This is a genomic window from Liquorilactobacillus sp., from assembly GCF_047719775.1.
Classification (GTDB): domain Bacteria; phylum Bacillota; class Bacilli; order Lactobacillales; family Lactobacillaceae; genus Liquorilactobacillus.
The window spans coordinates 52,466-110,136 of the sequence record NZ_JBDNTS010000005.1; the positions used below are offsets into that span (position 1 = coordinate 52,466).

The 57,671-nt window shown below is 35.5% G+C and carries 56 protein-coding genes (1 of these 56 cut by a window edge); 45 read left to right on the top strand and 11 right to left on the bottom strand.

Annotated elements, in window-relative coordinates:
* Nucleotides 1–198 precede the first annotated feature (198 nt).
* The 13 genes from ABF682_RS03880 (at nt 199) to ABF682_RS03940 (ending at nt 16,370) form a co-directional block, all read left to right on the top strand.
* Entirely contained in the window at nt 199–1,377 is a 1,179-nt protein-coding gene (locus ABF682_RS03880; protein ID WP_415619102.1) for an ATP-grasp domain-containing protein, read from the top strand.
* A gap of 220 nt (nt 1,378–1,597) precedes the next feature.
* Nucleotides 1,598–3,862 (top strand): DNA helicase PcrA, encoded by a 2,265-nt coding sequence (pcrA, locus tag ABF682_RS03885; protein ID WP_415619048.1) that lies wholly within the window; start codon nt 1,598–1,600, stop codon nt 3,860–3,862.
* 23 nt (nt 3,863–3,885) lie between these two features.
* Nucleotides 3,886–5,901 (top strand): NAD-dependent DNA ligase LigA, encoded by a 2,016-nt coding sequence (gene ligA, locus ABF682_RS03890; RefSeq protein ID WP_415619049.1) that lies wholly within the window; start codon nt 3,886–3,888, stop codon nt 5,899–5,901.
* A complete protein-coding gene (locus ABF682_RS03895) occupies nt 5,898–7,055 on the top strand; it encodes a CamS family sex pheromone protein (protein ID WP_289979532.1) in 1,158 nt (385 codons plus the stop codon). Before ligA ends, ABF682_RS03895 begins: the two co-directional genes overlap by 4 nt.
* Before the next feature lie 79 nt (nt 7,056–7,134).
* The gene (gatC, locus tag ABF682_RS03900; protein ID WP_415619050.1) at nt 7,135–7,437 is read left to right on the top strand and encodes an Asp-tRNA(Asn)/Glu-tRNA(Gln) amidotransferase subunit GatC; all 303 of its coding nucleotides are present in this window, start codon (nt 7,135–7,137) and stop codon (nt 7,435–7,437) included.
* A 3-nt stretch (nt 7,438–7,440) separates the two neighbouring features.
* Nucleotides 7,441–8,904: an Asp-tRNA(Asn)/Glu-tRNA(Gln) amidotransferase subunit GatA gene (gene gatA, locus ABF682_RS03905; protein ID WP_415619051.1), complete on the top strand. Its 1,464-nt coding sequence runs from the start codon at nt 7,441–7,443 to the stop codon at nt 8,902–8,904.
* A complete protein-coding gene (gene gatB / locus ABF682_RS03910) occupies nt 8,904–10,334 on the top strand; it encodes an Asp-tRNA(Asn)/Glu-tRNA(Gln) amidotransferase subunit GatB (protein ID WP_415619052.1) in 1,431 nt (476 codons plus the stop codon). Before gatA ends, gatB begins: the two co-directional genes overlap by 1 nt.
* Nucleotides 10,335–10,386: 52 nt before the next feature.
* Complete coding sequence (locus ABF682_RS03915) at nt 10,387–11,424, top strand: diacylglycerol kinase (protein WP_289979525.1); 1,038 nt, start codon at nt 10,387–10,389, stop codon at nt 11,422–11,424.
* A gap of 141 nt (nt 11,425–11,565) precedes the next feature.
* Nucleotides 11,566–12,942, top strand: coding sequence for a 23S rRNA (uracil(1939)-C(5))-methyltransferase RlmD (gene rlmD, locus ABF682_RS03920; RefSeq protein ID WP_415619053.1), 1,377 nt, complete (start codon nt 11,566–11,568; stop codon nt 12,940–12,942).
* Nucleotides 12,943–13,123: 181 nt separating this feature from the next.
* Nucleotides 13,124–13,582 carry an isochorismatase family protein gene (locus ABF682_RS03925; RefSeq protein WP_415619103.1) on the top strand — a complete coding sequence of 153 codons (459 nt, stop codon included), beginning with the start codon at nt 13,124–13,126 and terminating at the stop codon, nt 13,580–13,582.
* Nucleotides 13,583–14,082: 500 nt separating this feature from the next.
* A complete protein-coding gene (locus ABF682_RS03930; RefSeq protein WP_289979515.1) occupies nt 14,083–14,814 on the top strand; it encodes an amino acid ABC transporter permease in 732 nt (243 codons plus the stop codon).
* Nucleotides 14,795–15,532, top strand: a complete 738-nt coding sequence (locus ABF682_RS03935; RefSeq protein WP_289979514.1) for an amino acid ABC transporter ATP-binding protein — start codon at nt 14,795–14,797, stop codon at nt 15,530–15,532. The genes ABF682_RS03930 and ABF682_RS03935 overlap by 20 nt, the downstream gene beginning before the upstream one ends.
* Before the next feature lie 25 nt (nt 15,533–15,557).
* The gene (locus ABF682_RS03940; RefSeq protein WP_415619054.1) at nt 15,558–16,370 is read left to right on the top strand and encodes a transporter substrate-binding domain-containing protein; all 813 of its coding nucleotides are present in this window, start codon (nt 15,558–15,560) and stop codon (nt 16,368–16,370) included.
* Between the two features lie 60 nt (nt 16,371–16,430).
* Here ABF682_RS03940 and ABF682_RS03945 read toward each other — a convergent pair whose 3' ends face one another.
* Entirely contained in the window at nt 16,431–17,345 is a 915-nt protein-coding gene (locus ABF682_RS03945; protein ID WP_415619055.1) for a DMT family transporter, read from the bottom strand.
* A gap of 368 nt (nt 17,346–17,713) precedes the next feature.
* On the opposite strand from ABF682_RS03945, the gene ABF682_RS03950 reads away from it, so the two are divergent.
* Together ABF682_RS03950 and ABF682_RS03955 are read left to right on the top strand one after the other, a co-directional pair.
* Nucleotides 17,714–18,427 carry an AAA family ATPase gene (locus ABF682_RS03950; RefSeq protein WP_415619104.1) on the top strand — a complete coding sequence of 238 codons (714 nt, stop codon included), beginning with the start codon at nt 17,714–17,716 and terminating at the stop codon, nt 18,425–18,427.
* A 20-nt stretch (nt 18,428–18,447) separates the two neighbouring features.
* A complete protein-coding gene (locus tag ABF682_RS03955; RefSeq protein WP_415619056.1) occupies nt 18,448–18,750 on the top strand; it encodes a bacteriocin immunity protein in 303 nt (100 codons plus the stop codon).
* Between the two features lie 125 nt (nt 18,751–18,875).
* Here the strand turns inward: ABF682_RS03955 and ABF682_RS03960 are convergent, their stop codons facing one another.
* Nucleotides 18,876–19,883 (bottom strand): LacI family DNA-binding transcriptional regulator, encoded by a 1,008-nt coding sequence (locus ABF682_RS03960; protein WP_415619057.1) that lies wholly within the window; start codon nt 19,881–19,883, stop codon nt 18,876–18,878.
* A gap of 184 nt (nt 19,884–20,067) precedes the next feature.
* Here ABF682_RS03960 and ABF682_RS03965 point away from each other — a divergent pair, with 184 nt between their 5' ends.
* From ABF682_RS03965 to ABF682_RS04020, 12 genes are all read left to right on the top strand, one after another.
* The gene (locus ABF682_RS03965; RefSeq protein ID WP_289979504.1) at nt 20,068–21,483 is read left to right on the top strand and encodes an SLC45 family MFS transporter; all 1,416 of its coding nucleotides are present in this window, start codon (nt 20,068–20,070) and stop codon (nt 21,481–21,483) included.
* 28 nt (nt 21,484–21,511) lie between these two features.
* Complete coding sequence (locus ABF682_RS03970) at nt 21,512–23,185, top strand: glycoside hydrolase family 13 protein (protein ID WP_415619058.1); 1,674 nt, start codon at nt 21,512–21,514, stop codon at nt 23,183–23,185.
* Nucleotides 23,186–23,353: 168 nt separating this feature from the next.
* The gene (locus ABF682_RS03975; protein WP_415619059.1) at nt 23,354–24,103 is read left to right on the top strand and encodes a lysostaphin resistance A-like protein; all 750 of its coding nucleotides are present in this window, start codon (nt 23,354–23,356) and stop codon (nt 24,101–24,103) included.
* 262 nt (nt 24,104–24,365) lie between these two features.
* The gene (locus ABF682_RS03980) at nt 24,366–25,454 is read left to right on the top strand and encodes an ABC transporter substrate-binding protein (protein ID WP_415619060.1); all 1,089 of its coding nucleotides are present in this window, start codon (nt 24,366–24,368) and stop codon (nt 25,452–25,454) included.
* 3 nt (nt 25,455–25,457) lie between these two features.
* On the top strand, nt 25,458–26,282 hold the full coding sequence (locus ABF682_RS03985) for an ABC transporter permease (protein ID WP_289979495.1): 825 nt from the start codon (nt 25,458–25,460) through the stop codon (nt 26,280–26,282).
* Between the two features lie 2 nt (nt 26,283–26,284).
* Nucleotides 26,285–27,103: an ABC transporter permease gene (locus ABF682_RS03990; protein ID WP_415619061.1), complete on the top strand. Its 819-nt coding sequence runs from the start codon at nt 26,285–26,287 to the stop codon at nt 27,101–27,103.
* Nucleotides 27,100–28,122: an ABC transporter ATP-binding protein gene (locus tag ABF682_RS03995; protein ID WP_415619062.1), complete on the top strand. Its 1,023-nt coding sequence runs from the start codon at nt 27,100–27,102 to the stop codon at nt 28,120–28,122. Before ABF682_RS03990 ends, ABF682_RS03995 begins: the two co-directional genes overlap by 4 nt.
* Nucleotide 28,123: 1 nt before the next feature.
* Nucleotides 28,124–28,996, top strand: coding sequence for a histidinol-phosphatase HisJ (hisJ, locus tag ABF682_RS04000; protein ID WP_415619063.1), 873 nt, complete (start codon nt 28,124–28,126; stop codon nt 28,994–28,996).
* An 11-nt stretch (nt 28,997–29,007) separates the two neighbouring features.
* Nucleotides 29,008–29,862, top strand: coding sequence for a metallophosphoesterase family protein (locus tag ABF682_RS04005; RefSeq protein ID WP_415619064.1), 855 nt, complete (start codon nt 29,008–29,010; stop codon nt 29,860–29,862).
* Between the two features lie 293 nt (nt 29,863–30,155).
* Entirely contained in the window at nt 30,156–31,310 is a 1,155-nt protein-coding gene (locus tag ABF682_RS04010) for a hypothetical protein (RefSeq protein ID WP_415619065.1), read from the top strand.
* Between the two features lie 277 nt (nt 31,311–31,587).
* Nucleotides 31,588–32,085: an RNA polymerase sigma factor gene (locus tag ABF682_RS04015; RefSeq protein WP_415619066.1), complete on the top strand. Its 498-nt coding sequence runs from the start codon at nt 31,588–31,590 to the stop codon at nt 32,083–32,085.
* Nucleotides 32,069–32,968 (top strand): zf-HC2 domain-containing protein, encoded by a 900-nt coding sequence (locus tag ABF682_RS04020; RefSeq protein ID WP_415619067.1) that lies wholly within the window; start codon nt 32,069–32,071, stop codon nt 32,966–32,968. Before ABF682_RS04015 ends, ABF682_RS04020 begins: the two co-directional genes overlap by 17 nt.
* Before the next feature lie 161 nt (nt 32,969–33,129).
* Here ABF682_RS04020 and ABF682_RS04025 read toward each other — a convergent pair whose 3' ends face one another.
* The gene (locus ABF682_RS04025; RefSeq protein WP_415619068.1) at nt 33,130–34,056 is read right to left on the bottom strand and encodes a LysR family transcriptional regulator; all 927 of its coding nucleotides are present in this window, start codon (nt 34,054–34,056) and stop codon (nt 33,130–33,132) included.
* A gap of 118 nt (nt 34,057–34,174) precedes the next feature.
* Here ABF682_RS04025 and ABF682_RS04030 point away from each other — a divergent pair, with 118 nt between their 5' ends.
* The 4 genes from ABF682_RS04030 to ABF682_RS04045 all read left to right on the top strand — a co-directional run bounded on the left by ABF682_RS04030 (nt 34,175) and on the right by ABF682_RS04045 (nt 37,202).
* Complete coding sequence (locus ABF682_RS04030) at nt 34,175–35,338, top strand: cobalamin-independent methionine synthase II family protein (RefSeq protein WP_415619069.1); 1,164 nt, start codon at nt 34,175–34,177, stop codon at nt 35,336–35,338.
* Nucleotides 35,339–35,448: 110 nt separating this feature from the next.
* Complete coding sequence (locus ABF682_RS04035; RefSeq protein WP_415619070.1) at nt 35,449–35,979, top strand: topology modulation protein; 531 nt, start codon at nt 35,449–35,451, stop codon at nt 35,977–35,979.
* A gap of 25 nt (nt 35,980–36,004) precedes the next feature.
* On the top strand, nt 36,005–36,286 hold the full coding sequence (locus ABF682_RS04040) for an HIT family protein (protein ID WP_415619071.1): 282 nt from the start codon (nt 36,005–36,007) through the stop codon (nt 36,284–36,286).
* 262 nt (nt 36,287–36,548) lie between these two features.
* The gene (locus tag ABF682_RS04045) at nt 36,549–37,202 is read left to right on the top strand and encodes a type 1 glutamine amidotransferase (RefSeq protein WP_415619072.1); all 654 of its coding nucleotides are present in this window, start codon (nt 36,549–36,551) and stop codon (nt 37,200–37,202) included.
* A gap of 88 nt (nt 37,203–37,290) precedes the next feature.
* Here ABF682_RS04045 and ABF682_RS04050 read toward each other — a convergent pair whose 3' ends face one another.
* Nucleotides 37,291–38,064 (bottom strand): hypothetical protein, encoded by a 774-nt coding sequence (locus ABF682_RS04050; RefSeq protein WP_415619073.1) that lies wholly within the window; start codon nt 38,062–38,064, stop codon nt 37,291–37,293.
* A 262-nt stretch (nt 38,065–38,326) separates the two neighbouring features.
* Between ABF682_RS04050 and ABF682_RS04055 the strand changes: the two genes are divergently transcribed.
* The 3 genes from ABF682_RS04055 (at nt 38,327) to ABF682_RS04065 (ending at nt 39,219) form a co-directional block, all read left to right on the top strand.
* Nucleotides 38,327–38,632, top strand: coding sequence for a hypothetical protein (locus ABF682_RS04055; protein WP_415619074.1), 306 nt, complete (start codon nt 38,327–38,329; stop codon nt 38,630–38,632).
* 49 nt (nt 38,633–38,681) lie between these two features.
* The gene (locus ABF682_RS04060) at nt 38,682–38,930 is read left to right on the top strand and encodes an LD-carboxypeptidase (RefSeq protein WP_415619075.1); all 249 of its coding nucleotides are present in this window, start codon (nt 38,682–38,684) and stop codon (nt 38,928–38,930) included.
* 124 nt (nt 38,931–39,054) lie between these two features.
* Nucleotides 39,055–39,219, top strand: a complete 165-nt coding sequence (locus tag ABF682_RS04065) for a hypothetical protein (protein WP_415619076.1) — start codon at nt 39,055–39,057, stop codon at nt 39,217–39,219.
* Between the two features lie 211 nt (nt 39,220–39,430).
* Here ABF682_RS04065 and ABF682_RS04070 read toward each other — a convergent pair whose 3' ends face one another.
* From ABF682_RS04070 to rpmG, 3 genes are all read right to left on the bottom strand, one after another.
* Nucleotides 39,431–40,588 carry a DUF998 domain-containing protein gene (locus ABF682_RS04070; protein WP_415619077.1) on the bottom strand — a complete coding sequence of 386 codons (1,158 nt, stop codon included), beginning with the start codon at nt 40,586–40,588 and terminating at the stop codon, nt 39,431–39,433.
* A 181-nt stretch (nt 40,589–40,769) separates the two neighbouring features.
* Nucleotides 40,770–40,892, bottom strand: a complete 123-nt coding sequence (locus ABF682_RS04075; RefSeq protein WP_289979467.1) for a putative metal homeostasis protein — start codon at nt 40,890–40,892, stop codon at nt 40,770–40,772.
* Between the two features lie 11 nt (nt 40,893–40,903).
* Nucleotides 40,904–41,056 carry a 50S ribosomal protein L33 gene (gene rpmG / locus ABF682_RS04080; RefSeq protein WP_289979464.1) on the bottom strand — a complete coding sequence of 51 codons (153 nt, stop codon included), beginning with the start codon at nt 41,054–41,056 and terminating at the stop codon, nt 40,904–40,906.
* Between the two features lie 533 nt (nt 41,057–41,589).
* Between rpmG and rhuM the strand changes: the two genes are divergently transcribed.
* Both rhuM and ABF682_RS04090 read left to right on the top strand, forming a co-directional pair.
* The gene (gene rhuM / locus ABF682_RS04085; protein ID WP_415619078.1) at nt 41,590–42,576 is read left to right on the top strand and encodes a RhuM family protein; all 987 of its coding nucleotides are present in this window, start codon (nt 41,590–41,592) and stop codon (nt 42,574–42,576) included.
* Nucleotides 42,577–42,911: 335 nt separating this feature from the next.
* Entirely contained in the window at nt 42,912–43,577 is a 666-nt protein-coding gene (locus tag ABF682_RS04090; protein WP_415619105.1) for an EcsC family protein, read from the top strand.
* 146 nt (nt 43,578–43,723) lie between these two features.
* On the opposite strand, the gene ABF682_RS04095 is transcribed toward ABF682_RS04090, so the two are convergent.
* Both ABF682_RS04095 and ABF682_RS04100 read right to left on the bottom strand, forming a co-directional pair.
* The gene (locus ABF682_RS04095) at nt 43,724–45,355 is read right to left on the bottom strand and encodes a peptide ABC transporter substrate-binding protein (protein WP_415619079.1); all 1,632 of its coding nucleotides are present in this window, start codon (nt 45,353–45,355) and stop codon (nt 43,724–43,726) included.
* Nucleotides 45,356–45,653: 298 nt separating this feature from the next.
* Nucleotides 45,654–45,785 (bottom strand): hypothetical protein, encoded by a 132-nt coding sequence (locus tag ABF682_RS04100; RefSeq protein WP_289979438.1) that lies wholly within the window; start codon nt 45,783–45,785, stop codon nt 45,654–45,656.
* Between the two features lie 251 nt (nt 45,786–46,036).
* Between ABF682_RS04100 and ABF682_RS04105 the strand changes: the two genes are divergently transcribed.
* Nucleotides 46,037–46,855 carry a DUF2785 domain-containing protein gene (locus ABF682_RS04105; RefSeq protein ID WP_415619080.1) on the top strand — a complete coding sequence of 273 codons (819 nt, stop codon included), beginning with the start codon at nt 46,037–46,039 and terminating at the stop codon, nt 46,853–46,855.
* 34 nt (nt 46,856–46,889) lie between these two features.
* A complete protein-coding gene (locus ABF682_RS04110) occupies nt 46,890–47,438 on the top strand; it encodes a TetR/AcrR family transcriptional regulator (RefSeq protein ID WP_289979433.1) in 549 nt (182 codons plus the stop codon).
* Nucleotides 47,439–47,661: 223 nt separating this feature from the next.
* On the opposite strand, the gene ABF682_RS04115 is transcribed toward ABF682_RS04110, so the two are convergent.
* Together ABF682_RS04115 and ABF682_RS04120 are read right to left on the bottom strand one after the other, a co-directional pair.
* The gene (locus ABF682_RS04115) at nt 47,662–47,862 is read right to left on the bottom strand and encodes a hypothetical protein (RefSeq protein ID WP_289979431.1); all 201 of its coding nucleotides are present in this window, start codon (nt 47,860–47,862) and stop codon (nt 47,662–47,664) included.
* A 38-nt stretch (nt 47,863–47,900) separates the two neighbouring features.
* The gene (locus tag ABF682_RS04120) at nt 47,901–49,670 is read right to left on the bottom strand and encodes an oleate hydratase (RefSeq protein ID WP_415619081.1); all 1,770 of its coding nucleotides are present in this window, start codon (nt 49,668–49,670) and stop codon (nt 47,901–47,903) included.
* Between the two features lie 222 nt (nt 49,671–49,892).
* Between ABF682_RS04120 and ABF682_RS04125 the strand changes: the two genes are divergently transcribed.
* The 7 genes from ABF682_RS04125 to ABF682_RS04155 all read left to right on the top strand — a co-directional run.
* Nucleotides 49,893–51,782, top strand: a complete 1,890-nt coding sequence (locus tag ABF682_RS04125; protein ID WP_415619082.1) for a BglG family transcription antiterminator — start codon at nt 49,893–49,895, stop codon at nt 51,780–51,782.
* Entirely contained in the window at nt 51,775–52,245 is a 471-nt protein-coding gene (locus ABF682_RS04130; protein ID WP_415619083.1) for a PTS sugar transporter subunit IIA, read from the top strand. The genes ABF682_RS04125 and ABF682_RS04130 overlap by 8 nt, the downstream gene beginning before the upstream one ends.
* Nucleotides 52,242–52,556: a PTS fructose transporter subunit IIB gene (locus ABF682_RS04135; protein ID WP_289979425.1), complete on the top strand. Its 315-nt coding sequence runs from the start codon at nt 52,242–52,244 to the stop codon at nt 52,554–52,556. Before ABF682_RS04130 ends, ABF682_RS04135 begins: the two co-directional genes overlap by 4 nt.
* 2 nt (nt 52,557–52,558) lie before the next feature.
* Nucleotides 52,559–53,596, top strand: coding sequence for a PTS fructose transporter subunit IIC (locus ABF682_RS04140; RefSeq protein WP_415619084.1), 1,038 nt, complete (start codon nt 52,559–52,561; stop codon nt 53,594–53,596).
* 15 nt (nt 53,597–53,611) lie between these two features.
* Nucleotides 53,612–56,245 carry an alpha-mannosidase gene (locus ABF682_RS04145; protein ID WP_415619085.1) on the top strand — a complete coding sequence of 878 codons (2,634 nt, stop codon included), beginning with the start codon at nt 53,612–53,614 and terminating at the stop codon, nt 56,243–56,245.
* A 127-nt stretch (nt 56,246–56,372) separates the two neighbouring features.
* Entirely contained in the window at nt 56,373–56,783 is a 411-nt protein-coding gene (locus ABF682_RS04150; protein ID WP_415619086.1) for a VOC family protein, read from the top strand.
* Between the two features lie 312 nt (nt 56,784–57,095).
* A protein-coding gene (locus tag ABF682_RS04155) for a glutamine synthetase family protein (RefSeq protein ID WP_415619087.1) crosses the window boundary here: on the top strand, nt 57,096–57,671 show its beginning. It continues 795 nt past the right edge of the window; the window shows 576 of its 1,371 coding nt (coding positions 1–576); the start codon lies at nt 57,096–57,098; its stop codon lies beyond the right edge, outside the window.

Here is a 57,671-nt window from a genome sequence, read left to right on the forward strand (position 1 = left end):
AAATTACTTATAACCAATCCCAGGTTAATTACGTAATTTACATTAGTGCTCAAAGATTACCCAATTTTTGATGCATTCATATATTTATAAAACTATTAAAATTCAGGGCACTATAATTATGGTAAGATATCAATGAAAGAGTTATAGGGACGTTTAAAAACGTTTAGGGTGATTATCCATATGGAAAGTAGTGATAGAATGGAAGAGAAGACTTTGTTTCCGGGAAATACCATTGGAATCATAGGTGAAAGTCCCAATGGTATTATGCTTGCAGAAGCAGCTAAAAAGATGGGCTTTAAAGTTATTGCCTATAACAGCGATGAAGCTGCACCAACAATGCAGGAAGCTGATTTGGGAGTTGTCGGTTCATTACACAATAAGAGCAAGTTGCAAGATTTTGCTGAACGCTGCGATCTCGTAACTTATGAATCGGACAAGGTTCCTTCAGACACGGTTGAATTAATTGGACAGTATACCCAAGTTCCGCAAGGCAGTGAAGCACTGGAGATTACACAAGATCGTTTGTTAGAACGTGCATTTTTAGAACAAATGAATGTTAATATTGCGCCGTATGCAACCATCGTAAGTTTGGATGATATCTACCAAGCAATTGGTTCCATTGGATATCCATGTGTCTTAAAGCCAATTCAAAAGGGATTTGGCAGAAAGAGGCAGCAAATTATTAACAAACAGTCGGATATTGCAAAATGTGCTGATATTATTGATCTGGGAACTTATGTTCTTGAAGCATGGATTCCGTATGAGAAAGAACTTTCGGTAATAATTGGCAAGGAGTTTGATGGAAAACTCAATTTCTTCCCAATTGTTGAAAATTTATATCAGGATCACCATCTATTTCAGTCGATTACTAAAAGTCAGCTTGATGCAGATGTTCAGTCGGAAGTACACAGAATTGCAGCTGAGATAGCTACGCAGCTTGAGTATGTTGGAATACTAGAAATTGCATTTTTCCTGACCAAGAGTGGGTCGCTCTATGTAAAAAGGGTAGTCCCAGCACCGCATAAAGCGGGCTTTGTTTTTGAGAAGGCAACTAACATTTCAATGTTTGAGATACATTTGCGCACTCTCGTACGAATGCCAATTCCGCAAGTAAGATTTGTCCAGCCAACAGTGATGGTTGCAATAAAAAATGAAGATTTAGAACCATTGCGGATGCAGTGGATTTTAAAAGACAATTGGTTTTATCGATTTTATCGCTACCCACAGACTAAGCGGATGGTTAATCCAGGGTATTTGTTGGTTCTTGCGGAAACGACAACAATGGCAATTCATCAGATTGAAGCAACGAATATTTGGAACGATAAAAATACGGAGATTGATACCTCAAAGGGAATGACTGACGAAGAGATTCAGTAGAACTATGAGAATATAATATGTATTTTTTGATGTATTCTGCAAAGATTTCGTTTTTTTATTGTTCTTTTTTGATTTTTAGTCATGAATAAAAAAATACTGCAGTGGAAAATATCTTTTTATTTTCTTACTGTGGTATTTTCTGTTTAAGGAAGAGACGTCTTTGGGCAGAATATATTTGTCTTTTTTTAGAAGCGTAATGTTTTTTTTGGTATAATAAAATATGATTAGATTCAAGAGAGGATTGAAAGAATTGACAGTAGAAAGACTACTAAAAGGAATGAATGATAAGCAGCAAGAGGCGGTCTTATGTACTGAAGGCCCACTATTGATTATTGCCGGAGCTGGGAGTGGGAAGACACGTGTTTTGACGCATCGTGTAGCTTATCTGATTGAGGAAAAACAAGTCAATCCTTGGAATGTGCTGGCAATTACGTTTACAAATAAAGCAGCAGCAGAGATGCGTGAACGGATTGGAAATTTACTGGAAGAGGGCGCAAATGATGTGTGGGCTTCAACATTTCATGCACTCTGCGTAAGAATTCTACGGCGTGATATCGATAAGATTGGATACAATCGAGCCTTTACGATTACAGGAACTAGTGAACAACGGACGCTTGTTAAGCATATTTTAGCTGATTTGAATGTTGATATTAAGAAATTTGATCCGCGTGCAGTACTAAGCGAGATCTCAAATGCAAAAAATGATTTGAAGACACCAGCGGATTATCGAATGAATATTCAAGGACCATTCGAACAAGTTGTCGCAGACGTTTATCCAGAGTATCAAAAACAATTGGAGAATAATCAAGCGGTTGATTTTGATGATTTAATTATGCTGACACATCGTCTATTTAAGGAAGTACCAGATGTGCTCGAATTTTATCAACGTAAGTTTCAATATATCCATGTTGATGAATACCAGGATACTAATCAAGCACAATATGAACTTGTAAGCTTATTGGCGAAGAAAAATCATAATTTATGTGTTGTTGGTGATGCAGACCAAAGTATCTATGGTTGGCGGGGAGCTAACATGGAGAACATCATGAATTTTGAGCAGGACTATCCAAATACGAAACTGGTTAAGCTGGAACAAAATTATCGCTCAACTAAGACAATTCTGCAAGCTGCAAATTCAGTAATCAAGAATAATGCGAACCGTAAAGCAAAAGAATTGTGGACACAAAACAACGAAGGCACAAAGATTAAATATTATCGCGGGCAAAATGCAAATGATGAGGCCTTCTACGTTGTGCGCAATATCCAAAAGATGATGCGTGAGAATGGCTGTCATTTTAATGACTTTGCAATTTTATATCGAACGAATGCACAGTCGCGAATAATTGAAGAGACCTTTATAAAGGCCAATATTCCTTACAAGATTGTTGGAGCGCATAAATTCTATGATCGCAAGGAAATCCGTGATGTTTTAGCATATATGCAGCTTGTGACTAATCCACAAGATTCGTTGAGCTTTGAACGAATTGTTAACGAACCAAAACGCGGGATTGGCGGAACGAGTATTGAACGTTTAAATGACTTTGCACAAAGTATGGGAATGAGTCTTTTAGATGCTGCAAGCAATGCTGTTTTAGCGAACATCTCTGGTAAAGCAAGCAATGCGCTAACAGATTTTGCTAATTTGATTAAGACTCTGCATGAATTGCGTGATAAGTTGAGTGTTACCGAATTGACAGAACGGATTCTTGAGAAGAGTGGATATAAAAAGGTTCTGGAAGACTCTAAGACACTAGAAAATCAAAGCCGTTTAGAGAACTTGGAAGAATTTCTTTCGGTTACCAAGCAGTTCGATGATTCATGGGAGCCTGAAGATGAAAATAGCGACCCATTTGTTGACTTTTTAGCAGATTTAGCATTAGTCTCCGATCAAGATAGTCTAGTTGAAGAAGCAGATGAAGTCACCTTGATGACATTACATGCAGCCAAAGGATTGGAATTTCCAATTGTTTTCTTAATGGGGATGGAAGAGGGGATTTTCCCATTATCACGGGCGATGATGGATGAGAATGAACTTGAAGAAGAGCGGCGGCTGGCATATGTCGGAATTACGCGGGCGGAAAAGGAACTGTTCTTAACAAATGCATTTTCAAGAATGCTGTATGGGAGAAGACAGACTAATCCGGCTTCAAGATTTATTGAAGAAATTGATCCTGAATTATTACAAGCTGAGAATCAGCAAGCTGCTAATACAAGCATAAGACGCAATGATTCTAGAAAAGAATATCCTTTCGGACAAGCCAGGACACAATATAAGATGCCAGCTGGAACAGTTGAAGAAAATAAAGGAACAGGTGCTGAGAAGGTTGGCTGGAGTGTTGGCGATAAGGTTTTACACAAAGCCTGGGGTGAAGGAACGGTTGTTAAGCTCACGGGAAGCGGTGAAGACATGGAGTTAGACATTGCATTTGCGGGAATGGGTATCAAACGTTTGTTGGCATCCTTTGCACCAATTAAGAAGAAATAGTCTAATCATGAGGAGGTCAAAAGATGGTAGCTGATACAAGAGAACAGGCACAGGAGCAAATTAGTGAATTAGTTAAACAATTAAATGGCTGGGCACACCGCTATTATGTGGAAGACCGTCCAATAGTGGAAGATTATGTCTACGATAAAGCGTACCGAGAACTTATCGAATTGGAGCGGTTGTATCCAGACCTTATTCTAGAAGATTCTCCTACGCAGAGGGTTGGCGGGCAGATTCTTAGCGGGTTTGAGAAAAAAGAACATGAAATTCCTATGCTTTCTCTGGGAGATGTTTTCTCGAAAAATGAGTTGGAACAGTTTGATCAGCGTTTGAGTAAAATGCTTGTTGAAAAAGTTGATTATAGTTGTGAACTTAAAATTGATGGTTTAGCAATTTCTCTCATTTATAAAGATGGAGTTTTTGTACAAGGATCGACTCGTGGCAATGGAGTGATTGGTGAAGACATCACGGAGAACCTGAAGACAATCAAAGCAATTCCACTGAGATTGACTGAACCAGTTACTTTGGAAGTTCGTGGTGAATGCTATATGCCGAAGAAAGCTTTTGTAGGGCTCAATAAAAAAAGGGAAGAGCAAGGATTACCGGTTTTTGCAAACCCAAGAAATGCAGCAGCAGGAAGTCTACGTCAGCTAGATACAAGAGTTACGGCTTCAAGGCAGCTTAGTACCTTTATCTATTATTTAATGGAACCCGAGAAGCATGGCTTAAGAACTCAAACAGATGTGCTTAAACAGCTACATAACTGGGGATTTAAAGTCAACCTGGAATCACAACAATCAAAGAACATGGAAGAAGTTTTTAAGTATATTGATGAATATCAAACCAAAAGAGCAGATCTTCCGTATGAGATTGACGGAATTGTATTAAAAGCAGATGATTTAGCAACCCATGCGGTCATTGGGAATACCGTTAAGGTTCCTCGGTGGGCAATCGCGTATAAGTTTCCTCCCGATGAGCAAGAAACAGTTGTGCGACTAATCGAATGGACGGTTGGACGGACAGGAACCGTTACCCCAACTGCAGTGATGGATGCAGTGCAGCTTGCTGGGACAACAGTTGCAAGGGCTTCACTGCATAATCCAGACTATTTAAAAGAAAAAGATATCCGTCTATTAGACACAGTCAAGCTACACAAAGCTGGTGATATTATTCCTGAAGTTTCAGAAGTAGTATTGACAAAACGTCCAGCAAATTCAAAACCTATTGAGATTCCAGCAGAGTGTCCAGTATGTAATGCGAAGCTGGTTCATCTTGATGAGGAAGTAGCGCTGCGCTGTATCAATCCAAAGTGTCCAGCTTTAGTTAAAGAAAGTCTGGTGCATTTTGCATCACGGAATGCAATGGATATTATGGGTTTAGGTCCTAAAATTATTGAACAGCTGTTTGCAAAGCAATTAGTCAGCGATGTTGCAGATTTATATCACTTAACTTTTGAAGATTTACTTAAATTAGATAACTTTAAGGATAAGTCTGCTAACAACCTGTTGACAGCTATTGATAATAGTCGGCATAATTCTGGAGAGCGGCTTCTTTTTGGATTAGGTATTCGACATGTTGGTGCGAAAGTTGCGAAGCTTCTGATGGTGCATTTTAAGTCTTTGACAAAACTTGTTGCGGCAGAAGAGAAAGAAATTGCACAATTAGATTCATTGGGACAAGTAATTGCAATGAGCATCGTTACTTATTTTAATAATACTGAAGTTAAGAAGTTGATCGCAGAATTAGCAGATGTTGGTGTAAATTTGGAATATCAAGGACCTAATACAGGTGCTAGTGTCAATAATTATTTCAGTGGTAAGAAGGTTGTTTTGACAGGGACACTAGACCAGTTGAAGCGTGCTGCGGCAAAAGAATGGTTAGAAGCAAGTGGTGCTGATGTTGTGGGAAGTGTATCAAAAAAAACAAATATTGTAATTGCTGGTCATGACGCGGGCGGCAAATTGACAAAGGCAGAAAATCTTGGAATTGAAATAATGAGTGAGCAACAGTTTATTGAGCAAATGGAGGCTGTAAAGTGAAAAAAGTAGGAGTCATATTGGGTGCCGCATTAAGCCTTGTACTACTCGCAGGGTGTGCAAAGTTGAGTTCAGCAACGTCTACCGTAAAGAATGCCGCAAAGAGTTCATCATCTTCATCTGGTTACCAAGTGACTGGGAAATCTACAGATAGTGAATATCAAGGTGTTATTGAAAATGGTAATTATCTAACTAGCAAGGCACGTGGTGTAGGAATCTCACAAAATTCAGATAACTTACTAAATCTAAAGAGTTTTGAATCAGGACTGACACAATTGTCTAAGACAAAGTATTCAACAAGTAATTACATCTTTCGTGAGGGTCAATTGTTGTCTTCAACAACTGTTAATAACTGGCTTGGAAGAAAATCAAATAGTAACTCAACTGGTTTAAATCCGGTCGATAATGGGCAAACTGATGCTGATAAGCGTAATCCAATTTATATCCAACAGATTGAAGAGCAAGACTATATGAAAGAAGTTAACGGAAAGCTCAAACTTGCTGGAATCACCATTGGTATTGGAATGAACACAAAAGACTATTATGAAAAAGAGGAGTATGGGGCGACTTATACCACAACTATTTCGAAGGCAAAAATGATTGCTGAAGGACAACAGGCGGCCGCTAAGGTTTTGGAGCGATTACGTAAAACAAGTGGAGTGTCTGCAAATACCCCGATTGTTATTGCGATGTTCAAACAAGCAACAAATGATAGTCTTGTTGGTGGTTCGTTCTATCAGTATACTTATGTAACAAGCGGTTCAACAATTAATGATTGGACAAGCCTTAATTATAAGAGTTATGTCTTCCCCGAAACATCGGTGTCTTCAGTTCCTAATGATAATGATGAGACGTCTTTTGAGAGTTTTAAGAAACAAGTCCAGAATTTCTTCCCTAATCTTGCGGGGGTAACAGCACAGGCGGAGTATAAGAATAAAACGCTTCAAGGAATGAATGTTAACATTACGACGCAATTTTATAGTTTAACTGAAATCACAAGCTTCACACAGTATCTAGCACAAGCTGCAAAGACCTATTTGCCAAGTGGAATTCCAATTGATATCACAGTTAAGGGAACAGATGGGACAGTTCAAAGCTTCCTTGCGCGTAAATCAGATGAGAGTAGTTTCTATACACATGTTTTTGGAAGCTATTAAAAAAATGAATCTGTTGTGCATATAGTTGTTCAGTTATGCTAAAATAATTACTGATGAAATAGGGAAAGAGGGAGTTTGAATGGCAATTAGTGCAAGCGAAGTGAAGCATGTCGCAAGTCTAGCAAAGTTAGCTTTTACAGATGAGGAATTGCAAAAATTTACAGGACAGATGGATGAGATTATCGAAATGGTTCAGCAACTCAGTGAGGTAAATACTGATGGAATCCCTGTGACAACAAGTGTAACGGACGCAATAGGCGTAATGCGTGAAGATGTTGCGGTTAGCGGTACATCACGCGAAGAACTGATGAAGAATGTACCTCAACATCAGGATGGATACATCAAGGTACCAGCAATTATTGATGAAAGCGAGGAAGCATAGTCCATGAATTACTTTAAACATGATTTTGCGAGCTTGCATGAATTATTGGTCAATAAGGAATTAAGTGTGACTGATCTTACACAGCAGACTTTTGATAATATTGAAAAACGTGATCAAAAAATTGGAGCATTCTTGAGCTTGAATAAAGAGGCTGCATTAGAACAAGCTGCTCAGCTTGATCAAGTAGGAGTTGCTGCAGATAATATTTTGTCAGGGATTCCTTTAGGTATCAAGGATAATATTGTAACGAAAAATTTAAAAACAACCGCCGCTAGTAGAATTCTTGCGAATTTCAATCCGATTTATGATGCGACTGTAATGGAGAAGTTACATGCGCTGCAAACAATTACAGTTGGTAAAACCAATATGGATGAATTTGCAATGGGGGGTTCAACTGAAAATTCGGCGTTTCAATTGACGAAGAATGCATGGAATCAGGCTAAAGTTCCTGGTGGATCATCTGGTGGTTCGGCAGCTGCAGTTGCTTCTGGTGAAGTAATCGCTGCACTTGGCTCAGATACAGGGGGTTCGATTCGTCAGCCTGCATCTTATAACGGAATTGTAGGAGTGAAGCCGACATATGGACGTGTGTCAAGATATGGTTTGATTGCATTTGCATCAAGTCTTGATCAGATTGGTCCGTTTACGCGTACGGTCAAAGACAACGCAATTTTGTTAAATGCAATTAGTGGTTTGGATCCTCACGACTCAACTAGTTCGAACCATGCTATTCCAGATTTTACGGCTAAATTGAACGGTGATATTAAGGGAATGAAGATTGCAGTTCCTAAAGAATATATGGGTGAGGGTGTTGCCCCTGAAGTTCGCGAAGGAATTAAAAATGCAATTGCAGTCTTTGAGAAACTTGGTGCAACGGTTACTGAAGTTAGCCTTCCGCATAGTAAGTATGGTGTTCCTGTTTACTATATTATTGCTTCATCTGAAGCGAGTTCAAACTTGCAGCGTTTTGATGGGATTCGTTATGGACATCGTGCTGCGGATGTTAAAAACTTGGAAGATGTTTATGTCAAGTCTCGTTCAGAAGGTTTCGGTGATGAAGTTAAGCGCCGCATTATGTTGGGAACATTCTCCTTATCTGCTGGAACTTATGATGCATTCTTCAAGAAGGCAGCTCAGGTTCGAACATTAATTTGTCAAGATTTTGCTAATATATTTAGTGATTATGATCTTATTTTAGGACCAACTTCACCAACTACGGCATTTGGAATTGGTGAAGATATTAATGATCCAGTTACGATGTACATGAACGACATTTTAACAATTCCTGTGAACTTGGCAGGTCTTCCAGGCATGTCACTTCCTGCTGGCTTTACAAAAGGCCTCCCAATTGGAATGCAGCTGATTGCTAATCGTTTTGATGAAGAAACAATGTATCGTGCTGGTTATGCATTTGAACAGGCAACTGATTTTCATAAAGAAGTTCCAACGTTTGGGGGGCAAGATTAATGAATTTTGAAACAACGATAGGACTAGAAGTCCATATTGAGATGAAGACAAAATCAAAAGCTTTCTCATCGGCACCTGTTAAGTACGGTGTAGAACAAAATACCAATACTAACGTTGTTGACTGGGGATTTCCTGGGGTGTTGCCGACTATCAATAAAGGCTCCCTAGAGTATGGAATGCGTGCTGCTTTGGCTCTTAACTGTGAGATAACGAAAGATATTCATTTTGATCGTAAAAATTATTTCTATCCTGATAACCCCAAGGCTTACCAGATTACGCAAGCGCAGACACCAATTGGACGCAATGGGTGGCTTGAAATCGAAGTAAATGGCGAGAAGAAAAAAATTGGAATCGAAGAAATGCATGTTGAAGAGGATGCGGGTAAGAATACACATAGTCCAGATGGTTATTCGTATGTTGATTTGAACCGACAGGGAACTCCATTGATTGAGATTGTTTCTAAACCAGACATTACCTCTGCTGATGAGGCATATGCTTACTTAGTACGTTTGCGTCAAATAATTCAATTCACTGGAATCTCCGATGTTAAGATGGAGGAAGGATCTATGCGTGCTGATGTTAATGTATCGGTACGTCCAATTGGCTCTGACAAGTTTGGAACAAAGACTGAAATGAAGAACTTGAATTCATTTGAGCATGTAAAAAAGGGCGCTCACTATGAATCTAAGCGACAACAACGAGTTCTATTGTCAGGTGGCAAAATTCAACAAGAGACGCGGCGCTTTGATGAACCAACTGGTGAGACAATCTTGATGCGTGTCAAAGAAGGAGCAAGTGATTATCGCTATTTCCCAGAACCAGACATTCCACCAATTCATATTTCAGATGATTGGATTGAAGAAGTTCGTGCATCAATTCCAGAAATGCCTGATAAGCGTCGTGAAAAGTATGTTTCCTCATGGGGAATTCCAGAATATGATGCGGGTGTCCTTACACAAACCAAGGAAATGTCTGATTTCTTTGAAGCAACTGTTGCTGAGGGTGCTGCTGCAAAGCTTGCTGCTAACTGGCTCATGGGTGAAGTTAACGCGTATATGAATGCTAACAAGTTGGAGTTGCTTGAGACTAAGCTAACACCAGAGCATTTGGCAAGTATGATTAAATTGATTGAAGATGGCACAATTTCATCTAAGATTGCTAAGAAAGTTTTCCAAGAAATTATTGCAAATGGTAGTGAACCAAAAGCATGGGTTGAAGCTAAGGGCCTCGTTCAGCTATCAGATCCAGCTGTTTTGGAACCATTAATCAAAACGGTTTTGGATAATAATGAAAAATCAATTGAAGATTTTAAGAATGGTAAAGACCGTGCAATCGGCTTCTTGGTTGGTCAAATCATGAAGGGAACTCATGGTAAGGCAAACCCTAAGATTGTTAACAAGCTATTAATGGATAGCTTGAAGAAAAGATAAGAGAGCAGAGGGTTAAAAAGCTTTTTTGTGTAGGTTTAAAGGAGAGGTAGCGATGAAGAAGCGTTGTCGGATTATTTACAATCCAACATCTGGACGTGAGGCAATGCGCAATGATCTTGTTGAAATTCTTGATATTCTTGAGAATGCAGGATATGAAACAAGTGCGTATCGTACAACCGCTAAGCCAAATTCGGCACGTGATGAGGCAGAACGCGTAGCACGAGCTGGGTTCAACTTAATTGTTGCGGCTGGCGGAGATGGAACTATCAATGAAGTGGTTAATGGAATCGCTCCATTGAAACATCGTCCAATGATGGGAATTATTCCCGCGGGAACAACAAATGATTATGCAAGGGCGTTGAAGATTCCACGTGAAGATCCGATAGCTGCTGCAAAGGTGATTGCCAAGGGCAAAAATGTTAGCATGGATATCGGCCAAGCGGATAAGAAGTATTTTGTGAATATTGCGGGTGGTGGATTACTGACAGAACTGACATATGGAGTTCCATCACAATATAAGTCACTCTTTGGTTACCTCGCTTACCTTGTTAAGGGGGCAGAAATCTTACCGCGAGTTAAGCCAATTAATATGCATCTCGAATATGATGATGGTGTTTTTAATGGTAAGGCTTCAATGTTCTTCCTTGCATTGACTAATTCGATTGGGGGATTCGAACAGATTGTTCCTGATGCATCGCTTGATGATGGGAAATTCACGCTGATTGTGGTGAAAACAAGTAATCTTGTTGAAATCTTGCAGCTGATGACAATGGTGCTGAATGGTGGTCGTCATATCAAGGATCCGCGGATTTTGTATGTTAAAACTTCTAAAGTGATCGCGAAGCCAGTGGATGAGAAGATGATGATTAACATTGATGGTGAATATGGTGGGGATGCTCCAATGGTCTTTAAGGACTTGAAACAGCACATTCAAATATTTGCTAATACGGACAAGATTCCAGAAACTGCGATTACATCTTCCAAGACGACTGAAGAAATTATTGCAGAGCATTTTGTCGCAGAAGTTGAAGATCTCTCAGAAAAGGATCTTGATGGTGACGGTACAATTGGTGTCTCAAACAGAAAATAGTAAAAAGTTAGTAACATGTTGATAAGTCGGATAGCCGTTTGGTTTAAATAAAATCAAGCGGCTGTTTTGTGTGGATAAAGATTGCACTTACTAGCAATTCAGTATAAAGTAAAACTATGAGTCACAAAAAAGGAGAAATAAATGAGTAAACCACCAGTAACAAAAAATCAGAAACTAACATTGACAATTAGCGATTTGACATATCAAGGAATGGGTGTAGGAAAAGTCGAGCATTACCCGTTATTCATTGAAGACGCATTACCTGATGAAGTTGTGGATATCACTGTGATGAAGGCAAGTAAGAATTATGGTTTTGCAAAAGTTATCAACAGGCATAATGATAGTCCGCTCAGAACTTCAGGAATTAATAAGACTTATACACAGACTGGAATTGCACCACTGCAGCACCTTAAATATGACGCACAACTTGATTTTAAACGTAATCAGGTTGTGGAGTTGTTGAAAAAGTCACATTTAGAAGAAGTTGAAGTTGCACCAGTCTTGGGAATGGACGAACCTGTCCATTACCGTAACAAGGCTCAAGTCCCAGTACGTACAGTTAGAGGACAACTTGAAACTGGTTTTTTCAAGAAGAATAGTCATAACTTTGTTCCCATGGAAGACTATCTTATTCAAGATAAGCGAATTGATGAAGTAATCAAGGCTGTGCGCGATATTTTGCGCAAGTTCATGATCAGTGCATATGATGAGAAGACACACAAGGGAGTAGTTCGTCATGTTATTGTGCGTCGTGGGTATTATTCGCATGAAGTAATGGTTGTATTAGTGACTCGTGCCAAGAAGATTCCCGAATCAGATATGATTGTTGATGAAATCATGAAGACTTGTCCAGATGTGCGTACAGTTGTGCAAAACATCAACCAAGAAAAGACAAATGTGATTTTGGGTAAGACTGAAAAAATTCTTGCTGGAGATGGTCGAATTAATGATAGTCTTAATAGTATTAATTTTGAGATTTCAGCACATTCATTCTATCAAGTTAATGCTGTTCAGACAGAGAAAATCTACCAAAAAGTTGTTACAGATGCAGAATTAACCGGTAAGGAAACTGTGATTGATGCATATTGTGGGATAGGGACAATTTCTTTGAATCTCGCACAAAAAGCGGCAAAGGTTTATGGTGTTGAGATTATTCCAGAAGCAATCGAGGATGCCAAGAAGAATGCAACTGTGAATAACATTAATAATACAACTTTTGAAGTTGGTACGGCGAGTGATTGGATGGCTAAATGGTCTGAAGAGGGAATTAAACCTGATGTTGTAGTTTTTGATCCACCACGCAAGGGTTTGGAACCAGAAGTTATCACCAGTACAGTTAAGTTGTCCCCAGCAAAAATTGTTTATGTAAGTTGCAACCCCGCTACATTAGTACGGGATATCCAGTTATTCACGGAACAAGGTTATCAAGTTGCAAAACCAATTCAACCAGTTGATCAGTTTCCAATGACGACACACATTGAATCAGTGACCGTTTTAACACGGACAGAGAATAAATAAGAATCTTAGAAGTAATTTATGAAAAAGTGTAGTTTACGAAAATATGATCATTTTTGTAGGGATTTTCATTATATTCATCTGTGAATAATTAGTATTATTGTTATGGTAATATTGTATATATATATTCTACTTTATTTTGTGTATATTGGAAAAATATTGATATGGAGGTTAAGTGATGATATTGGCTGATTATTTAATTGTTATTGATGTACAAACAGATTATTTGAGTCAAGACAAGAACTATAATTCTTATGACTTGATTTCTGCAATTAATAATAAGATATCAATATATCCAACTGATAAAGTAATTTATGTAGTAAACCGATTTTTCTGGGAACTAGATCGAAAGAAGAAAAAGTTAGTTCCAGATCTCAAGAAAGTTTCAGCGTATGTCTATGAAAAAAGACATGCCTCTTGTTTGACAAATGATGATTTAAGAGAGTTTTTATGGAAGCATTCAACAAAAAGTATTGAATTTGTTGGATTAGATGGAAACTATTGTATTAGTGCTTCAATAAAAGCAGTATCAAATAGGGGCTATAATGCTATAGTTGATCTTAATTGTATAGGTGTAAAAAATCATAATAAATTTAAGAAGACACTAAAAAAATGGAGGAGTGCGAAGGTAGTAATAGAGTAGTCAATAAAAGAATGGATGAGAATATCTAATATATTCAAAGGATTAAAATTAATATGTTGAAAATAGTCAGGTTTATTTTTTGACTTTTTACCAAGTTCAGTTTAAAAAGGGATTAATCCATTTTCAAGTTTCTTTCTAAATTAAAAAATAGATAGTATCTGTATTTGTATATAAAAAATAAATTTTCAGTGATTAGTATAAGGATTGTGACATTTGACGGGTTATTTAATATCAGTTTTTAATTATTAAAGGTGTTGACTTTCTTTGTTAAATCAGTTAGCATAAAATAATAATACAATTAGTTTTTAGTGAGGAAAATAAAATGAACATATTGAAATCCAAAATTCAATATATGTGCCCTTGTGGATTAGGTCTTAGACGATCCACTATTTTGGCATGATATTTTTCCAGCTAAAAAATGGAACGGATGAGACGAAATCTTTTATTTTAAGATTTCGTTTTTTTATTTGTACTTTTACATACATTAGGAGGAAATTTAGATGTGGGAAATTATCAGCAAAGCTTTGCCTCAAATTTTAGAGGCTGGTTTTAAGTATACTGTTCCATTAACACTTATTTCTTTTTTTCTAGGAATAATATTGGCACTTTTTACAGCATTAATTAGATTATCTAGCAGAAAAGGATTCTTTTTGGTAGTAAAATTATTTTTTAGATTTTATGTTTGGTTGTTTCGTTCCACACCACTATTAGTACAACTGTTCATAGTTTATTTTGGATTACCATATTTAAAAATAAAAGGAATGGCTCCAGAAGGAATAAAGCTAGATGCCTTTATTGCAGGAATAATAACTTTCTCGCTTAATACGGGTGCTTATGCATCTGAAACAATTAGAGCGGCAATTAGTTCAGTGCCTAAAGGACAATGGGAAGCTGCATTTTCAATCGGAATGACGAGAAATCAGACTCTGAAAAGAATTATATTACCACAAGCACTGAGAGTATCTGTGCCACCGCTGGCAAATAGTTTCATTAGTTTGGTTAAGGACACATCTCTAGCGGCTTCAATTACTATTGTTGAAATGTTTGAAGTAAGTCAACAGATAGCCGCAGAAAATTACCAGCCATTATTAATGTATTCCTTGGTAGCCGCAGTTTATGCTGTCTTTTGTACGATTCTTTCTTGGGGGCAAGGTAAGCTAGAAGATAAGCTTGGTGTAAAGGCTAATAGGTCAAAAAAGGAGGTGGTAATTGATGGAGTTGAGAGAAATTAATAAATCATATGGTAATCACCTTGTTTTAAAGAATATTAATCTAGAGTTCCCAAAGAAAAAGGTTACTGTTTTAGTAGGACCATCCGGTTCCGGAAAATCAACAATTTTACGTTCGTTGAATTTATTAGAAACACCAGAGAGGGGGAAGTATTTGTTTGATGATTTGATAATTGACTTTACAAAGGGGATTGATAAAAAAGAATTATCTTACGTACGAAGGAAAACAGGGATGGTATTTCAAAGTTATAATCTATTTCCTCATTTTTCAGTTCTTGGCAATATAATTGAAGGACCTACTCAGGTGTTAAAGCTCGATAAAGAAACAGCGATTAAAAATGCAAAAAAAATATTAAAAAAAATTGGATTGGAATCTAAAATTGATAATTATCCAGAAGAACTTTCGGGTGGTCAGGCACAAAGAGTAGCAATTGCACGCTCTTTAGCTATGAATCCAGAGTATATTTTACTTGATGAACCTACTTCTGCATTAGATCCCGAATTAGAACTTGAGGTTTTACAGGTCCTTTTGCAACTTGCAAAAGATGGGCAATCAATGGTGATTGTTACACATAATATGTCGTTTGCACAACAAGTAGCCGACAAAATAGTATTTGTAGAAGATGGAAATATTATTTATGATGGGAAACCTGATCCTTTTTTCAAAAACAATAAAAATTTGAGAATTACGAAATTTCTGTCGTCTATGGTATTAAAATAAAAACTAATTTTGGGGGATTTTTGATATGAAAGAACAAAAAATTATTTTAAAAATAGAAGTATTAATAGCAGCAATCATAATTACTTTTGGAATTTTTATAGGACTAGCCACGAAGGCTAACGCATCTTCGTACAAAGATGACTTAATAAATAAAGGTCAATTAACAATAGGGTTAGAAGGAACATATAAGCCTTACTCATATCGCTCAGATGGAAAACTAACAGGGTTTGAAGTAGATTTAGGGAAAGCCCTTGCGAAAAAAATGGGAGTAAAAGCCAAGTTTGTACCAACAAAGTGGGATTCACTAATTGCAGGAGTAGGGGCTTCGAAGTATGATATAGTGCTAAATAATATAACACAGACTCCTGAAAGAAAAAAAGTATATATTTTTTCTAAACCTTATATCTATTCACGCTATGCTCTAATTTCTTCAAAGAAAAATAAGATTAATAACTTGAAAGAGGTTAAGAATAAAAAATTTGCAGAAGGAACAGGGACCAATAATGAAATCCTCGCAAAAAAATATAAAGCGACGATTGTTTCTTCGGGAGATTTTGCAACAAGTCTGTCATTAATTCGCCAAGGCAGAGTTAATGGAACAATAAATGCAGCGGAAGCGTATTATGCATATGCTAAGAGTAATAAGGTGAGTGACTTACACTTCAAGGACTTATCAAAGCAGGTTAAACCAGTTAAAATTTCAGCCCTCTTAAATAAGAAAAATAAAAAACTACAAGGACGAATTAACAAAGCATTGCAGACACTTAGAAATGATGGAACTTTGCAGAAACTTTCAAAGAAATATTTTGGTTCGGATATTACTAAAAATCCTAAGTAAAAATTGGTTACGATCTAAATAAATGGACTAAAAAAACAAGCGAATCCAGTACAATTCGGACTAGCTTGCTTTTTTATGTGCCTTAATGATTTTTTCAATGGGTAGCGATTGGATAATTGCTGCCACTATAATCAATGTACCGCCAATAAGTGCAAATATACCAAGATGAGTACCCAACAAAGCAACTGATAGAATTGTAGCAACTAGGGGTTCAAATGCACCTAGCATTCCAGTAGTACTTGCGGAAATATAGCGGATGCTTGCAAGGAAGAATAAATAGGCAAAGAGTGTCCCACCAATGATGATATACACAATCAATCCCCAATCAAACAGTGTAAGCGGGGGCCATGGTATAAATAGGAGGACAGGTGAAAGACAGGCTCCGCATAGTGACATTGAGACTCCTATTATTGGAATTGTTTGGTAGCGCTGCATTAATTGAGTGGGAATTACGACTTCCATCGCGGTACAAAAGGCTGCTAGTAATCCCCAGACAAGTGTTTGCATTGAGAGTGACAGATGATCTAAATGGCCATTAGTAACTAAAAAAATGGTTCCGATGATTGCTACAAAGACAGAAATTATTTCTATTCGCTTAGGCAAGATATGTTTGATCAGCAACATATACATAATTATAAACAGTGGTGAAAGAAACTGAATGACCGTTGCAGTGGAAGCATTACTATATTGGACAGCCATAAAATAAGTGAATTGTGAACCACCGACTCCAATAATTGAAAGTGGCAGTAAGCTTGGCCACGTATGTTTGTCAGATAACAGAGCTTTTATCTCTCCATAATACAGATAATGAGCCCAGATTGTAAGCAGTAATCCGGTCCCTATCAGGCGCAAGTCAACTAACCAAGCAGATGTGATTGTGGTGTGCAGATATAGATATTGAACTGCGACACCAGACGTTCCCCAAAATGATGCTCCAGAGATAGCTAGGACAAAACCACGATATCTAACGTTCATAGGAGAACACTAGCTTTTTCACAGATTTTATTGGAGATAACTTAATAAAAGAAAATAAGAGTTTGCACATTTTTCCCTCCGGGTGATTTATCGTTTAATATATTCTATAATAAAGTTAAACAAATTTGAATATGGTTTTGATTAATCTATGGCGTGAATCGATTATAATTTGATTAGTAAAATTAGTGAGACAGAAAAATGATATATCAAGTTTCTGGGGTAAGCAAGGTTGATAAATTATTTGATGGTTGAGGGGATGTGCACAATCTATGGTCGGTCGGACTAACTGAAGAAATAGGGGATTATTTTGATAAAGAATATCAAGTATATGAAATCAAAGGGTATTAGTATAAAAGAAGGTGATTATAATCAATGCTAACTTTATTCAGCGAATCACGATAGATTGGAACAAAATTGCCGAAGAGAGTTACACCCGAACGATAGCTTCACTAAGTGGACTAACACAACTTGATTTTAATCATCCAGTGACTTTTTTTGCAGGAGAAAATGGGAGTGGAAAGTCGACCTTGTTAGAAGCAATTGCAATCAAGTATGGTTTCAATCCTGAAGGTGGAAGTCGTAATTATCAGTTCTCAACATATGACACACATTCGGAATTGTTTAACGGAATGCGCGTATCGCGGGGAGCCATTCGCGCTGATTGGGGGTACTTCCTACGTGCAGAGAGTTTTTACAATGTTGCTACCAAAGAGCTAGAATATTCTGATAAAAAACATCCAGCAGAGAATTATCACGAGAAGTCCCACGGTGAAAGTTTCTTGGCACTTGCACAAAAGCAGTTCAAGCCAAACGGACTCTATATTTTAGACGAACCTGAAGCGGCACTATCACAACAGCGGCAATTGGCGCTGCTGTCAGAGATTAGGCAATGTGTCAACGCTGGCTCACAGTTCATCATTGTCTCTCATTCACCGATTCTTTTAGGATACCCTGGGGCGGAAATCTTGGTATTTGATGATGGAGAAGTGCATAATTGTGCATATGAGGAAACAGAGAGTTACCAAATAACAGAGATGTTTATCAACAATAAGGAGCAAGTTTTGAGAAATCTGTTTGATTAAATTATTGCAGGAGGGAACTTATGGCAAAAGAAAATGAGATAGAAAAAATGTTGGATCAATTGAGTGCTGCTTATGCTGATGAACAAGTTAAGCAGCAAGCAGGTGCCGGTGAAATTATTTTGGCTATGGCTAAGGAACTGGAAAAAACTGGAAACTGTGATTTAGTTGCCAGCAAGCTCTCTAAAGAAATTGTACTGTACTACTGGCAGCATCAAAAAGATTTTCCGGCTGCATTGATTACGCTGCATAACCAGATAAAAAAGCGTGCTGTCAAATATGATGCAATAGCAGTTACAGCAATGATGATGCCAGTTTGGTTTTAATTATTATTTGGAACACATTTACATGGAATTAATAATAAGGAGGTCGAGCCAAAGGTTAACTTTTGACTTGACCTCCTTTTCTATTGTTCTGGATAAGCACGTTCCATCTTATTGGAGTATGTTTTTTAGTAATCAGTACTACTAATTTTTTGCACACTTTGCCGCTGGTTAATTACGATACTTGTATAAGCATTGTTTTGAGCACTATTAATCAAATAAGTAGTTCCCAGGTATCCCATGCGATAAAAATCTTGAGTGACGCTTGATAATTGTGGGCGGACAAGTTTGCAAAGATTAGTTCCATCGATAGTGATAATCGATAGTTCAGCAGGAACATTAATTTTTAAGTGACTGCATTCGTTCAAAATACCGATTCCAACTAAATCACTAGCTGCAATCACAGCTGTAACGTCTTTGTTTAAGCAGTAGTTTCGCAAGGCAATAATTCCAGATTCGTAACTGTAGTCACCTGTTTGTAGCCAGTGTTGTTTGAAGGTTATTCCAGATTCATTTAGTGCTTGTTGATATCCTTTGAAACGCAATACGCCTGTATGAGCACTATTTGTAATATCTAATCCCGCTATGCCAATATTTTTATGTCCTTGCTCAAGCAGGTATCTGGTTGCTTGATAGCCAATTTCTTGATCATCTGAGGAAATATAATTTAACTCATTATTCTTAAATGAGATTGATAAAAAATAAAAAGGAATCTGAGAAGATGTCAAGATGTCAAGATTTGATGGAAAAAGGTCAACCGATAGGAGTAAGATTCCAAGAATAGGTCGTTCTAAAGCAGTTGATAATGCAATTTTTTGCGCATGTTCATTACGCTCACCAGCATATAGAATGATAACTCTTTTTTCAGCTTCGTCAGCCCTTTTTTGAATGCCATTAATTATCTGGTCTGAGAAGTTTGTTTTAGTAGAGTTAACAATCACGGCAATAACATTACTCTTTTGTGTAACTAATTCAGTTGCAGCCATATTTTTTTTGTATCCAAGATTTGCAGCAGCTTCGCGGACGATTATGGCAGTCTGTGGACTAAAGAATCCCGTCTTGTTAGATAAAACTCGCGAAACAGTTGCGACAGAAAAACCGGTTTCTCTAGCTATATCTTTAATAGTGATGCTCATGACAACGCTCCTTACAGTTTATATGTATTATTTTAACGCAAAATAGAAATAAAATAAATAAGTATAAACACTCTAAGGCAAACGTTTACTTTTTTATAAATATCTATTGTAAACGTTTGCTTTAGGCATTATAATACTTTGTGAAAGCAATTACACAATTTATATAATACGAGGAGTGATAGATATGGAAAGGAAAGTTTCTAGTTCGGTTAATAAAAATGTAACCGGTAACAAAAAAGGCACTTCAGTTATTACCAACTCTCTTCCCAAGTTGCCGCTTAGTACAATTTTTGCAATGACCTTTGGCTTCTTCGGTGTCAATATGGCTTTTTCTTTACAGTCATCGCAAATGGGGCGAATCTTCCAGACAATTGGTGCTAACCCGACTAAATTAGGATTCTTTTTTATACTACCTCCGTTGGCAGGAATGATAGTACAGCCCTTAGTTGGAAAGTATTCAGATTTAACGTGGTCAAACAAGTATGGTAGAAGAATGCCGTACTTGATGTTGGGAGCACCAATTGCCGCATTAGTAATGGTGTTATTGCCAAATGCGGGGTCATTTGGATTTGGATATGCATCTATCGCAGCACTAACTTTCGGAGCAATTGCAATTTTATTCATGGATTTATCAAGTAATGTTTGTATGCAGCCATTCAAGATGATTGTCGGGGATATGGTTAATGAAGACCAAAAAGATTTAGCATGGTCATGGCAGCAATCATTTAGTAATCTTGGTGGAGTTGTTGCAACGGTATTTCCATTTTTACTTACAATGTTTGGTGTTTCAAATATTGCAGACCAAGGAGTTGTTCCCTTATCTGTCAGACTTTCTTTTTATATCGGAGCCATAATCTTATTAGCAACTTCGGTATATACGGTTATGAAGGTTAGAGAATATGATCCTGTAGCATATGCTGAATATCATCATCTTGACCCTAATCATCATAAAGAAGTTCCTTCATTGTGGTCTTTGGTTAAGAGAGCGCCCCGTGCTTTTTGGGAAGTTTCATTTGTTCAATTATTTGACTGGTTTGCATTCCAATATCTCTGGACATATGCAACCGGAGCAATTGCTAAAAATGTTTGGAATACAGCAAATACGGCGTCAGCAGGTTATCAAGCTGCAGGAAATTGGTATGGAATTTTAACATGCATTCAATCTATCGCAGCTGTTATCTGGGGATTCTTAATCTTATCAAAGACGAATCCTTTAAAAAGAAAGTTTTGGTTTCGAGTTGGTCTTATAATGGGAGCAATTGGTTTTGTGGGTGTTTTCCTAACGCATAATCAATATCTGTTAATCTTACCATTTTGTTTAATTGGAATTTCGTATCTTACAATGCAGACAGAGGCATTTTCAATTTTTACTTCTGCTCTAAATGGTAAAAATGAGGGCGCTTATATGGGATTGTTTAATTGTGGTATCTGTTTACCGCAAATTATTGCATCAGTTGCGAGTTTTGCAATCTTCCCGTTGATCAACAATTCAATGCCAGGCATGATTCTGGTTGCTGGAATTGTAATGCTTTTGGGTGCTGTTGCAGTTGGTGTTATCAAGGAAGACAAGCCTCAAGAAGGTATAGCAAAAAGTAAATAATAATTGTTTGAAGGAGAGGGATAGTAAGATGAAAAAGAAATGGTGGCAAAAAGCGGTTGTGTATCAAGTATATCCAAGGAGTTTTCAAGATAGTAATGGTGATGGAATAGGTGACTTGGGAGGAGTTTTGAAGCGACTGCCATATATTAAGAAATTAGGTGTGGATGTGATTTGGCTCAATCCAGTATATAAATCACCTGATAAAGATAATGGATATGATATCAGTGACTATCGCTCAATTCAACCGAAGTTTGGAAATATGGAGATCTTCGACAAATTATTGACAGAAGCGCATCGACTAGGCTTAAAGATTGTAATGGATTTGGTTGTTAATCATACATCTGATCAACATGAATGGTTTAAAGAAAGCAAGAAGAGTAAGAACAATCCATATCGCGACTTTTATATTTGGCGTGATGGCAAAGACGGAAAAGTGCCAAATAATTGGGGTTCATTTTTTGGTGGTTCAACGTGGGACTACAATGAGTCTACCAAACAGTATTATCTGCATCTTTTTGCGAAAGGTCAACCAGACTTGAATTGGGAAAACTCAGAAGTGCGTGAACATGTCTGGGATCTAATGAGATTTTGGCTTGATAAGGGCATAGATGGCTTTAGAATGGATGTTATTAACTTTTTATCGAAACCAGCTGGATTTCCAGATGCGCCTAATCCTAAACAAGCTGAATTTGCAAATGTTGAACCAATGGTAGCAGATGGGCCAAAACTCAATGATTATTTGAGAGAAATGAATGATAAAGTTCTCTCACATTATGATGTAATGAGTGTTGGTGAAATGCCTAGTTCAACTCCAGATGATGCTATTAAGTACACAGGTTTAGAAGCAAAAGAATTGAACATGGTATTTCAATTCGATCATGTTACCCTAACAATGAATGATGATCCAAGACTAGGCAAGTGGAATGATCAGCCTGTTAAATTAGTGGATTTGAAGAGGTCACTTTCTAAATGGCAAGAAGCATTAGATGGTAAGGGCTGGAATAGCTTGTATTGGAATAACCATGATCGTGCACGAGTTGTTTCACGCTTTGGCAATGATTCACCGAAATACCGAATTAAATCAGCAGAAATGTTAGCAACAATCCTGCACATGCTACAAGGGACACCTTATGTATATCAGGGTGAAGAGTTGGGAATGACTAATGCACATTTCAAGGATTTGAAAGATTATCAGGATATTGAATCGCTTGAGGCCTATCATCAGCTTGTGGATCGTGAAAAATTAGTTGATCATGATACGATGATGCGATATTTAGCTACAGAGTCGCGTGATAATGCAAGAACACCAATGCAATGGGATGATTCTAAGAATTCAGGTTTTACGGAGGGCACACCTTGGATGAAGTTAAATGAAAATTATTCCGAAATTAATGCAAAGAATGAACTAAATAATCAGGATTCGATATTCTATTATTATCAGAGATTGATTGATTTGCGGCATAATAGTGATTTGATTGTCTATGGTAATTATGTTGAACTTGATCCGGATGATGAGGAAGTCTTTGCGTATAAACGTAACTATGAGGGAAAGACACTGTTAGTCATGGGCAATTTCACTGATAAGAATGTTGTGCGTAACTATGATGTTCCAGAAAATAAGCAGTTACTAATTAGTAATTATGATAAAGATAAAAACCTTAAAAAATTACGACCATACGAAACAAGAGTGTATGAGTATTAAACGTGAATGGTAGTGAATACGTAGAAACTGGGGTTAGGCCAAGAGTTAAAGCTTGACCTAACCTCTCTCTTTGCGTTTGTTTTGGTATGGAAGAAGCTCTCTAGAGAATTTTAATGTATAATAAGATGATTAGTTTTACATATAATTTCCTCAAAGGAGAGAAGAAGAATGAATTTAAGAGCTATGAAGACGACCGTTGGTATCTGGCTATGCTTGATAGGTATATTTGCAATAATTCATTTTGCATATTTGTTTGCAGGAATTGAATCAGACAATCGGGTTATTGTAGATGATGCACTACTAACCTTATTGGTCTTACTTCTAAATAAGAAGTACCTTCAGCTCAAGTTACACCACCAAATAGATCTCTCACTTAATGAATTATTGCGAATCAATAGTTTACCAATATTCTTTTATTGTGTCTATATTGCATCTTGGTTTGTGAATTTGCAAAATCTCAGTTTGATGCGAATTGCGGATACAATATTATTGGCGCTAGCAGCAGCTGTATTTGAAGAAACCTTTTTTCGTGGCATATTGATGAATAACATACTACAGCACAGCCCGCGTAATCCTAACAGTTATTTGAGTGCAATCTTGGTCAGCAGTGTCTTATTTGGATTGACACACATGATTAATCTTTTTGGTCAGTCCTTTTCGGCAACGCTATTACAAGTGATTAATGCGTTTGCGATTGGCGTAATGCTTGCTGCAATCTATCTAAGAACAGGAAGCTTGAAGTGGACTATTTTATATCATTTTATGCTGGATTTTACAGGCATACTCGCCAGTGGAACTGTGATAATAGCAACGCCAACATTACAAAAATGGGTTGCAGTTTTAGTCGTAGATCTATTGTACATATCCGCAGGGATGATTTTAATCAGAAAATCACAGGAAAAAAAGCTGGAATTTTGAACTAAATAAGTGAAGCGATAAAGTAGGCATCGTATTCGATTAAGGTAGAAAAACACTTAATTGAATGCGATGTTTTTTATTGACTGTCAGCAACTTAACAACTATAAATTATAAAAATAAATTGTTTTAATATAATACAAAAAGGTTACGAAACAAATGCAGAACTATTACACATTAAATACTTATTCATAACATTAATTATGTATACTTCTTGGAGTGCTTAGGGTAAGAGAGCATAAAAAAGTTTTGGAGGCTATTTTTGATGAAAAAGCGAAATAAATACTTGGTAACTTTAGCAGCACTTTTTGTAATGGGAACATTAGGTGCCTGCTCAAATAGCAATGGTGCAAGTGCTACTTCAGACAGTTGGAATACAATTGTCAAGCAAGCAAAAAAAGAAGGCAAGGTCGTTTCTGTAGGTATGCCAGACACTTGGGCAAATTGGATAGGAACTTGGAATGATATTAAGTCAAAATTTGGGATCTCACACACAGATACAGATATGTCTAGTGCACAGGAATTGCAAAAATTTAAATCAGCAGGAAAGTCTTCTAGTGCACCTGATATAGGCGATATTGGTCTGAATGTTGCACCCACTGCAAAAAAGGAGAATCTTTTAGCTGCATACAAGACGAAGTACTGGAAGGAAATTCCATCATGGGCAAAGGATAAAGATGGCTACTATTCAGCTGGATACACTGGGTCAATCGTCTTCATTACAGATACAAAAAATGTTAATTCTTCAGAAGCACCAACTTCTTGGAAACAACTAGCTTCAGGAAAGTACAAGGTTGCAATTGGTGATGTTTCCACTGCAGCACAAGCCCAATATTCTGTTTTAGCTGCTGCATTTGCAAATGGTGGTAGTGAAAAGAATATTAATCCAGGACTTAATTATTTTGCAAAACTTCAAAAAGAAAATCGCTTATCAACAGTGGATACAACAATTGAAAACTTGCAAAAAGGTGAGATTCAAGTTGCTGTAATGTGGGACTTTAATGCATTAAATTACGCACATCAGATTAATTCTAAACGCTATAAAATTACTGTTCCTACGGATGGAACAGTCGAAAGTGGATATGCTGAAGTTATTAATAAAAATGCAGCTCATCCTTATGCAGCAAAACTTGCTAGATCTTATATTTTATCAGATGCAGGTCAGATTAATTTAGCTAAGGGATATGCACGACCAATTCGTAAGAATGTAAAATTACCAGCAGCTGTAAAAGCAAAATTGATTCCTGAGAGTGAACACAAAAAGGAATATCACGTAAAGAATAACAATATTTGGAACAAGGAAACATTGAAGTTAGGCCAGGAATGGAAGAATAAAGTAACAGGAGCAAACTAAAATATGTCAACACGATTAAAAATATTTTTACCATTTGGATTACTGATATTATCAGTCTTAGTAATACCTGTATGCGTAATGCTGATCTCAAGCTTACAGAATATGGATGGAGGGCTTAGCTTTTCTAACTATCATCAGATTTTTTTCTCCCGTTATTATCGGGGAGCAATTTATAACAGTATCAGTATTTCGTTGATAACATCAGTAGTGTCATTAGTGGTATCTATGGTAGGAGCTTGGGGATTAACTAAATTGTCTCTAAGCACAAAAAATATTTTGATTACAGTCTTCAATATGTCATCAAGCTTTGCAGGTGTTCCATTAGCATTTTCTTTAATAATTTTATTTGGCAATGCAGGCGTTTTTAAGGCAATTACCAGCACCTTGCATATACATGATGCTTTGAATATCTATTCTGTTACGGGAATGACATTTGCTTATACTTTTTTTGAAATCCCCTTGGGAATTATGTTTTTCTTTCCAGTGCTGGATAGTTTGAGTAAGGAATGGTTTGAAGTATCTGATGTTTTAGGAGCTTCTAAAACGTTTCTTATTGGTAAAGTAATTTTTCCAATTATACTTCCGAATATCGTGGAAGTCTTTGTTTTACTTTTTGCTAATGCGATGGGAACGTATGAAACAGCCTATGCTTTGATGGGGAACAACTTGGTTTCAATTCCGACAGTCATTGGCTCATTGATTAATGGCGAATTGATAGCCAATGTACCATTAGCTTGCGCCTTTGCGACACTCTTTACTGTTATTATGACGATAATAGTATGGTTGGGCAATAGAGTTACAAATATCAAAGGGAGGAGAATCAGCTGAAAATGGAAAAGCATATCGATAGAATAATTGCAAAGACAGTAATCACACTGATTTCAATCTATCTAGCTGCACCAATTGTAGCGACAATTATGTATTCCTTTGCTAAATCATGGGTAAATACGATTCTTCCAGACGGATGGACTTTCGAATGGTACCTGCAGCTCATCACTAATTCAGATTTCTTATCTGCTTTAGCAAGATCAATAATTCTTGGGTTTGTAACAACTATCATTGCAATGTGTTGCTTTTTGCCTGTTGTATTCTATGCCAATGTGTATGATGAGAGTATCAAGGCAAAATTGAGGTTTATTACTGTTCTTCCGTTTACAATTCCAGGGATTGTTCTAGTCACTGGGTTAGTGAGAGTCTACGCTAATCTGCCAGTTCCGCAGATGTTAGTACTTTTACTAGCAATTTCACTGCTGAGTCTGCCTGTGACCTACCAGGCACTTGATAATGCATTTATTGCCCATGACTTTCGAGCAATGTTCGAACAGGCATTAATTCTGGGTGATTTACCAATAAAAGCATTTGTGAAGGTTGTGATACCTAATATTCGTGTTGGAATGTTTATTGCAATGTTATTAACATTTACAAATGCTTTTGGTGAATATGTGCTAACCAATATAATTTTAGGTGGAAATTATGAAACGCTTAAGATTTATATGTATCGTTTAATGCAGAGTAATGGTCAGGCAAGTAGCGTTTTGACAACAGTTTACTTCTTCTTTCTAGCAATAATTTCAATAATCATGATTGCTATCATGAAGCGGCAAGGCAGTAAAAAAGCAGAAGAAGTGGAGGATACAAAAAAATTATGAGTTCTATTTCATTAGAGGTGAAGGACCTAGCCATTAATTTATCTGGTAATCAGGTAATTAAAGATATGAATTTTAAAATTAAAAAAAATACATTGACAACATTTCTCGGCCCGAGCGGTAGTGGAAAGACAACGGTACTCAGAGCAATTGCTGGGTTAAATCAAAAGATAACAGGAAAGATTCTGCTGGATGACACTGAAATTCAGAATTTAGCTGCTAATCAAAGAAATATTGGAATGATTTTTCAATCATATGCATTATTTCCTAATCTATCAGTCTTTGAAAATGTTGCCTATGGTCTAAGAGTCAGGAAGGAACCAAAGGCAACAATCAAGGAAAAAGTTGATGCAATACTTAAAACAGTTAATCTGCAAGATAAGGAACAAAGTTATCCTGAGAATCTTTCTGGGGGGCAAAAACAACGTGTTGCAATTGCAAGAGCGATGGTTTTAGAGCCAAAAATTTTATTATTAGATGAGCCTCTGAGTGCTTTAGATGCGAAAATTCGGATAGAACTTCGTAATCAAATTAGGGAGTATCAACAAAGACTTGGAATTACTATGTTGTTTGTTACACATGATCAAGCTGAGGCAATGGCAATTTCTGATGAAATCATTGTGATGGATAATGGAAAGGTGCAGCAACAAGGTTCGCCACTAGAAATCTATACGCATCCGCAGAATATTTTTATTGCTAAGTTTATTGGTAATCATAATATCCTTGATGCAGCTCAACTGCGCAGCCTTGGGGTAGAACTTGCTGAAAATGACAAGAGCAATTTCATTATTAGACCAGAACTTTTCCAAATCAGTATAACTGGTGACAGCAGCGATTACATGGCGGTTTCTGGAAAGGTTAAGAATATATCCATACTAGGCGATCGTTTTGAATATAGATTTATTACAGAAAATGGTCTAGAGCTAAAGGTGGAATTTCTAAATCAGCAGCAAGCTTTTATGATGGAGACGGCAATAACTTTTTACGTCAAAAAAGACAACATCGAAAGGGTAGGAATTTAGGATGTTGACCTTGGAACAACTAAGAGAAATTCCGCGAAATAGTTGGAGTGGGCATAATCATACGGAATTTTGTTCACATGGAAGCGGCGAAGATGTTGAATTATATATTCAAAAGGCAATCACTGAAGGCTTTAAAACTTATTCAATTACTGAACATTTCCCATTACCACAAGAATTTTATGAAAAAGCAAATGGATCTGCACATGCAATATATACAGCTGCCATGCGAATTAATGAATTGCCAAAATATTTTACCAAAATGCAGGATATTAAGCTGAAATATCAAGACAAAATCAGGATATTAATTGGATTTGAAATAGATTATATTGCTGAATTTCAGAAGTGGACGCAACAGCAGCTGTTAAAGTATGCTGATCAAATTGATGATGCAATCTTGTCTGTTCATTTTCTGCCAACAAAAGGTGGCTTGAGCGCAGTTGATGACAGTTTGATTGACTTCAAAAATGGAGTATTAGCTGAGTATAAGACGCCAGTGAACGTTGCTAAAGTATATTTAGCTACGATGATGGAAGCTGTATTATGGAACACACAATACAAGCCTAAAAGATATGGTCATATTATGTTGTACCGTAAATGGAGAAATGAGTTTCCTAACAGTGCAATTTGGGAAGATGAAGAAGTACAGGATAAATTAGCTGGGATTTTAGACATGATTGCTAGTAGAAAAGAATTTCTTGATTGTAATTTTTCTGGCCTTTTTAGGAGTACACAGACAGAACCTAGTCCAAATTATAGTTGGATACGAGAGGCGCAAGAAAAGCAAATACCTTTAGTTTATGGTGCAGATGCGCACAAGGTAGTAAGTGTTTCTGCCGGATTCAACACATATTTGGAAAATAAATATTATTTGTAGGAGATGTAGCCATGAGCTTGGAAATTACAGGTAATCGAAATTTTCGAATTTGTCAATTGACAGATATTCATTTGGGTGAGTATCCCTTCAATAGTGCAAGCAGTGATACTATTCAACAAATTGAACAATTGCTAAAAGAATACAATTTTGATTTAGTTATGATTACTGGTGACCTTATTTGGGGTAAATCGGTTGATGAGCCTGACAAGGTGCTAGGTGAACTGTATCGGATGTTGAATAAGTACGATGTTCCTGTTGCGGTAACCTATGGGAATCATGATAGTGAGGGGCAACATTCGAGAGCAGAGTTACGCGAATATGAACAACTTCTTACACATAGAGCACCAAAGAAAAATAGTATGATTGTTAATGATCGTGAAAGCTATACTTTAGAAGTTTATCGAAACAATAACTTGAGTAATGTGCTATATGTGTGGGATAGTGGTGATTATTTGGGAGAGGAACCAGATGGTTATGCTGCAATCGAACCCGAGCAAATTGAATGGTTTTGGCATTTACCTTATGAGAAAGGTAAAAATAAGCAAGATATCGTATTTATGCATATCCCTCTTCCCGAATATAATTTGGTAGAATCATTTATAGAGGGACAAAAAAACGAAAAGATTTGCGCATCCCCTTATAATTCAGGTCTCTTCTATAGTTTAAAAAAAGCCCAAAATATTAAAGCACTTTTTGTAGGTCATGATCATGACAATAATTTTATTGCTAATTATAAGGGAATCAAACTTGGTTATGGCAATGTAACTGGATACAATACTTATGGTTCACTGAGACGAGGAGCTAGGGTGATTGAATTAACACCCACAGATATAAAAACGCAAATTATTAATTTTACAGAGAAATAATGGATAAGATATGCAGTATTAAGAGACAGCTAAGGGTGGAAAGAGTGTGACATAGGCAGAAAATTTTGGTTTTGGAACACGTTTATCCGGAATAAATAAAGAGGCAAGATCAAAATTTAACTTTTGATTGTGTCTCTTTTTACTTTGCTTATTTGTATGAAATTTATTTTTGTACAAAAAATTTTTGAAGGAATCTGACAGATAGTTGTATAATAGTACGCAAGGAAACTAGTGTTGATAATAGTTAATTTTTAGGAACTATGTGAACTGATTAAGGTCGGAGGGATCAGCTGTTGTTTAAAAAAATTGGAATAGGAATCCTTATAATTACTAGTGTAATTTTTATATACTTGAATCTAAGCAAGAAGACAACGATAACTGTTAACTTTGTAGATGAGAACGGAACAAAATTGTTAGTAAATGCAAGAAAGTATTATGGTGTTCCGTATACATTATTGAGCAGTAAACAACTTGAAGAAAAGGTTCCAGGTTATAAATCAACTAGGTCTTTTATATTTTTCAATAATAAAAATCGAAAAATGACGTTGAAATTCAAATCAAAAAATTATAAGCAGGAGATCAACAATTTTAATAAAGCAAAATATGTTGCAGCAGCCTTTCAACCAATGACAGTTACAGCCAAGAATGGATTTCAAGGTGATCCCTATAATACTGCCCGAACCTACGATGGAAAGGCAACAGGAAAGGACAGCCTGAGGCTAATTTATTCGAAGGATGGAATTAAGTGGAAGAAATTACATGTTAGCTATCCGCGATTAAATGTCCGTGATCCAAGTATTGTTAAGATAGATAGCTATTGGTATATTGTCTATACTAAAGGAATAGTGCGGACTAAAAATTTTAAGCATTGGGAAAAAATAAAATGGCCGCATTCAAAAATTTTTGTTAATCACTTTGAGTGGGCTCCCGAATTTTTTAAAGATGCTAAAGGAAGATATCATATAATTATGGCCGGCAGGTCCACAGCCACCGGCAATTTTCAGCTTTATGTATCTGATTTTAATAAAAAAACAGGTCATATTCTAAATAATTGGCAAAGTATAACTGGGAATAATCTGCCTAATAACATGATTGATGGAAATCTGACATATCATGATGGAAAATATATTCTCTTTTATAAGAATGAAGATGTTACGACAAATAAATTAACAAGGGCCACTTCTAATAATTATTTGGGACCATATAAATCAGAGACACTAAATGTGAATTTAACAGGGTATGATGGCTCTGAAGGACTAGAAGCAATTTTTAGTGGCAATACTACAAGGCTTTATGTGGATACCTATAAATTTACTAAAAATGGACAGACTATCTATAACGGCATTCACTATACGAAGGAAATAGGACAAGACAATACATGGACCAAATTAAAGCCAATAAAGGCACCGTTTATTGTGCGCCATTTTGGAATCTTAAGAATTAAGTAGGAATGAGAGTGTACTATAAGTCGGGAAAATTCGAGGTTAGACAGAGAGATTTGACTTATGAAACATGTTTATCCTGGATAAATGGAGAGAGTGGATCAAAATTTAACTTTTGACTCAGCCCCTAGGAATAATAAACTTGGTGATTTAGAGGCAACAATAGAATTACACAAGATAGCGCACTGACTTGTTATTTGTAAACAGGTCGATGTACTATTTTTTTAACAATACTTGTAAGACTTTGTACACAAAAGCGTCTTATTAGATAGGAGGTGAAAAGGTGGCACAACTGGAAGAGTTATATAATATGTATTTTAAAGATGTCTATCATTTTATTTATAGTATTGCGAATGACAAAAATATTGCAGAAGATATCACCGCGGAGACATTTTTAAAGGCGTTGAAGTCCATTCAAAGTTTCAAGGGAAAGAGTGATATTAAAACTTGGCTATTTCAAATTGCTAAAAATTCATATTACTCTTATTTAAGAAAAAATAAGACTGCAGTCAGTTACGATTCCATGCCTGAAGAAAAAAGTGGGATTGATATAGGGGAAAAACTAATCTCAGATGAAGAAGCAATGGAGGTACAAGAAATTATTCATAATTTACCAGAACCATATAAAGAAGTGGTTTCTTTGCGAATTTTTGGAGAATTGACTTTTAAACAAATCGGAAGTTTGTTTGGAAAAAATGATAACTGGGCATGTGTCACTTTTTATAGAGCGAAAGAAAAAATAAAGAAAATAATGGAGGCAAAGGATGAAAGTAACATGTGATGTCATAAGAGATTTGATTCCACTATATGTTGAAAATATGTTGAGTGATGATTCGAGGAAACTAGTAGAAGAACACCTTGCGAATTGTCCGGATTGTAAGCAACTTTTAAAGAGTGAAGAATACCATGTGTTTGTTGCCGATACAGATGAGGAGAAACGACCACTAGTAAAAATAAGGAAAATGCTTCAAAAAAAGAGATTACTTGCAATTATAATTTCATTTTTAGTGGCTACAGTATTTATGACCTTAATATTTGCTTATCTAATGGCTCCTGAATATTTAAAGAATGGTCAGGAAAATGTAACTGTTGAGAAAATTAACGATGGTAAATTACTTTTGAATTTTGGCAAGAAAGTCAATGGTTACGAAATTATTAAGACTGGAGGGAATCAAAAATCTGGTTATATCTATAGCCTTACTACATGGAGAACTATTTGGGATAGTAAAATAAGAAAACAAAAAGCAGGTAATGTAATTTTGAATGCAAAAGGAGAAAATGTTAAGTCGATTTATTATTACCACGAAGATGGATCTGAGGATAAGTTAATTTATGGTAAAGAACTATATAAAAATGGCGGGAGTGTCACATTACCAAGGCTCTTTTTAATGTATTACCTGTTGGTTGCAATAGGGTTAACAATTATTGGAAGTATTTTATTATTCGTTTTTCGTAAAAGGGATAATCTATTTAAGAAAGTATTATATATCTGGTTCATACCACTTTGCTATATTGCAGCAGATCTTATGATAAATGGATTAACACAAGCGTCTTATTCAGCAGAAAAAAACTTCTTAGCGATTTTATTAGTGATGATGATACTGTATCTTATCATCTTAGCTAGTATCAAGCTTTTTCAAGAACACAAAATAAATCATCACTAATGTTCTTGAATAGGTTAATGGAATTTGCTTTGGACCTTTCTAGCTATTTCAGATAAATATGTTTCATGAGTCAAATTACTTCGTTTAACTTCAAATTAAAACACATACAATGTTCGTAATTTTGAGTTAATACTCAAATTTTTCCAACTTATGGCTATTCTCTATTCTCCAATAATTTCAAAACCATATCCGCGAATATGCTGTTTTAATAAATCTAAATAATCTTTAGCTGTATCACTGAGTTCAATTTTTTTGTTTTTAAGATATCCAAGAGTCATTCTGTCGGGTACATCTAGCGGAATTGCGACAATCTTTTCATCATTGAGCTCACTACTGATGATTCCGGAACTGATTGTATATCCGTTGAGTCCAACCATCAGATTAAAAATCGTTGCACGATCACTGATTTGAATCCATTTTCTATGCTGCAATGTGCTAAGAATTTCTTCGGAGAAATAAAATGAGTTGGTATCACCTTGCTCATAGGAAAGATACGTGTAGTCTTCAAGATCAGTAAGTGTGATTCTTTTTTTATTAGTTAACGGATTGTCGCGTCCAACGAATACATGGGGATGAGCAATGAATAATGGAATAAATTCAAGACTTTTTTCAGAAATTAGTCGCATTAGAACTGTCTTGTTGAAATTATTCAGATAGATTACACCAAGCTCGCTTCTGAAAGTTTGAATATCATTTAAAACATTCTCTGTTTGTGTTTCGCGAAGTGTAAAGTTATACTCATCTTCTCCAAGCTTTTTAACTAGTTCAACAAATGCATGCACAACAAATGCATAGTGCTGACCAGAAACACTGAAGACTTGTTTACGAACGGCTTCCTTACCAAAACGTTCATTTAGTAAGTTGACCTGATCTAAGACACTGCGTGAATAGTTGATGAATTCGCGCCCTTCAGCAGTCAATGTGATGCCCAGCTTACTACGATAAAAAAGTTGAATTTTATATTCTTTTTCGAGTTCCTTCATTGCTTGTGAGAGTGAAGGCTGGCTGATGAAGAGCAGTTTAGCTGCCTCATTCATTGATCCTGTCTCAGCAATTTTCTCAAGATAATGTAGTTGTTGGATTCTCATGGAGTTCCTCCTCTATTATAGGTAATACCTATTATATCATTAAATAAACAAGTATTATCTAACACTGAATATCTTTGTTACACTGTACTCAACAGAAAGAAAGCAGGAGGAATAAAAAATGACAGTTGATAAGTTTCAATTAGTTGGTTCATTACTACGAACACCAGAGTTGCTTGAATATAAGAATAAAATTGAACATCGGGATGATATAAAGTATCCATTTTATAATGATTTCCCAGGTTATAAGGAAACAGAGTCTAAGGCAATCAGCAAAATTATCCAGTCTCAAATTGAACATAATTTGAGTGTGATCACCGATGGAGAATATTCAAAATCAATGTGGCATCTTGACTTTCTGTGGGGATTCAAGGGGATTGAACGATATATTGCTGACCATGGTTACACGTTTAAGGATCATGATGACAGTATTTTTGAGACCCGTAAAGACATTGGCATCAAGATTACTGGACCTTTATCTGGTAAAAATCATCATTTTATTGATATTTTCAAAGAAATCAAGGGACAAGCACAGGGAAGAACAGTTAAGACTACTGTCTGGGGAGCAGCACATGCAGTTACTGAATTAACAGTCTTTGATGGGCTCTTTGGGGAGAACCAAGTTTATAAAACAAAAGATGAGTTAAAAGATGGGGTAATTAAGGCCTACAAGGAATTTCTAGCTGATTATAAAGAGGCTGGAGGAGAGATTGTCCAATTTGATGATTGCTTGTGGGAACTTTTTGCTGATGATAATGAAAGTAGTTTTTTCACTGATGGGACACAAGGATTAGAGGACTTAGCAGACGAATTTGTTGCAATCAATAATGCGGTTGTTGATTACGGTCACAAGTTAGGCTTGAAAATCTGGACACATAATTGTCGTGGTAACTATGAGAGTCGCCATGCTGCGGGTGGTTCCTATAAGGCGATTGCTGAGAAGTTCTTACGTGATCAACATTATGACCGTTTCTTCTTAGAATGGGATGATGATCGTGCAGGGGATATTTCAGCACTTGAAGTCTTGCGTAACAAACCGAATGTTGAGGTCGTTTTAGGATTACTTTCAAGTAAAACTAATACGTTGGATGACGAGAAGCGTGTCTACCGTTTATTGGATAAAGCTAGTCAAATTATCCCTAAGGAGCGTCTATTTATTTCACATCAATGTGGTTTTGCATCATGCGACTCAGGTAATGAGCTGACGATTTCACAACAATGGGCCAAGATTACACAAGGTCAAGAAATTGCTAAGAATTTTTGGAGTACAGTAGCGGTCGATTAAACGTAATAAAAAGGGCAGGAACTCAACCAATTTTTGGAGGGTTCTTGTTTTTTGTTGTAGATAAAGAAATAGATTATAATATAAAAATATACATGCGAAAGGAGGAACTGATGAAAATAATAATTATTGGAAATTGCGGCAGTGGTAAGTCCACCTTGGCTAAGCAGATTGCGACACAGCTGGATTATCCATTATTGCAGCTTGATAGTTTATGGCATCAAACAAATTACTCAGCTGATGCGAAAAAATGGTTTATCCAAAAACAAATTAATTTTATGCAACAAAATAATTGGATTATAGAGGGAAATTATCAATCAACAATGAATTTGCGCCTTCGACAAGCAGACACCATTGTATGGTTGAAGATAAATAAGTTTAGAGCTATCTGGCGAATTATCAAACGTTCAATATTATTTAGGATAAATAATAAAACGCGGCCAGAAATGCCAAACCAATTCAGTGAACATTTTGATTACGAATATTGGAAGTTCTTGAAGTTTGTCCTCTCCTATGATGAGAAAAAGATTTTTGAATTAATTAAAGCTAATAGAACCAATCAAAGCGACCTAGTGATCGTTAAAAAGCAAGCAGATAAGGAAAAAATTGTGAATTTAATAAAAATTGAGGATGAAGTCGTCTGAATATCATAGGGAGATGAAGAAAAAAATGAGAAGTTTATCTTGTGTTTTTTGCCAGTGGGAACAGCTAGCAATTATTTTAGAAAATGATTTGGCGGTTGGATTCAAGGATACCCACCCCGTAAGTAAGGGACACCTTTTAATTATTCCTAAGCAACATCGGACAAACTATTTTGATTTAAGTGAAGCAGAATTATTGGCAATAAATAAGTTAATACATAGCGGGAAAGAATTATTGGATCATCAATTTGCGCCTGATGGTTACAACATCGGTGTTAATGTTGGTAAGTATGGAGGTCAGGGAGTGTGATATAAGTTGGGAAAATTTGAGTACTAACTCGAAATTACGAACATAGCGAGTACTTTGCTATGAGTAATTCGAAGTTAGACGGAGGATTTTGACTTATGGAACACGTTTATATGGAATAAATAGAGGTTACATCAAACTTTAACTTTTGGCTTAGCCCCGGTATATTGGAGATGATCTTCATCCTGCTGGGGGGATTAGAAAGCTATTGCCAAAAGGGCAAGAAAAATAATGTGGTTAGTAAGACCAGAAAGGAGAATTAACTGTGGGAAAATATATTTTACAGCATGTTCCATTTGAAAAGCCGGGTATTTTAGAGCAACTAAATGCAAAAATAATTAAGATGTACGAGGGAGACTATTCGCTTCCGAAGGCGGCAGATGTTGAACTATTGATTATTTTAGGTGGACCGATGGGAGTCCATGATAACTATGACTGGCTTATTGCCGAGAAAAAGTTAATTGCGGAAGTTATTGTTTTGCAAAAGCCAATCTTAGGGATTTGTTTAGGTGCACAACTAATTGCACAGGTCCTAAGAGCGAATGTGTACCCAAATAAAAATGGAAAAGAAGTTGGGTTTAAAGAAGTTAAGAAACAAGTGAATGATTATTCTTTTTTACCAACGGAACTGGAAGTGCTTCATTGGCATGGTGATACTTTTGATTTACCAGATAAGGCGATCAGATTATACAGTTCGGATGCTTGTCCAAATCAAGCATTCGTTTATCAGGAAAAAGTAATCGGATTACAATTTCATATGGAGACCACAGCAGCCACATTAAATGGTCTAGTTGAGTCAGATAGTCGATATATCAAAGGTAATATATTTGGCTATTCCAAGGAGGAAATCTTAAAGACTAAGATTGCAGCCCAAAATGAGTCAGTTCTGCTGAAAATGATTGAGTACATTATGAAATAAAGTGGAGGTTTTGCTGTATTTCATGTAGTTACATAGATCAAAATGATACTGTTGAGCTAAATTTTAATAAATGAATTGAAATAATTGGTTAATTTGTAGTTGCGAAAATTGTTGAGTAACTAGAAGAACTGCTTGAACCGGAAGTACTATTCTCAGAAAATGCATTATAAGCAGGACTCATATTGTAGGTTTTACCATCATTATCAGAGGTTGCCAAACTTAGGCGATTTGTCGAGTCGTCAGTAGTATCCTCAAGGCTGGAACCTGTTTGCCAGTTTTTTGTAATCCTTTTATTTGCAGGTACTAAAAGAATACTCAAATAACTGGGAATACTTTGTAAAGCTGTGCTGTGAACGTTAATTACTAGGCTATCGTCGGGATGCAGGATAACTTGTTTGAAGTAATAAACTTGTGTTTGATTCGTGTCATCTGTAGTTAGTGTTCCTTTTTTAAAATCTAAAGTATATGAATTAGCATAACCTATGTATTTTCCAGAATATTTATTATAGTGTGAATAATTAGTAATGGTTGTTGATTGTGTGACTGAGTTGACCGAACTAGCCTCGCTTTTTGAGGCTTTGGACATGCTGCTTGAACTGCTATCTTGAGTGGTTGTCTGCGATGAATTTGCAGCATAATTATTTGAGTTACGTGTAATTTGTTTTTGCGACTCGTTAAAAATTAAGATTCCTGCAAAAATAAAAATAATTCCAAGTGCAATTTCGATAATAAACGTGCGTTGTCGGATAGACCTAACTCTGAGGTAATCTTCACGCCACGCAGGATCAGTTCGGCGTTCTTTGTAAAATGTATATGTATGCTGTGAACGTGTACGTTTACTAGGATAAGTTTTAGGTTTCATAATGTTTAATATTGTCTCCTTATAGGGCGAAGAGATACTTGTTAGTTGCACAAGTTAAAATATTTGTCAGTATTTTTAAACCAACTTGGTCATTACTTAAAGAATTTCGCCATGTATAATATTATTCTAATATATAATAGTAGTTATGAATAGAGATATGCAAGAATTTGGAAACTAATGAATTCAGAGTCAGTATTTTCTGTAGTAAATATTCAACAAATTGAGAAAAAATGTCAGATATAAATACAGGAGGGTCTAGTAAATGACTGATATTATATACATAGTTAAAGATTCAGATCATGGCAAAGAAGTGGAAATGTTTAATTATTTAAATGAACACAAGAAAAGTTTGGGAAAGCGAAATAGCAATCGAAATCTTTTCTTATATAAAGTTTCAAAAAAAGGAGTAATTGAGCCCACAAATCCAAAGATTCAAAAAATAGTTGATTTATTAGGCACTAAAATACTACCGCTTGCATTAACTATAAAACAAGGCAGTTTGTTCAATAATGACGAACTGGCAGCAATGTTTGATGGTGTCTCTCTTCAGCAGTCTGAAGAAAATTAGTTTAGTTGTCGGATTGATTTAGCCAATCTAATTTTAAGGAGGTAATGGGATGAATATCGGTTTTTATACAAGTTCCACACCAATAACTGTTTTGTCACCTAAAAGATTTGAACGTGCTCAAAAATTTTTGAAAGAAAATGGCGTTAAATTGATACCAGGTAGTCTCACAGGAAAGATAGATGGATATCGTTCTGGCAGTATTATTGAGCGTGCACAAGAAATTAATGAACTGATTCATAATCCTGAAGTTGAGATTATCATGGCAACAATTGGGGGAACAAACACCAATTATTTATGATTACGATAGTTCACATACTGTTCCAATGATGACCACGCCACTGGGGACACATGTGAGAATTGATGCAGAAACAATGAGTGTGGAATTTATAAACTATTAAAATTAGCAATAAAGGAGAGTTTTGATGACTGAAAAGATTTTTAAAACAGCAACCTACGGAACTAATCAACTAAAATTAATAACTGGGAAAGGCCCGCTTATGTCAAAGACAGTAGATGTAATGGCAAAAGTTGATGTTGATACCGGTGAAGTTAAATTTTTTATTGACCCTAAGGATTTGCAAAGATAGAGGAATAAGTAAATTATAAAATAGGACGGATATAATCAGTCAAGTTCAGATATAAAAGTGGGATTACGAAGATAGCAGTTTACTTTGTTATGAATAACACAAAATTAGACGGGAAGTTTTGATGTAAAAGGTACATTCATATGTAATAAAGGGGTTATGCCATATAGATATTTTGGCACAACCCCATTTTTGACTATTAAGTTAAAAGTATTTATTCAAGACGAATATAACTCTGAGTGTCATCATCTATCAGACCTTCAATATAGTTGAATACCAATAATAGCCAGCCAAACGCAAGCATGAAAGAAATAATTTCAAATGCAGTTAGAGAAAAATATCCGACAATCCGAAATAGAAATTCCGAGATTACTAAGGATACACCAACGGCATATGAGAGGAGCATAAACTCTCTCGTTATTTCAGGTAATAGCCAGCGTATGCCAATGATTAAGGCTAGTACGAAGTAAATTAAGAAAAGTGCTACATGATCGTGCAGTATATGGAAAGAGGCATCATTAGGAAAGACTCCAACTAGCCCGAGATTAATGGCAACCATTGTCAATAAGATACGTAAGAGCCAGAGCTTCCAAGTGTGAGCATAGGTATTATGTAAGCTTACAAATAAATAATCAATCAGTGCCAGCATCAAGAGTGCAGAAAGGATAAGAGTTGCATTAAATTGCCATCCACTTGAAGCTTTGTTAGTCCCCAAAAAGCTGAGATTATGCTGCCACCAGTAACGGCTATTATTGACGGCCATTGAGGTTACGACCCCAATTATGATTACAAGTGTTAAGACCGTCGAGAGTAAATTGCCATTAATGATCAATGCAAAGTGAATCATGCCAAGATTGATGAGGGTGCAGAATACAAAAAGGATAATACTGGCAGTAAAGTTGTCAAACAGCACACCTTTGAATAAAACACCCAGCAACCACATCGCACTAACGAGACTGAGTGCAAGAATTAAGGCAAAGGAGATTACAATCACTGGAAAATTACGCCAGTAGACATTTTTTGCAAACTCGTTATGTGGATTCTTACGATCAATGATGAAGAAGAAGGTAAAGAGAATTGTGCCAATAATTGCACCTAGTATGATGATAACAGTGGCTAATGAGGAGTTGCCAACCAACTTAATAGACTGGATATTTTGGCCAATACAATAAATATAGAAGCTAAGACTTGTAAACAACGCAATAATAATTGGCCAGATAAAAGAATTCTTAGCAGTAGGCAATTGATTCTCTTGGAATTGAACAATTAACTTGTTGTTGCGAATACTGAGGATGGCTTTGTCATCAGCTTTAAGATCTAGTTTTTCGCTAATATCAGCGGGAATTAATAATTGCAGATTCTTGTTTTTCATAGTGTCCTCCAATACATAAAGTACTGGAATACATTATACCAAATTTTTAAAGAGAGTATTTAATGTATAGATAGCATGATAAACATAAGAAAAGGACTGGATCAAAGGTTAAATTCTGAACCAGTCCTTCTATGAATAAAGAATAAACGCGTTTTATAAGTTAAAACTCTCTTGACTTATGTCATACTCTCTTTATTTTATTCTTGCGAAAATCATGCAGAATCTTCAACGCTCGCTTTCTTGTCTTGATATTAGGACTTTTGAGCATCCGGTAAGCTGTGGATAAATCAGTTTTAGTTGACATAACTATCTCCTTTATTTTCTAACTTCAATAAAAAGTGCACGCTGCTTAAGGCGAGGCGAGTACTTCATGAGTTTGAGAGTTTCAGGTGTATTACGCTTATTCTTACTTGTTAGATAGAGCCGCTCTCGAGTTTCTTTACATTCTAAAATAATATTTGTACGCATTATGATCACTCCTGTTATTTTTAAATAGTAATTATTACTATTTAAAAATAACATATCATCCCATGTAAGTCAATCAAGTATAAATGATTTAGTTAGAAGAGCTAGAAGAAATTTTAAAGCTGGATTACCACAGTAAATATATTGTAGTAAAAATTCTCTATTATTTTTAAATGTAGTTTTTAAAAATCATATTTTATAATGTTGGCATTCGGGATTAGTGGCAATATAATTGTTTTATATGATAATTAGTAATTATGGAAAGAAAAAAGTGATATGAGCAAACTCATTAGTGGTTCTCCGTAGTTTAGAATAAATGGAGTACTGGATAATTCCTTGATTTTATTGCAAAAGCAAGTATTGAATATAAAATGTTGGCACACGATGAGAGTATCCAAGAATTTTCGAAGATTAGATATCGTAACGGATTACGCAAAGTAATCTATGAGTTAGCTGATGAATTGACCGAAAGTTAAGCAAAGGTAATAAGTAGTCAATGTCAATCTTGTGTAACAACTATGGTAAGGAGGGAAAATATGGCGAGTAATATAATTTTTTATAATACGGAAGATGGGAACGCTAAAATTGAACTGCATCTGCAAGATGGAACAGTGTGGCAGTCACAGTTGGAAATTGCCGAGTTGTTCCAAACAACAAAACAAAATGTGAGTAAGCATATCAAGGCGATTTTTGAGGATGGTGAACTTGATGAGAAAGCAACTGTCAACTATAAGTTGACAGTTCAAAAAGAGGGAGATAGAGAAGTTTCAAGAGAAGTCTCTTTCTATAATCTTGATATGATCCTAGCAATGGGTTATCGAGTTCGTTCAGCTCGTGGTGCTCAATTCAGAAGATACGCGTCGACTGTTTTGAAAGAGTATTTAATCACGGGGACAGCATTAGATACAGAAAAGTTAGCTAGTGATTTGACCTACTTTAAGAATTTACAAAAGCGGATTCGTGATATTCGCTCTAGTGAACGACTATTTTATCAGCAAGTCTTGGATATTTTTGCTACAAGTATCGATTATGATGGTTCAAGTAATCTTGCAAGTGAATTCTTTCAGACTGTTCAAAATAAAATGCTGTATGCAGTAACAGGACAAACAGCACCAGAGCTTATTTTTACAAGATTAGATGTAAAGAGGGATGATTTGGGACTAACTAGTTATAAAGCAAATTACCCAAGAAAGGCTGATTTGAAAATGCCGAAAAATTATTTAGATGAAAAAGAACTAAACCGACTAAATCTAATAGTTTCAGGATATCTAGATACGGCGGAATATCAAGCAGAAACGCAAACAACTATGACAATGGCTGATTGGAAGGCTGAGCTCGATCGGCATCTGAATTATCAACGTGCTGATATTTTAGAAAGCAAAGGAACAATTAGTCGAAAGAATGCGAATATCAAAGTTGATAAGGAATATGAAAAACATCATGAAAGCACAAGCGTGGATGAAGATTATTTCAAAGCCTTGTCAAGTAATATGAAGCGCTTGAAAGGAGACGAAAATGAGTGAGAAAAAACAAAAGGTTTCTAAGTTGATTTAGGCTGAAGTCTTTTTTTTCTTATCTCCTCATTATTTATTGAATGTTTGCGAATGTCCCACGCTGATAATATTATCAAATTGTTTTGAAACGTATTTTACTTTTTTTATAGAAACTCATAAAAATGATTCAAATATATTTTATTACAGTTTATAATTAACACAATAGTCAGTAACTTAATAATTTAATCTGGGGGAAAATTTTGGATAATAAAAAGGGTGGGTTTTTAAATCAAGATATACTGAGTAACGCAAAAAGTAAGTTTGCTAATAATAAATCTCAAGTTTCTGAAGTAGCACAAGCAAAAATGATGGAAACGCTTGGCTGGGCTTATGATAAAACAATTAATGGTTTGCCTGGACAAGAAAGCATTGATGATCTGGTAAATGATTATTTATCAAAATATGATAAAGAAACTGCGATTGATAAATTAATCCAGTTTCAAGTTGCTAAAGCTGCTACGTCTGGATTTGTAACAGGCTTTGGTGGAGTCATTACTTTTCCTGTGACAATTCCAGCTAATATTGCCTCGGTTATTTTATTTCAAATGCGAATGATTGCGGCAATTGCACAAATTAGAGGATATAATTTGAAGAGTGACCAAGTGCAAACCTTTGTTTACGCTACATTAGCAGGGACTTCAGTTTCTGATATAGTTAAGAAGACAGGAATTTTATTTACCAACAAATTAGCTACGGGAATGATTAAGAGAATACCAGGTACCGTATTAATAAGTATTAATCAAAAAGTTGGTTTTCGTTTGGCAACCAAATTTGGTTCAAAAGGTCTTATTAATTTAGGCAAGATGGTCCCAGTTTTGGGTGCTGTTGTTGGGGGAGCCTTTGATACAACTTCTACCTTGGCAATTGCTTCATTAGCCAAGAAGACCTTTTTAGAGGACGGCGTAGCAATTGGGGATGGAACGGTAATTGATAAGAAGACATTGGAAGTTGTTCCTGAAGAAAATAGCTAAGAATAAGTCCGAAAAGATTGTTTATTTTTGAATCAAAGAAGAATATTAAAATGATAGTTAGTTAAAAAAATACCAATCTCAAAAATTAGATTTTGTAGTCTAACTTTTAGAGTTGGTATTTTTTGCTGTAATTATTAGAGCGCTAGTTATTTAATATACGTATACTTATAATTCCACTGTGTTCCAGCAGTATTATGAATGATACCTTTAACATCAGATTTCTGCAAGTAAGATGTAACTTGTTGATAGATAGGTGTTACTCCTTGGTCCGCATTGAATATTTTAGCTGCAGCAACCAAATCGTTCCAGCGTTTATTGGTATTATTTGCATCTTCATTTTGGGCTTTCTCTATAAGTGCATCATATTGAGAGTTCGAATATCCGCCATAGTTATAAGAAGTTCCTGTTAATGGAATTTGGAGGAATGTGATAGGATCATTGAAATCACCGCCCCAGCCAGATAAGTATAGGTCAAAGTCGCCATCCTTTGCACTCTGTGAAGCATTATTGCTCGGAATACTGCGAATGGTTATTGATAAACCAGGTAAGACTTTAGCATACTGTGACTGTAAGTATTGTGAAACCACACTGCTACTGCTGTCATCGTTTGAAGATAATAAGGTTAGCTTCAGACCCTTTAGACCAGTTTCTTGCAGGCCTTTTTTCCAGTATTCTTTTGCTAATTTTTCATTGTAAGTGACAGTGTTTTTAACTGTCTGTTGTTTCGAAAAGTCTTCGTCAGTTTTTGGATCTTTCGCTAATCCAGAAGCCACAAAGCCAGTTGGAATGTAAGAACCATCACCCAATACTTTTTTGGTAAGAACTTGCCGATTGATTGCCAATGACATTGCCAAGCGGATATAACGATTGTTTAAGGCCTTACGCTTATCAGTATCTTTATCATTGAAATTGTACGCAAGATATGAGATGAAAGAGTACGGATAAGACTTAAATTGTGAAGAACTTCGGTAATTCTTAACTTGTTGGTTAGACAGAGGTGTCAGATCTAGCTTGTTTTGTTGATATAGTTCATGACCAGTTGTCGGATTTTCTACGACTGTATAATTGATTTGATGTAGCTTGACTACACTTTTATCCCAATAATGGGTGTTTTTTACGAATTTCCATTTGTTACCTGTTCCATTCCATGACTTGATAGTGAATGGACCGGAGTAGACCATGTATTGTGAACGAGTCCCATACTTGCTGCCATATTTTTCTACAACTTTTTGATTTTGTGGTCCAAATAATGGATAAGCCATTAGGACTTTGAAATAAGAAATTGCTTTGTCGAGTTTGATAACAACAGTCTGCTTGTCAGTAGCACTGATCCCAATTTGATTAGCCGATTTCTTACCCGCAATAATTGCATTGGCGTTTTTGATACCATTGAATAAATAAGAGTATGTCGATTTTGTCTTAGGATTTATCGTTCTGCGCCACGAATAAACAAAGTCTTGTGCGGTTATGCGGTCACCATTGCTCCAATATGCTTTTCTAATCTTGAATGTCCAAGTTTTACCATCTTTAGAAACACTGCTGGATTTGGCTAAACCAGCTGTTGTAGAACCATTTTTCCCCAAGCGGTAAAAGCTTTCAAAGACATTACCAGTTTGACCATAACCAGTTGATTTTGAAATATCAATCGTACTTAATGGTGCAGTAGTGCTAAGGTTTAAAACTTGTTTTTGTGTACTGCTAGTCTGTTTCCCACATGCCGTAAGTAATAAAAATAAACTAGCAAAGATTGTTGTGATAGCAATTTTTTTAGAATTCATCGATTGTTCATCCCCCATTTTTTTAATTAAATACTCCTCTTTATTGGGATCTATTTTGCCACATAGCTGTACTTCCCCTAGAACTACCACGCCAGAAAACTAACCACGCGATAATCTTATGCTGCCTAATTCTAGTCATAAAATCTCTCCTTTTTATTAATCCGTAAATTGCAAATAAAAAAGCCCCAGCAACCTAATGCAGGGACGTTCAAACGTGGTACCACCCAAAATTTACTGCGAAAGCAATAGCTTCGTAGCCTCATAAACATAATCATATTATGTTAGGGACGATATCGAGTCAAAACGTGCTGACAGCTTGCACTTCCAGCAAAACTCCAGATTCATCTTCATCAAGTTTTTGATGCTGCCCTTTCACTATTGGCAGTCGCTTTACATCTTTGGCTTGATTACTCTTTCCTTCAACGTTCATTTATTATACTTCCATTTTGATAGTATAGATGTTACTGAATTTTAAGTCAACTAGGAGATGTAAAAAGCAGAAAATTGAAATAATTTTTGTAAGCATATGCAACAGGTAAAAAATTTATGATTTCATATTAATTCAATAATATCTTTGGAATAGGCTATAATTAATACAAATACTGATTCAGATGAGATTAAGTAGTGAGATCTTTTATTGAAAAACAACAAAAATAGGACTTTAAATTGTGAGGGAATTTTTTGAAGAAAGAATTGAGAAGGCTGCTAGAATTAACGGAAGGTAACTTAAGCTTTAAGGATAAAACAGTTGTGTACATGATGAACAACCTCGGTAATGTGGATCCAGAGTTAAGGGATAATTTAATCTATAGCTTATTTGCTAGAGGCTTTGAAGAAAAAGCATTCACAGTGAGACAGCAACAAATAATTATCACTGATTTTATAAATAATTTGGAAATATTTACTGAAATTGACGGGAAGAAGGATCAGATTTTTTTACGCTCATTTAGTGCATTATTGGGCAGTATTTTACTGGATGTTGATGGAGAAACGCCTCTTTTTACCGATAAACAGCGAGAGCTTATTTTCAAAAGTGCAATTGATTACTTGAAAAAGGAAAATGATTTTCGCGGATATGTTCCTGAAAAAGGATGGGCACATGCGATTGCCCATGGGAGTGATTTTCTAGGTGCAGCAATTTCACACAAATGCTTTCATACAGAAGATATTAATTCTATTTTTGATGTAATTCGATGTATCATGAATAAGCTTACTGTACCTTTTATTGATGAAGAAGAACAGCGGGTTGCGTATGCATTTTTTCAGGGTGTTGAAGCAAAAAATATTAGTGAGCATGATTTGATAGGTTTTATTAAGAAGTATGACGATGAAATATGGCAGAGGTACATTGAAAGCAAAGGTGATTTATCTGCATTCTATTGTCTGTCGACCTGGTTTCATCTCATGCAAAATTGGTATTTTATTTTTTGGGGATATCCAAGTATTAAAGAAAGTTTAGATTTGAGAATTAGAGGGTATTTAAAGGAGATGTTTAATTAAGGATAATTCTTTATTAGTTTAAAGGGGGTTAGTGATGATGGATAAGAGAAGTGCTAAAACACAGACAAAGACTGAAAAAGCGTTGTTTGAACTGATGCAAAAAAATAATTTTTCAGATATTTCGATTACTGATATTGCATATCAAGCAGAAATATCTAGGATGGCATTTTATAGAAATTATGATAGCAAGGAAGATATTCTAAATAAATTTATTCAAAAGGAATATGATCAATTTGTTGCTGATATTTCACAGCGTAACTTGGATAGGTTGGATCAGTTGTTAGAGGTTTATTTTGGCTATTTTAGTAATAATCCGCAGGTTTTGTCAGCAATTGTGAATGCCGCAATAGAAGGATTAGCGCTGGAAAAACAAAATAAGTATTTGAATGATTTCTTTAAGCTTAAAATAAAGGATGAGCAGCCTTCACAATATGAGATTGCCTATTATTCTGGAGCTATTTTCTCAAGTTTATTGTATTGGCGGAAAACAGATTATAAACGATCTGTTAAAAAAATTGCAGCACAATTAGCAAAAAAAATTAAAAATGATCTACAGGGAAGAAACGATGAGACTGTTGTTTGAAATGGATTATGCAAATATTTATTCCGTATAAACGTGTTTCATAAGTCAAAACTTTCCGTCTAACTTCGAATTACTCATAGCAAAGTGCCTGCTATGTTCGTAATTTCGAGTTAGTACTCAAATTTTCCCGACTTATAGCACACTCTCTAGGCAGTAAAAAGAAGGCATGGGTCAAAAGTTATGATCCATGTCTCCCTTTTATTACGCTTAGTTAAGTTTTTGCTTAGAGCCCATGACCGTTTGTTTCTGTTTCACGAATATAAACAGGGTCTGCAGCGGTTATTTTTGAAGAATTGACAGTACAACAATTATTAGACTTCTTACAGCAATGCCTATTTCTTAGAATCTTATTGCCATATAGATGGCCGACCGCAGCTCCGGCAACAAAAATAAGAGAAGCGGCAAATAAGGTATGTTTTTTCATTATTATTCCTCCTTGCAATATATGTTATAAACCGTTGGTTAAATTAAATTTGCGGCTTTAAAAATTTCTTCTAAATATGTTCCTTGAATTTTTTTCAAAAAAGCATCGAGTCCGACTTTTTCAAGCTTATTCAACGGGAGTTCTGGAAGGTTTTTTTGATCATTCAGATAGTAAATTGAATTTAAAATTGTCCTGAGATCGAATGAAGAAGCAAAGACTTCAGGGACTCCGCGGTCTACATCTAGTAATTGGTAGACTGCTTCCATTGCTGTTCTTACAGAATACTCAGTTGTAAAGACAGTGTCTCTTGGAGTTTCAGCAAAGTTACCAATAAAGGCAAGGTTTTGCGAACCAGCAGGAACAACAAGTGGACGGTCACCGGTAGTTCTTGGCATGAAGTATGAAGTGATGTAAGGCATGTTCACAGGAATAGAGTTAGCAGCTTGTGCTATATTGGCAATTTGATTTTCTGGAACGCCAATATGATATAAGAATTCCTCACAAATTTCTTTACCACTACATTCAGTAATCTTTTTTTGAATATAGTTACCGGGTTGATCAGAAAACAGACCATACAGCCATACAATTAATTCATTTGACCTTTGCTGTTGAAAATGAGGTTGTCGACTGATTGAGATTCCTAAAAGCCAATTTGAGTCTTTGATTGAGACGGGTCCACTAGTCACGATTGAACCGCTGCGAGGATCCTTACCAGTAATTTTTTTAATATAAGGAATGACGCGCTCATCCGTGAAAGTACACGTAGTTGAAATTACCCAGCTTGCTGTGGGAATATTTTTATAGAATTTGGCTGGATGCCCAAAATCTGAGTCTTGGCTTGCTAATTTTTCCCAGAGATTCCAACTTGGTCCAATTTCATGTTCTTTTGGTGCTGGGTGAGTATTATCGCCATAAGTGGTACTTTCTGTAATTGAACCGTTGGTAACAAATATTAAGTCATCTGCAGTAAGTGAAATCTTTTTCTTTTCTTCACTGCTGGTCAAGTCAAGTTCAGTGGCAATCTTTTTTTCAGTTGAGTGCTCAACGGTGATATTATCAACAGTTGTATTATATTGAAAATCAACATTTTTATTTTCAAGAAACTTGATAAGGGGTTTGACTAAGGATTCATACTGATTAAATTTTGTGAATTTTAAAGCTGACATGTTTTGGAGAGTCCCTACATGATGGACAAAGCGTAATAAATAGCGACGCATCTCAACGGCGCTAGCCCAAGGTTCAAAGGCAAACATCGTTGACCAATATAGCCAAAAATTGGACTTGAAAAATTCGGTCCCAAAAACCTCGTTAATCTTAACATCACCGAGTTGTTCCTCAGACGCTAAGACTAACTTTGCGATTTCTTCAATTGCTTTACGTGAGAGTGTCAATTGCCCATCAGTTGTAATCTGCTTACCACGATTTTCAATAGCTCGAGTTGTCGAATAACTTGGATCACTTTTGTTCAGCCAGTAGAATTCATCAAGTACCGAAACTTCTGGATCGTCTAAAGTTGGAATAGAACGAAATAAATCCCAAAGTGTTTCGAAATGAGGCTCCATCTCTCGTCCGCCACGAATAATATAGCTTCTTTGTTCGTTCAAAATACCATCCATGCTTCCACCCGGTAAAGCTAATTCTTCAAAGATATGAATTTGATTTCCAGGAACCTGCCCATCGCGAATCAAGAAGACAGCGGCGGCCAATCCAGCCAATCCAGAGCCAACAATATAAGCCGATTTATTCTCAGCATTTGCCGGTTTTTGAGGACGGGCGAATGCCTCATAGTTACCATTACTGTAATACATGGGAATCCCTCCTTAAGTAAAAGTTCAGCATAATTTTAGTTACACTTGTAACTAAGTTGAGTATAGAACACGGATTATAAATTTTCAATTAAAAGACGGAAAGGAAAGATCGTGGACAAGACAAGTTAATTCAGGTGTACTAGCATTAGTTCACTTTTATAAGTATGAAGAACAATTTTAATACAATATAATGAAACCGTATTCAAAAGGAGCTGATATTCAATGTCAGGGAAAAAAAACTTAGATGCAAAAGATCAAGCAATTTTAAACCTGATTTTAAAACACGGAACAATCCACTATCAGAATATATCTGAAAGTACTGGATATTCCAGAAAAACAATCGCAAACCATTTAGACCACATTGAAGAATTTCTGGACGAATACAGTGTTGAATTAATCAGAAAAAGGGGGACTGGGATACAAGTAAGAGGTGACGCAAAGCAGATAGGTATATTGAAAAAAATGTATTTTGAAAATGATGAAGTTACTCTGTCATTGTTATCGAAATTGACATTTTCAGGTAATCCTTTGAAGATTCAAGATTTAGCTGATGCATTTTTCTTAAGTAGAGCATCAATTGAGTCCAAAATTCAAAAAGTCAAGCCAATACTTGATCGATATGGGATTGCAATTAGAACTAAGGGCCATGAAGGCTTAATTGTTGATGGAACCTCCAAGCAAAAAAGAAAATTTGCAGCAGATTTATTATATAAGTTTTGGAATACACAAAATGATGAGTTAGTTATCGATGAGAAGATTCTAGCTAATATCATTGATAAAAGTTTATTAGAAAAAATAATTAAGATTACTGATGAATTTATAGTGAGTTCAAAGCTGAAGTTTACGGATTATGAAAAAGAATCATTAATAATTCATCTTGCTATCTCTTTATCAAGAATCGGTAAGAAAAATGAGTTTAGAAATTTTGAAGCGGATGGAATGATCAACAAAGAGACACTTTATCTGGTTCAAAAACTAGAAGATGAATTCAAGATAAAAATACCACTAGCTGAAAAAAACTATTTGGATATTCATATTCGCTCAGTGAAAGCTGGAATGAATGAGGAAATTGAAGCAAATTATAATTCCGAACTATTTGAATTCTTGGAACAAAATATTGATGAGTGTGATGCAAATCTGCTAAACGGATTAGTGCTGCATCTAACACCCGCAATTAAAAGAATTAATTTAGGATTAAGCATTAGAAACCCGTTGAAGGATGAAATTAAGCAAAATTTTGTTAGAGCTTATGAAGAGGCTTTAAAGCTGAGTAATACTATTCGTAGAAAATACAATGTTAACTTTGATGATGACGAGGTTTCATATATCGCATTACATTTTCAGGCATATTTTGAAAGAGAAAAATCGATTTTTAGTGTATATCTTGTCTGCAGTTCAGGATTAGGCACTGCACAATTACTCAAACAGCGAATTTTACAAAATTTTTCAAATCAATTGGAAGTTTTAAGAGTGTTATCCAATAATGAATATCAGAATTTGAGTGAAGACGAAGTAAAAAAAGCTGATTTGGTTATTGCGACGATTAATACGGTTGAGAGAGATGTACCATTAATTGTTGTAACACCTTTTTTGGATATTGGGGCAGTCGGAGAAATAAAAAAAGGTTTAAGAAATCTATCGTCTAGGAACAAAAGATTTAGAATGAGGTCCTTAATCAATCTTGATAATATTATTATAAAAAATGAACGTGTTACTTTTGAGAAAGCTGTTACGGAAGTCAGCAAAATCGCTGAAAAAAGTAAAATTTCCAAGGCGGGTTTAAAACAAGCTATTTTACAAAGAGAAAAAATATCGTCGACTTTTTATGATGAAGTAGGATTACCACATGCTACCAAAGAGCAAGTTAATCAATCTGCTGTGTTTGTTTTTGTCTCTCCTAAAGGTATTTATAAAGGACATGAAAAAGTTAATATTTTATTTTTCCTGCTTTTGACAGATGATGCAAAACCATTTATCAACGATTTTTATGAAGCGTTGAATGAAGTAGTTACAAATAAGAAGAAGATTAAAAAAATTGTTAAGGCTACAACACAGTCACAAGTTATCTATGAACTAGAATCAAGAGAAAAAGAGGGCAGTGAGAATGAATGATAATATAAGTGAATTTATTTCTGAAAAAAATATAGTTCTAAATTTAAGGGCCTTGAATCAATCGGACGCAATTCAAAAACTTGCAGTGATTTTAAAAGAAAATGGATATGTTGATGATGCCGTTGCTTTTCAAAGGGATGTGTTAGAAAGAGAAAAAGCCTCAACAACCGGAATTGGAAATGAATTGGCTATTCCTCATGGTAAAAGCGCACATGTTATTCAAACAACAATGATGTTTGCAAGAAATGAGGAAGGTATTGAGTGGAATTCTTTAGATGGCTCTAAAGTAAAAAATATTTTTCTGATGGCAGTTTCACCAGAAGACAAGGGAAATGAACATTTGAGGATGTTGGCAACTTTATCAGGTGAATTAATGGACGATGACTTTGTAGAAGCTATAAAGAAAGCTGATTCAAAAAAAAATATATTAAAAATATTACAAAAAAGGGGAAATGAAAGATGAAAATTGTTGGAATAACAGCATGTATAGCAGGAATTGCACACACATATATGGCAGCAGCTAATTTAAAAAAGTTTGCTAAAAAAGAGAACTGTGAAATTAAGATTGAGACACAAGGTGCGATGGGAATTGAAAATGAATTGACACAAGCAGAAATTGATGAGGCAGACGTAGTCATTTTTGCAGTAGATACAACTGTACAAAATGAAGAAAGATTTGCTAGGAAAAAGATTTTAGAGGTTGGAACGTCTAAAGTTGTTAAAGATGGAAAGACAACCATAGAAGATGCTATCAAATTAGCGAAAGGAGAATGAAGATGAGCGGATTTAAAGGAGAAATGAAGAAGCTGGCAACATATTTTCAAACAGGGGTTTCATACATGATTCCACTAGTTACAGCAGCAGGGTTACTGACATCAATTTCGGTTATTTTCGGTGGAAATGGTGTTTGGAATGAAACATCTACTATTTGGGGAAATATTAGGTTGCTGGGACAGACTGGATTAACTTTTATTGTTCCGATGATTGCCGCATATATTGCATTTGCAATTGCGGATCGTCCTGGACTAGCTCCAGCGTTTATAGTGGGATTGATTGCTTCAAAGATGGGAACAGGTTTTCTAGGAGGTATGTTAGTAGGGATTTTAGTTGGTTACAGTGCTAAATGGTTAAAAAAAATACCAATGCCAGCAAACTTACAAGCGGTTAAGTCCTTAATTATTATTCCGTTTTTAGCAACACTTATAATTGGCCTTTTGCTGATATATGTAATAGGTACACCTATTCAAACAATGACAATATTCTTAACAGCTTGGCTTAAAGGGATGAGTGGAGCAAATGCAGTGTTAATGGCAGGAATTTTGGGCGCAATGATGGCTATAGATATGGGGGGACCTATCAACAAAATTGCTTATGCTTTTGGAATGGCGGCATTTACCTCAGGAGGATATCAGGCAAGTACGGCTATGCTAATGGCGATTGGAATCCCTCCACTTGGAATGTTTGTTGCAACACTATTAGGTGGCAAGAGACTTTATTCTGAGCAAGAAATCGAAAGTGGAAGATCTGCATTAGTGATGGGGATTGTAGGAATTACAGAAGGAACAATTCCATTTGCGGTTGCTGATCCGGTTAGAGTGATTCCAAGCATTATTGTAGGAACTTCATTAGGCTGTGCGGTTAATGGATTTTTTGGAACATATCAAAAGACAGCCCTCTCAACAGTCATGGCAATTCCATTTTCTTCGAATTGGATACTTTATATTATTGCAATTTTCGTTGGTGTTTTCACTGTAGCCATTTTAGTCAATTTATTGAAGAAATTTACAAAAAGTAGTATTGAATCAGAAGAATAATAAGGAGGCAACAAAGTGGTAAAAGCATATCTTGTAAACCATACACATTGGGATAGAGAATGGTATTTTACGGTAATGGATTCACAAGTTTTAGCGGACCAAGTTTTTACAGAAGTACTTAATGAGCTTGAAACCCACCCAGATGCTAATTTTTGTCTTGATGGACAGACATCTATTCTTGATGAATATGTAAACACTCATCCTGAAAACTTAGAAAGAATCCGCAAATTAGTGAAGAGTGACAGATTATTTGTAGGTCCTTGGTACACGCAAACAGATGCATTGATACCTGATGCTGAATCCATTTTACGAAACCTTAATATTGGTATAAGTGAGGCAACTGAAAAATACGGGAAAGCAATGATGGTAGGTTACTTGCCTGATACATTTGGATTTAATGCACAAATGCCAATGTTGTTAAATCAGGCTGGAATAGACAGTATTCTTTTTTGGAGAGGAACTAATTTTAATACACAAGTTTCTTCACCCTATTTTAAATGGAAAGCTTTGAGTCAGGATACAGTAACTGCTGCCAATTTTCCTTTTGGATATTTTACAGGACAAATTGGATTAGATGCTAAGAAAAAAATGTCTAGTTTTATTAATGATAGGTACGACCCAAATATCAAGTTTTTACACGAATATGGTAATAATTCTGATGTTTTGATGCCATCAGGGATTGATCAGATGAATATTGTTCATAATATTGCAGAAACTGTAAGAAATATTAACGAGAAAAGTAATTATGAGACAAAAGTTTCTACTTATCAGGAATTTGTTGATATTTTGAAAGGAAAAGTATTACCCGAATATAGCGGTGAATTACGTTTGCCAACCTACTCAAGAATTCATAGGACTATCGGTTCAGTAAGGCAATCAATTAAAAAGCAAAATTTTGAAATTGAACAGAAAATTTTGAAGCGTGTTGAACCTCTGATGGTGATTGCGGAAAGTACTGGTATTGAAGTTGGCAGAGGCATGCTTACACAGTTGTGGAAAAAATTATTGGAGTCACAGGCACATGATTCGTTGGGAGGGAGTATTTCTGACAATGTTGCAGAGGATATTATGCATAGATTTAAGGAAGCAAATGAGTTGGCAGATGGGATTGAAAATTTAATTAAGAAGAAGATTGGAGAATCACTAGATCTTAATGATAATGAATTGCTTTTATTTAATACTACACCGCAGATTTTTGATGGATTTAAAAAAGTAAGAATTATGGCTCGTTCAAAAAATATTAAATTTGATAATGTTGAATTTCAATCAGTCGTGGTTGACAAACATTATCCGATGAGAAAACATGTTTTAAAAATGACGGAAAAGGGTAGAGAATATTTTGATGAACCCGAGTATTTTGCATTGACATGTACAATCAAGGTTCGGCTAGATTCATTAGGATATACGGTAATAAGATTTCATGATGTACCAGACGAGAATAATTCTTGTGTCTTGAAAGTTAATGATTATGTTGCAACAAAAAATATAAAATTTGAATTCAACAATGGGAAGATAAATTTTATCAGTGGAACTGAGGTTATTAATGACTTTATGTCACTGCTAGATGCGGGGAATGATGGAGATACCTATGATTACTCTCCTGTTGAAGATGATGAGGAGAGAGTCTTACCATTTAGTGAGTGCAATGTGGTCCGTGACAGTGATATATTGGAGAATTTAATAATAAGTGGAGAGCAGGTATTGCCTGAAACATTATCAGATAGAATAAATGGAAATGACAAGAAAAAATTTTCATACAAACTAGTAATAACATTGAATAAAATTACTGAAAGGTTTTCTTTTAAGGTAATTTTTAATAATAATATTGAATCGCATCGGGTACGATTGAGGATAAATCCGAATAAAGAAATTTTTAAGATTAAAGCAGGTATACAAGGTGGGATAATCGATGTTACAAATAAAAAAGTTTCCGAAAGTTGGCAAGATAAATTTGATGAAAAACCTGTAAATATATATAATTTTGACAAACTTCTGAATGTGAACGGTAATAATAAATCTTTTAGTTTCTTTCCGGAGGGATTAAAGGAGTTTGAGTTTGATAATAAGTATCTTTATATAACCTTATTATCTACCACTGGACAATTAGGAAAGCCAAATTTAGCGTGGAGACCAGGGAGAGCATCAGGGGATACTACAAATGAAGGACATATTATGATGCCCACTCCAATGGCACAGGAAAAGGGTGACTGGGAGTTTTCTGTTGGGATGGTATTGAACAAAACAGATGAATCGCTTAGCTTACTTTCAAGAGAAATAAATACAGCTTTTGATCAAAGTATTTCTTACCAAAAGCAGACATTAAATCTATTCATAAATCGATTAGACAATAAAATTTGGCCAACAGAAATTAGTTATCAGATTCCAAGAAAATTGTCATTGCTTGCTGTTGATCAAGAATTAGTGGTATCAGCAACTTATCCATCCAAAGAAAAAGGGAAATATCTGGTTAGAATTTTAAATGCTTCAAGTGAGATTATTGACATAAAAAACAAAATTAGTAGAAAAGCGGTTAAAGTCGATATATTTGAAAATGAACTTGCTGATGAAACTAAGATAATGCCTTACGCATATGCAACCTTCAAAATTAGTAACATAGTTAAATTTAGGAAAAATGAATTGGAATTATGATAGAAGTCGCAAAACCTGTTTAGCAACTGATAGGATTTGCAGAGAAGCTCTGATTGTTGGGACAGGGAAAATTAATATTATGTGTGTTAGTCTAGTATTAACAAATAATATTAGGAGTATTCAAATTTTGAAAAAAACAGGTACAATTAGTCATATTGAATTATACGTGAGAAACTTGAAGGAAACACGGAACTTTTGGGAATGGTTATTGATTGACAAGCTCAATTATCAACTTTTTCAGAAATGGGCGGATGGAGTAAGCTATCGCTTTGATGACACCTATATTGTTTTTGTACAGACCGACAAGATAGAGCCAAAATATAATCGAACAGCGGTGGGACTAAATCATTTAGCCTTTTATGTTGAGTCTCCCCAAACTGTTGATTTTATTCGCCAAGAAGTTCATGAACGAGGATATAGTGAGTTGTATGCAGACAGCTACCCTCATGCAAGTGGTAATGATGTGTACACATTATTTTTTGAAGATCCAGATAGGATTAAGGTTGAAATTGTTAGTGATGAGAAACGAAAATATTAAAAAGATAAGATAAATGTATTAAAAATAAAAGTAGAAATATTAGCTAACGATTGATTTTAGATTAAAATTAAATATGAACAAAAAAAGATGGAAAAAAAATTAAAAGCCATCTTTTTTAATTTATACTAAATAATAATGAATAAATATTGTTATTATAGATAGTTTATGTATAATTACATAAAATAGATATTGAAACATTGAAAATTATGCTATGTAGATACTGTAGTTTTAGAAAGATAATGATAAATATGAAAACATACTTATATCTGCATAAGTTATAAATATTCATAAAAATAATGAGGAGGAGTTTGGATGATTGAACAAAATTTAGAAGAAACTGCAAGAGCACAGGCTTTTATTGCTACTAATAATATCAAACTCTTAGAATTTGTTTACGTTGATTATAATGGAATTACACGTGGAAAAACTATCACGGTTAAGAAATTGGGTAATCACTTGATAAGTGGAATTGGAATTACACGAGCAATGTTAGGCATGAATGCACATGATCAACTTCAAGATATTCCTGGAATGTCTGCAGTGGGTGAAGTACGACTGATTCCTGACTTGAAAACACTAACTTTAGTCCCAGGCGTCAGACAAATTGCTACATTGATGTGCAATCATTACGATACAGCGCAAAACCTGTATGAAGCTGATCCTAGATTATTATTACAAAGTGTTCTTGAAGAATATGCAAATTTAGGCTTGAAAACAATTGGAACATATGAAAATGAATTTATTTATTTCAAAAAAAATGAAGAAAACGAATTGGAACCACTTGACGAACATCCTTGTTTTAGTATTGATGCAACTGACATTTTTTATCAAATGCTACCAGATATTTTAGAAACACTTGAAGAGAGTGGAATAAATGCAGAACAATAT

What these genes read in the sequence shown, in the direction of transcription:
- ABF682_RS03975 (WP_415619059.1), top strand. Translation starts at nt 23,354, where the DNA reads ATGAATTTAAGAGCTATGAAGACGACCGTTGGTATCTGGCTATGCTTG.
- ABF682_RS04110 (WP_289979433.1), top strand. Translation starts at nt 46,890, where the DNA reads ATGATGGATAAGAGAAGTGCTAAAACACAGACAAAGACTGAAAAAGCG.
- ABF682_RS03915 (WP_289979525.1), top strand. Translation starts at nt 10,387, where the DNA reads ATGAAGAAGCGTTGTCGGATTATTTACAATCCAACATCTGGACGTGAG.
- ABF682_RS04005 (WP_415619064.1), top strand. Translation starts at nt 29,008, where the DNA reads ATGAGCTTGGAAATTACAGGTAATCGAAATTTTCGAATTTGTCAATTG.
- ABF682_RS04060 (WP_415619075.1), top strand. Translation starts at nt 38,682, where the DNA reads ATGAATATCGGTTTTTATACAAGTTCCACACCAATAACTGTTTTGTCA.
- ABF682_RS04140 (WP_415619084.1), top strand. Translation starts at nt 52,559, where the DNA reads ATGAGCGGATTTAAAGGAGAAATGAAGAAGCTGGCAACATATTTTCAA.
- ABF682_RS04065 (WP_415619076.1), top strand. Translation starts at nt 39,055, where the DNA reads ATGACTGAAAAGATTTTTAAAACAGCAACCTACGGAACTAATCAACTA.
- ABF682_RS04035 (WP_415619070.1), top strand. Translation starts at nt 35,449, where the DNA reads ATGAAAATAATAATTATTGGAAATTGCGGCAGTGGTAAGTCCACCTTG.
- hisJ (WP_415619063.1), top strand. Translation starts at nt 28,124, where the DNA reads ATGTTGACCTTGGAACAACTAAGAGAAATTCCGCGAAATAGTTGGAGT.
- gatA (WP_415619051.1), top strand. Translation starts at nt 7,441, where the DNA reads ATGAATTACTTTAAACATGATTTTGCGAGCTTGCATGAATTATTGGTC.
- ABF682_RS04120 (WP_415619081.1), bottom strand. Translation starts at nt 49,670, where the DNA reads ATGTATTACAGTAATGGTAACTATGAGGCATTCGCCCGTCCTCAAAAA.
- ABF682_RS03945 (WP_415619055.1), bottom strand. Translation starts at nt 17,345, where the DNA reads ATGAACGTTAGATATCGTGGTTTTGTCCTAGCTATCTCTGGAGCATCA.
- ABF682_RS04050 (WP_415619073.1), bottom strand. Translation starts at nt 38,064, where the DNA reads ATGAAACCTAAAACTTATCCTAGTAAACGTACACGTTCACAGCATACA.
- ABF682_RS04055 (WP_415619074.1), top strand. Translation starts at nt 38,327, where the DNA reads ATGACTGATATTATATACATAGTTAAAGATTCAGATCATGGCAAAGAA.
- ABF682_RS03935 (WP_289979514.1), top strand. Translation starts at nt 14,795, where the DNA reads ATGGAGTTGAGAGAAATTAATAAATCATATGGTAATCACCTTGTTTTA.
- ligA (WP_415619049.1), top strand. Translation starts at nt 3,886, where the DNA reads ATGGTAGCTGATACAAGAGAACAGGCACAGGAGCAAATTAGTGAATTA.
- ABF682_RS03960 (WP_415619057.1), bottom strand. Translation starts at nt 19,883, where the DNA reads ATGAGCATCACTATTAAAGATATAGCTAGAGAAACCGGTTTTTCTGTC.
- ABF682_RS03985 (WP_289979495.1), top strand. Translation starts at nt 25,458, where the DNA reads ATGTCAACACGATTAAAAATATTTTTACCATTTGGATTACTGATATTA.
- ABF682_RS03980 (WP_415619060.1), top strand. Translation starts at nt 24,366, where the DNA reads ATGAAAAAGCGAAATAAATACTTGGTAACTTTAGCAGCACTTTTTGTA.
- ABF682_RS04030 (WP_415619069.1), top strand. Translation starts at nt 34,175, where the DNA reads ATGACAGTTGATAAGTTTCAATTAGTTGGTTCATTACTACGAACACCA.
- ABF682_RS04090 (WP_415619105.1), top strand. Translation starts at nt 42,912, where the DNA reads ATGATGGAAACGCTTGGCTGGGCTTATGATAAAACAATTAATGGTTTG.
- gatC (WP_415619050.1), top strand. Translation starts at nt 7,135, where the DNA reads ATGGCAATTAGTGCAAGCGAAGTGAAGCATGTCGCAAGTCTAGCAAAG.
- ABF682_RS03940 (WP_415619054.1), top strand. Translation starts at nt 15,558, where the DNA reads ATGAAAGAACAAAAAATTATTTTAAAAATAGAAGTATTAATAGCAGCA.
- ABF682_RS03930 (WP_289979515.1), top strand. Translation starts at nt 14,083, where the DNA reads ATGTGGGAAATTATCAGCAAAGCTTTGCCTCAAATTTTAGAGGCTGGT.
- ABF682_RS04070 (WP_415619077.1), bottom strand. Translation starts at nt 40,588, where the DNA reads ATGAAAAACAAGAATCTGCAATTATTAATTCCCGCTGATATTAGCGAA.
- ABF682_RS04095 (WP_415619079.1), bottom strand. Translation starts at nt 45,355, where the DNA reads ATGAATTCTAAAAAAATTGCTATCACAACAATCTTTGCTAGTTTATTT.
- ABF682_RS04125 (WP_415619082.1), top strand. Translation starts at nt 49,893, where the DNA reads ATGTCAGGGAAAAAAAACTTAGATGCAAAAGATCAAGCAATTTTAAAC.
- ABF682_RS03880 (WP_415619102.1), top strand. Translation starts at nt 199, where the DNA reads ATGGAAGAGAAGACTTTGTTTCCGGGAAATACCATTGGAATCATAGGT.
- ABF682_RS03995 (WP_415619062.1), top strand. Translation starts at nt 27,100, where the DNA reads ATGAGTTCTATTTCATTAGAGGTGAAGGACCTAGCCATTAATTTATCT.
- rpmG (WP_289979464.1), bottom strand. Translation starts at nt 41,056, where the DNA reads ATGCGTACAAATATTATTTTAGAATGTAAAGAAACTCGAGAGCGGCTC.
- ABF682_RS04075 (WP_289979467.1), bottom strand. Translation starts at nt 40,892, where the DNA reads ATGTCAACTAAAACTGATTTATCCACAGCTTACCGGATGCTCAAAAGT.
- ABF682_RS04100 (WP_289979438.1), bottom strand. Translation starts at nt 45,785, where the DNA reads ATGAACGTTGAAGGAAAGAGTAATCAAGCCAAAGATGTAAAGCGACTG.
- ABF682_RS04135 (WP_289979425.1), top strand. Translation starts at nt 52,242, where the DNA reads ATGAAAATTGTTGGAATAACAGCATGTATAGCAGGAATTGCACACACA.
- rlmD (WP_415619053.1), top strand. Translation starts at nt 11,566, where the DNA reads ATGAGTAAACCACCAGTAACAAAAAATCAGAAACTAACATTGACAATT.
- ABF682_RS04115 (WP_289979431.1), bottom strand. Translation starts at nt 47,862, where the DNA reads ATGAAAAAACATACCTTATTTGCCGCTTCTCTTATTTTTGTTGCCGGA.
- ABF682_RS04130 (WP_415619083.1), top strand. Translation starts at nt 51,775, where the DNA reads ATGAATGATAATATAAGTGAATTTATTTCTGAAAAAAATATAGTTCTA.
- ABF682_RS04020 (WP_415619067.1), top strand. Translation starts at nt 32,069, where the DNA reads ATGAAAGTAACATGTGATGTCATAAGAGATTTGATTCCACTATATGTT.
- rhuM (WP_415619078.1), top strand. Translation starts at nt 41,590, where the DNA reads ATGGCGAGTAATATAATTTTTTATAATACGGAAGATGGGAACGCTAAA.
- pcrA (WP_415619048.1), top strand. Translation starts at nt 1,598, where the DNA reads ATGATTAGATTCAAGAGAGGATTGAAAGAATTGACAGTAGAAAGACTA.
- ABF682_RS03970 (WP_415619058.1), top strand. Translation starts at nt 21,512, where the DNA reads ATGAAAAAGAAATGGTGGCAAAAAGCGGTTGTGTATCAAGTATATCCA.
- ABF682_RS04040 (WP_415619071.1), top strand. Translation starts at nt 36,005, where the DNA reads ATGAGAAGTTTATCTTGTGTTTTTTGCCAGTGGGAACAGCTAGCAATT.
- ABF682_RS03965 (WP_289979504.1), top strand. Translation starts at nt 20,068, where the DNA reads ATGGAAAGGAAAGTTTCTAGTTCGGTTAATAAAAATGTAACCGGTAAC.
- ABF682_RS03955 (WP_415619056.1), top strand. Translation starts at nt 18,448, where the DNA reads ATGGCAAAAGAAAATGAGATAGAAAAAATGTTGGATCAATTGAGTGCT.
- gatB (WP_415619052.1), top strand. Translation starts at nt 8,904, where the DNA reads ATGAATTTTGAAACAACGATAGGACTAGAAGTCCATATTGAGATGAAG.
- ABF682_RS03990 (WP_415619061.1), top strand. Translation starts at nt 26,285, where the DNA reads ATGGAAAAGCATATCGATAGAATAATTGCAAAGACAGTAATCACACTG.
- ABF682_RS04025 (WP_415619068.1), bottom strand. Translation starts at nt 34,056, where the DNA reads ATGAGAATCCAACAACTACATTATCTTGAGAAAATTGCTGAGACAGGA.